This is a genomic window from Streptomyces sp. 8N114 (assembly GCF_052245835.1).
GTDB lineage: Bacteria > Actinomycetota > Actinomycetes > Streptomycetales > Streptomycetaceae > Streptomyces.
Map to the genome: position 1 here is coordinate 114686 of NZ_JBQQBT010000001.1, position 57002 is coordinate 171687.

52 protein-coding genes and 3 tRNA genes (2 of these 55 running past the window's edge) are annotated in these 57002 nt (G+C 71.0%); 10 read left to right on the top strand and 45 right to left on the bottom strand.

What is annotated here, in order from left to right; all coding sequences use genetic code 11:
* The 3 genes from ACTWQF_RS00475 to ACTWQF_RS00485 form a co-directional block, all read right to left on the bottom strand.
* Window positions 1-169: the 5' portion of an RNA-binding protein gene (locus tag ACTWQF_RS00475; RefSeq protein WP_209237778.1), read on the bottom strand. Its footprint begins 71 nt before the window's first position; the window shows 169 of its 240 coding nt (coding positions 1-169); the start codon lies at window positions 167-169; its stop codon lies beyond the left edge, outside the window.
* A gap of 2 nt (window positions 170-171) precedes the next feature.
* Window positions 172-621 (bottom strand): 30S ribosomal protein S16, encoded by a 450-nt coding sequence (gene rpsP / locus ACTWQF_RS00480; protein ID WP_433099061.1) that lies wholly within the window; start codon window positions 619-621, stop codon window positions 172-174.
* Between the two features lie 284 nt (window positions 622-905).
* On the bottom strand, window positions 906-1523 hold the full coding sequence (locus tag ACTWQF_RS00485) for a hypothetical protein (protein WP_443275984.1): 618 nt from the start codon (window positions 1521-1523) through the stop codon (window positions 906-908).
* 494 nt (window positions 1524-2017) lie between these two features.
* Here ACTWQF_RS00485 and ACTWQF_RS00490 point away from each other — a divergent pair, with 494 nt between their 5' ends.
* On the top strand, window positions 2018-2824 hold the full coding sequence (locus ACTWQF_RS00490) for a class I SAM-dependent methyltransferase (RefSeq protein WP_443275986.1): 807 nt from the start codon (window positions 2018-2020) through the stop codon (window positions 2822-2824).
* 45 nt (window positions 2825-2869) lie between these two features.
* On the opposite strand, the gene ACTWQF_RS00495 is transcribed toward ACTWQF_RS00490, so the two are convergent.
* The 6 genes from ACTWQF_RS00495 to ACTWQF_RS00520 all read right to left on the bottom strand — a co-directional run bounded on the left by ACTWQF_RS00495 (window position 2870) and on the right by ACTWQF_RS00520 (window position 11290).
* Window positions 2870-3388, bottom strand: coding sequence for a GNAT family N-acetyltransferase (locus ACTWQF_RS00495; protein ID WP_443275987.1), 519 nt, complete (start codon window positions 3386-3388; stop codon window positions 2870-2872).
* Window positions 3389-3420: 32 nt separating this feature from the next.
* Window positions 3421-4971, bottom strand: coding sequence for a signal recognition particle protein (gene ffh, locus ACTWQF_RS00500; RefSeq protein ID WP_443275989.1), 1551 nt, complete (start codon window positions 4969-4971; stop codon window positions 3421-3423).
* 105 nt (window positions 4972-5076) lie between these two features.
* Entirely contained in the window at window positions 5077-7572 is a 2496-nt protein-coding gene (locus tag ACTWQF_RS00505) for a [protein-PII] uridylyltransferase (RefSeq protein ID WP_443277506.1), read from the bottom strand.
* A 164-nt stretch (window positions 7573-7736) separates the two neighbouring features.
* Window positions 7737-8075 carry a P-II family nitrogen regulator gene (locus tag ACTWQF_RS00510; RefSeq protein ID WP_433099071.1) on the bottom strand — a complete coding sequence of 113 codons (339 nt, stop codon included), beginning with the start codon at window positions 8073-8075 and terminating at the stop codon, window positions 7737-7739.
* Window positions 8072-9376, bottom strand: coding sequence for an ammonium transporter (locus tag ACTWQF_RS00515; RefSeq protein WP_443275991.1), 1305 nt, complete (start codon window positions 9374-9376; stop codon window positions 8072-8074). The genes ACTWQF_RS00510 and ACTWQF_RS00515 overlap by 4 nt, the downstream gene beginning before the upstream one ends.
* 285 nt (window positions 9377-9661) lie before the next feature.
* Entirely contained in the window at window positions 9662-11290 is a 1629-nt protein-coding gene (locus tag ACTWQF_RS00520) for a hypothetical protein (protein ID WP_443275993.1), read from the bottom strand.
* Window positions 11291-11642: 352 nt separating this feature from the next.
* Between ACTWQF_RS00520 and ACTWQF_RS00525 the strand changes: the two genes are divergently transcribed.
* Complete coding sequence (locus ACTWQF_RS00525) at window positions 11643-12374, top strand: bifunctional DNA primase/polymerase (RefSeq protein ID WP_443244940.1); 732 nt, start codon at window positions 11643-11645, stop codon at window positions 12372-12374.
* A 75-nt stretch (window positions 12375-12449) separates the two neighbouring features.
* Here the strand turns inward: ACTWQF_RS00525 and ftsY are convergent, their stop codons facing one another.
* The gene (gene ftsY / locus ACTWQF_RS00530) at window positions 12450-13682 is read right to left on the bottom strand and encodes a signal recognition particle-docking protein FtsY (protein WP_443275996.1); all 1233 of its coding nucleotides are present in this window, start codon (window positions 13680-13682) and stop codon (window positions 12450-12452) included.
* A gap of 109 nt (window positions 13683-13791) precedes the next feature.
* Here ftsY and ACTWQF_RS00535 point away from each other — a divergent pair, with 109 nt between their 5' ends.
* A complete protein-coding gene (locus ACTWQF_RS00535) occupies window positions 13792-14811 on the top strand; it encodes an LLM class flavin-dependent oxidoreductase (protein ID WP_443275997.1) in 1020 nt (339 codons plus the stop codon).
* Window positions 14812-14918: 107 nt separating this feature from the next.
* Here the strand turns inward: ACTWQF_RS00535 and ACTWQF_RS00540 are convergent, their stop codons facing one another.
* The 4 genes from ACTWQF_RS00540 to ACTWQF_RS00555 form a co-directional block, all read right to left on the bottom strand.
* On the bottom strand, window positions 14919-16361 hold the full coding sequence (locus ACTWQF_RS00540; RefSeq protein WP_443275998.1) for a sugar porter family MFS transporter: 1443 nt from the start codon (window positions 16359-16361) through the stop codon (window positions 14919-14921).
* A 239-nt stretch (window positions 16362-16600) separates the two neighbouring features.
* Complete coding sequence (smc, locus tag ACTWQF_RS00545) at window positions 16601-20185, bottom strand: chromosome segregation protein SMC (RefSeq protein ID WP_443276000.1); 3585 nt, start codon at window positions 20183-20185, stop codon at window positions 16601-16603.
* A gap of 279 nt (window positions 20186-20464) precedes the next feature.
* On the bottom strand, window positions 20465-20671 hold the full coding sequence (locus ACTWQF_RS00550) for a hypothetical protein (RefSeq protein ID WP_209237766.1): 207 nt from the start codon (window positions 20669-20671) through the stop codon (window positions 20465-20467).
* A 309-nt stretch (window positions 20672-20980) separates the two neighbouring features.
* The gene (locus tag ACTWQF_RS00555) at window positions 20981-21289 is read right to left on the bottom strand and encodes an acylphosphatase (protein ID WP_443245248.1); all 309 of its coding nucleotides are present in this window, start codon (window positions 21287-21289) and stop codon (window positions 20981-20983) included.
* A 234-nt stretch (window positions 21290-21523) separates the two neighbouring features.
* On the opposite strand from ACTWQF_RS00555, the gene ACTWQF_RS00560 reads away from it, so the two are divergent.
* A complete protein-coding gene (locus ACTWQF_RS00560; protein WP_443276002.1) occupies window positions 21524-22417 on the top strand; it encodes a CAP domain-containing protein in 894 nt (297 codons plus the stop codon).
* Between the two features lie 24 nt (window positions 22418-22441).
* On the opposite strand, the gene mutM is transcribed toward ACTWQF_RS00560, so the two are convergent.
* From mutM to ACTWQF_RS00605, 9 genes are all read right to left on the bottom strand, one after another.
* On the bottom strand, window positions 22442-23293 hold the full coding sequence (mutM, locus tag ACTWQF_RS00565) for a bifunctional DNA-formamidopyrimidine glycosylase/DNA-(apurinic or apyrimidinic site) lyase (RefSeq protein WP_443276004.1): 852 nt from the start codon (window positions 23291-23293) through the stop codon (window positions 22442-22444).
* Window positions 23294-23399: 106 nt separating this feature from the next.
* Entirely contained in the window at window positions 23400-24305 is a 906-nt protein-coding gene (rnc, locus tag ACTWQF_RS00570) for a ribonuclease III (RefSeq protein ID WP_443277507.1), read from the bottom strand.
* Window positions 24306-24324: 19 nt separating this feature from the next.
* On the bottom strand, window positions 24325-24498 hold the full coding sequence (rpmF, locus tag ACTWQF_RS00575; RefSeq protein WP_016470089.1) for a 50S ribosomal protein L32: 174 nt from the start codon (window positions 24496-24498) through the stop codon (window positions 24325-24327).
* A 2-nt stretch (window positions 24499-24500) separates the two neighbouring features.
* Window positions 24501-25169: a YceD family protein gene (locus ACTWQF_RS00580; RefSeq protein WP_443276006.1), complete on the bottom strand. Its 669-nt coding sequence runs from the start codon at window positions 25167-25169 to the stop codon at window positions 24501-24503.
* Window positions 25170-25256: 87 nt separating this feature from the next.
* On the bottom strand, window positions 25257-26378 hold the full coding sequence (locus tag ACTWQF_RS00585; protein WP_443276008.1) for a cell division initiation protein: 1122 nt from the start codon (window positions 26376-26378) through the stop codon (window positions 25257-25259).
* A gap of 70 nt (window positions 26379-26448) precedes the next feature.
* Window positions 26449-26928, bottom strand: coding sequence for a pantetheine-phosphate adenylyltransferase (coaD, locus tag ACTWQF_RS00590; RefSeq protein ID WP_443276010.1), 480 nt, complete (start codon window positions 26926-26928; stop codon window positions 26449-26451).
* 53 nt (window positions 26929-26981) lie between these two features.
* Window positions 26982-27581, bottom strand: a complete 600-nt coding sequence (gene rsmD / locus ACTWQF_RS00595) for a 16S rRNA (guanine(966)-N(2))-methyltransferase RsmD (protein WP_443276011.1) — start codon at window positions 27579-27581, stop codon at window positions 26982-26984.
* Between the two features lie 116 nt (window positions 27582-27697).
* The gene (gene recG, locus ACTWQF_RS00600) at window positions 27698-29914 is read right to left on the bottom strand and encodes an ATP-dependent DNA helicase RecG (RefSeq protein ID WP_443277508.1); all 2217 of its coding nucleotides are present in this window, start codon (window positions 29912-29914) and stop codon (window positions 27698-27700) included.
* 178 nt (window positions 29915-30092) lie between these two features.
* Window positions 30093-31775: a DAK2 domain-containing protein gene (locus ACTWQF_RS00605; RefSeq protein WP_443276013.1), complete on the bottom strand. Its 1683-nt coding sequence runs from the start codon at window positions 31773-31775 to the stop codon at window positions 30093-30095.
* 339 nt (window positions 31776-32114) lie between these two features.
* Between ACTWQF_RS00605 and rpmB the strand changes: the two genes are divergently transcribed.
* Window positions 32115-32300 carry a 50S ribosomal protein L28 gene (gene rpmB / locus ACTWQF_RS00610; protein WP_016470082.1) on the top strand — a complete coding sequence of 62 codons (186 nt, stop codon included), beginning with the start codon at window positions 32115-32117 and terminating at the stop codon, window positions 32298-32300.
* Window positions 32301-32409: 109 nt separating this feature from the next.
* On the opposite strand, the gene thiD is transcribed toward rpmB, so the two are convergent.
* Both thiD and ACTWQF_RS00620 read right to left on the bottom strand, forming a co-directional pair.
* The gene (gene thiD, locus ACTWQF_RS00615; protein WP_443276015.1) at window positions 32410-33228 is read right to left on the bottom strand and encodes a bifunctional hydroxymethylpyrimidine kinase/phosphomethylpyrimidine kinase; all 819 of its coding nucleotides are present in this window, start codon (window positions 33226-33228) and stop codon (window positions 32410-32412) included.
* A 14-nt stretch (window positions 33229-33242) separates the two neighbouring features.
* Window positions 33243-34292 (bottom strand): thiamine-phosphate kinase, encoded by a 1050-nt coding sequence (locus ACTWQF_RS00620; RefSeq protein WP_443276017.1) that lies wholly within the window; start codon window positions 34290-34292, stop codon window positions 33243-33245.
* 248 nt (window positions 34293-34540) lie between these two features.
* On the opposite strand from ACTWQF_RS00620, the gene ACTWQF_RS00625 reads away from it, so the two are divergent.
* The gene (locus tag ACTWQF_RS00625; protein ID WP_019355801.1) at window positions 34541-34774 is read left to right on the top strand and encodes an Lrp/AsnC family transcriptional regulator; all 234 of its coding nucleotides are present in this window, start codon (window positions 34541-34543) and stop codon (window positions 34772-34774) included.
* A gap of 19 nt (window positions 34775-34793) precedes the next feature.
* A complete protein-coding gene (locus ACTWQF_RS00630; protein ID WP_443276019.1) occupies window positions 34794-35321 on the top strand; it encodes a DUF3515 domain-containing protein in 528 nt (175 codons plus the stop codon).
* 110 nt (window positions 35322-35431) lie between these two features.
* Here ACTWQF_RS00630 and ACTWQF_RS00635 read toward each other — a convergent pair whose 3' ends face one another.
* The 3 genes from ACTWQF_RS00635 to ACTWQF_RS00645 all read right to left on the bottom strand — a co-directional run bounded on the left by ACTWQF_RS00635 (window position 35432) and on the right by ACTWQF_RS00645 (window position 38569).
* The gene (locus ACTWQF_RS00635) at window positions 35432-36568 is read right to left on the bottom strand and encodes a D-alanine--D-alanine ligase family protein (protein WP_443276021.1); all 1137 of its coding nucleotides are present in this window, start codon (window positions 36566-36568) and stop codon (window positions 35432-35434) included.
* Window positions 36569-36683: 115 nt separating this feature from the next.
* Window positions 36684-37718 (bottom strand): NAD(P)H-dependent glycerol-3-phosphate dehydrogenase, encoded by a 1035-nt coding sequence (locus ACTWQF_RS00640; protein ID WP_443276023.1) that lies wholly within the window; start codon window positions 37716-37718, stop codon window positions 36684-36686.
* Complete coding sequence (locus ACTWQF_RS00645; protein ID WP_443276025.1) at window positions 37715-38569, bottom strand: lysophospholipid acyltransferase family protein; 855 nt, start codon at window positions 38567-38569, stop codon at window positions 37715-37717. The genes ACTWQF_RS00640 and ACTWQF_RS00645 overlap by 4 nt, the downstream gene beginning before the upstream one ends.
* Before the next feature lie 249 nt (window positions 38570-38818).
* Here ACTWQF_RS00645 and cofC point away from each other — a divergent pair, with 249 nt between their 5' ends.
* Entirely contained in the window at window positions 38819-39490 is a 672-nt protein-coding gene (cofC, locus tag ACTWQF_RS00650; protein WP_443276027.1) for a 2-phospho-L-lactate guanylyltransferase, read from the top strand.
* Window positions 39491-39499: 9 nt separating this feature from the next.
* Window positions 39500-39703 (top strand): hypothetical protein, encoded by a 204-nt coding sequence (locus ACTWQF_RS00655; protein ID WP_443276028.1) that lies wholly within the window; start codon window positions 39500-39502, stop codon window positions 39701-39703.
* A 268-nt stretch (window positions 39704-39971) separates the two neighbouring features.
* Here ACTWQF_RS00655 and ACTWQF_RS00660 read toward each other — a convergent pair whose 3' ends face one another.
* The 4 genes from ACTWQF_RS00660 to leuC form a co-directional block, all read right to left on the bottom strand.
* A complete protein-coding gene (locus ACTWQF_RS00660; RefSeq protein WP_443276030.1) occupies window positions 39972-40604 on the bottom strand; it encodes an HU family DNA-binding protein in 633 nt (210 codons plus the stop codon).
* Between the two features lie 124 nt (window positions 40605-40728).
* The gene (locus ACTWQF_RS00665) at window positions 40729-40983 is read right to left on the bottom strand and encodes a hypothetical protein (protein ID WP_443244961.1); all 255 of its coding nucleotides are present in this window, start codon (window positions 40981-40983) and stop codon (window positions 40729-40731) included.
* Between the two features lie 320 nt (window positions 40984-41303).
* Window positions 41304-41897 carry a 3-isopropylmalate dehydratase small subunit gene (gene leuD, locus ACTWQF_RS00670; protein ID WP_443276032.1) on the bottom strand — a complete coding sequence of 198 codons (594 nt, stop codon included), beginning with the start codon at window positions 41895-41897 and terminating at the stop codon, window positions 41304-41306.
* A 38-nt stretch (window positions 41898-41935) separates the two neighbouring features.
* Entirely contained in the window at window positions 41936-43360 is a 1425-nt protein-coding gene (gene leuC, locus ACTWQF_RS00675; protein WP_443276034.1) for a 3-isopropylmalate dehydratase large subunit, read from the bottom strand.
* A gap of 167 nt (window positions 43361-43527) precedes the next feature.
* Here leuC and ndgR point away from each other — a divergent pair, with 167 nt between their 5' ends.
* Window positions 43528-44244: an IclR family transcriptional regulator NdgR gene (gene ndgR / locus ACTWQF_RS00680; RefSeq protein WP_099884559.1), complete on the top strand. Its 717-nt coding sequence runs from the start codon at window positions 43528-43530 to the stop codon at window positions 44242-44244.
* A gap of 111 nt (window positions 44245-44355) precedes the next feature.
* Here the strand turns inward: ndgR and ACTWQF_RS00685 are convergent.
* The 13 genes from ACTWQF_RS00685 to ACTWQF_RS00745 form a co-directional block, all read right to left on the bottom strand.
* Window positions 44356-44428: transfer RNA gene (locus ACTWQF_RS00685), tRNA-Glu, on the bottom strand.
* A gap of 45 nt (window positions 44429-44473) precedes the next feature.
* Window positions 44474-44546 (bottom strand) — tRNA-Glu (locus ACTWQF_RS00690).
* Window positions 44547-44592: 46 nt separating this feature from the next.
* Window positions 44593-44664, bottom strand: a tRNA-Gln gene (locus ACTWQF_RS00695).
* 165 nt (window positions 44665-44829) lie between these two features.
* On the bottom strand, window positions 44830-46317 hold the full coding sequence (gene gltX / locus ACTWQF_RS00700; protein WP_443276036.1) for a glutamate--tRNA ligase: 1488 nt from the start codon (window positions 46315-46317) through the stop codon (window positions 44830-44832).
* Complete coding sequence (locus tag ACTWQF_RS00705) at window positions 46310-47092, bottom strand: fumarylacetoacetate hydrolase family protein (protein ID WP_443276038.1); 783 nt, start codon at window positions 47090-47092, stop codon at window positions 46310-46312. Before ACTWQF_RS00705 ends, gltX begins: the two co-directional genes overlap by 8 nt.
* 102 nt (window positions 47093-47194) lie before the next feature.
* Window positions 47195-47791: a GTP-binding protein gene (locus ACTWQF_RS00710; RefSeq protein WP_079035522.1), complete on the bottom strand. Its 597-nt coding sequence runs from the start codon at window positions 47789-47791 to the stop codon at window positions 47195-47197.
* Window positions 47772-48539 (bottom strand): DUF742 domain-containing protein, encoded by a 768-nt coding sequence (locus ACTWQF_RS00715; RefSeq protein WP_443276040.1) that lies wholly within the window; start codon window positions 48537-48539, stop codon window positions 47772-47774. Before ACTWQF_RS00715 ends, ACTWQF_RS00710 begins: the two co-directional genes overlap by 20 nt.
* A gap of 94 nt (window positions 48540-48633) precedes the next feature.
* On the bottom strand, window positions 48634-49047 hold the full coding sequence (locus ACTWQF_RS00720; protein ID WP_180289953.1) for a roadblock/LC7 domain-containing protein: 414 nt from the start codon (window positions 49045-49047) through the stop codon (window positions 48634-48636).
* Between the two features lie 10 nt (window positions 49048-49057).
* Window positions 49058-52360: a nitrate- and nitrite sensing domain-containing protein gene (locus ACTWQF_RS00725; protein ID WP_443276042.1), complete on the bottom strand. Its 3303-nt coding sequence runs from the start codon at window positions 52358-52360 to the stop codon at window positions 49058-49060.
* Window positions 52361-52748: 388 nt separating this feature from the next.
* On the bottom strand, window positions 52749-53351 hold the full coding sequence (locus tag ACTWQF_RS00730) for a GTP-binding protein (protein ID WP_443276043.1): 603 nt from the start codon (window positions 53349-53351) through the stop codon (window positions 52749-52751).
* A 49-nt stretch (window positions 53352-53400) separates the two neighbouring features.
* Window positions 53401-53814, bottom strand: coding sequence for a DUF742 domain-containing protein (locus tag ACTWQF_RS00735; RefSeq protein WP_443244970.1), 414 nt, complete (start codon window positions 53812-53814; stop codon window positions 53401-53403).
* 67 nt (window positions 53815-53881) lie between these two features.
* Window positions 53882-54295: a roadblock/LC7 domain-containing protein gene (locus tag ACTWQF_RS00740; RefSeq protein WP_443277510.1), complete on the bottom strand. Its 414-nt coding sequence runs from the start codon at window positions 54293-54295 to the stop codon at window positions 53882-53884.
* 9 nt (window positions 54296-54304) lie between these two features.
* A protein-coding gene (locus ACTWQF_RS00745) for a nitrate- and nitrite sensing domain-containing protein (RefSeq protein WP_443276045.1) crosses the window boundary here: on the bottom strand, window positions 54305-57002 show its 3' portion. 1394 nt of this gene lie beyond the right edge of the window; only the last 2698 of its 4092 coding nucleotides appear in the window; its start codon lies beyond the right edge, outside the window; the stop codon is at window positions 54305-54307.

The window sequence follows — 57002 nt, forward strand, 5'->3', positions numbered from 1 at the left end:
GCAGAGCGCGCGCGGTGCGACCGTTACGGCCGATCACCTTGCCGAGGTCGTCGGGGTGCACCCGGACCTCGAGCACGCGCCCGCGACGGAGGTTGCGGGACGCGATCTGCACCTCGTCGGGGTGGTCGACGATGCCCTTCACCAGGTGCTCGAGGGCCTCCTCGAGCATCCTCAGGCCTCGGTCGACTCGGTGGCGGCCGAAGCGTCGGCCTCGTCCGCCTTCTTGTCGGCCTTATCAGCCTTCTTGGCCTTGGGGGTGATGGCCTCACCCTTCGGCTCGTCGGCGGACTCCTTGGCGGCGGCCTCGAAGAGGGCGCGCTTGTCGGCCTTCGGCTCGGCGACCTTCATCGGCTCCGGGGCGGGCAGACCCTTGAACTTCTGCCAGTCGCCGGTGACCTTGAGGATGGCCTCGACGGGCTCGGTCGGCTGGGCGCCGACGCTGAGCCAGTACTGCACACGCTCCGAGTCGACCTCGATGCGCGAGGGGTTCTGCACCGGGTGGTACAGGCCGATCTCCTCGATGGCCCGGCCGTCACGGCGGGTGCGGGAGTCGGCGACGATGATGCGGTAGTGAGGCGAACGGATCTTGCCCAGACGCTTCAGCTTGATCTTGACTGCCACGGGTGTGGTGTCTCCTGGTCTTGACGTGGGTGGACACGGCGGACTTGCCACGTGGGGTTGTAGCGCCGGGTGTCCGATGGACGCGTCAGCCGGAGGAGAGAGGGGTCCTGTGCGGCTGCCGAGTTCAGCCGACCATGATGCCACACCGTACGGGCCCGGCCGAAACCGCCCCTGGTCGTTGCCGCACCGGCGTCACCCGGACCCGATGGAACCGGCCCACCCAGCCGGGCCCCGAGGCGCGCGGACGCTCGTCACGCACCCCGCGGCTGCGGGCCGCAGCCGCGTCAGCCGACGGCCATCGGTTCCGCCGCCGGCGCGGGCGCCGACTCGGCCGGGATGCGGAACTGCTTGCCGCAGGCTCCGCACATGATGGGGGCCTGGGCCAGCACGGAGGGCACCACGCGGACATTGCGCCCGCAGTCGCAGACGGCCTTGACGCGGACACCGCCCCCGGAGGACCCGTGCCGTGCCGCGGGCCCGCGGAAGCTGCGCCCGGTGTCGGTCTCGGTGGCCGCGCTGTACGCCTTCAGCGCCCGCTGGAGACGCTCGATCGTGGGGCGGTATCGCCTTCTCGTCTCGGGCGTGAGCACCACGAGGGAGAAGCCGCTGCTGGGATGCGGCTCCTCGGGGTGCTCAAGGCCCAGCTCCTCGGCGATCGCCAGGAAGCGTCGGTTGTGGTAACGGCCGGCTCGAGAGGTGTCCCGGATACCGCGGGCCGCGGCGATGCCGTGGACTGCCTCATGGAGCAGCCGTTCGAACGAGAGCCCCGTGCCGCAGGCGGACGAGGACTCTCCGATGAGTGATTCAGGCGCGGCCAGATCCGGCAGCTCGGGGTGGTGCCGTTGAATGTCGGCCCAGGCGGCTGCCAGCTCGGCGGCGAGAACTGGTGGTGTCGTGCTCACGTCGTTCCCAACGAGCAGAGGTGCCCCGGTGTTCCGATTACGGGGCAACACAAATATTTTGCACGTACCAGTCAGTTCTCGGTGATGCGTGGGGAGATGGGTGCGGGTCCACAGATGTGTACTCAAGCCGCACAGCCACCCCAAGCCGGGACGTATCACCGAACGCGACTCTGTCGCCCATGCGCTCTCACCCCGCAACTCCCGGGTTCCCCGCGCCTCCCCGATCGTACGGACGTTTTCTGTGCGCTCCTCACCCTGACGTACGTGCCGTACGTCAGGGGGTGAAGCAGACGTTCTGGGCCCCCCGTCTGCCCGATACGGCATGGCGTGGCTGTCCGGCGCGCGGGGGCGGAGGGGCGCACATCGGGAGCGTGGAAGACAACCGGGCGCACCCCCTGGACTCCCGGGAGGATACGCAGTTCCCTGGCATACGGGGCACGAGCACCACTCGGGGGACCAAACGGCCGGACGGATCTTCGGATTGGGGCGTTGCGATGACACCCACGCTCGTACACCGCCAGCACCGGACCCGCCTCCCCGCCGCCGGCAGCGCGGCCCGGGTGCGGGACTGGGCCAAGATCCAGGAACGGATGCTGGTTCCGCTCTATGAAGCGGTGTACGAACGGATGGAGACCGGGCCGGGCACGCGGGTGCTCGGTCTCGGCTGCGGTACGGGCCTCGCGCTGCTGCTGGCGGCGGGCAGGGGCGCGTACGTACACGGCGCGGACACGGATGCGACCCGCCTCGAATTCGCCGGGCGGCGACTCCACGGCTCCGGCGGGGCAGCTGGCCGGGAAGCCCGGCTCACCCACGGCACAGCGCTGGAGGCGGTAAGCCGCGGTGAACCGCCGACGCTGGTGACGGCTTTCGGCGCGCTGCCGGAACGGGAGGAGCTCTTACGGCTGCGGAAGACGCTCGGCCGCGGTGTCGCCGTCGTGCTGGCCGGCTGGGGCCCGGTGGAGCGGTGCGCGGTGGCGCCCGCGCTGCGGGTGGCGACCCGGCTTGCCGAACCGGCCGAGGCGCGGCCCGACTGGTGCGGCCGGGACGATCTGGAGGAGCTGGCGGTGTACGGCGGGCTGCGGCTGGAGGGGTCCGGACGGGTCGCCTGCCCGTTCGGCTACGCGGACATGGAGAGCGCGGTGCGCGGGCTGCTGTCGACCGGGCTGTACGACAGTGCGGTCCGCGCGACCGACCAAGAGCAGGTGCTCAAGGAACTGATGGAGGCACTCCACCCGCACCTGCGCGCGGACGGCACAGTGTGGATGCCGAACCTGTTCCGCTACGTCGTCGCCCGTACGTGACGACCGCCTGCGAACCGAACATGCGTAACCCCTGGCCGTCAGCCGTCAGCCCAGACCCGGCCACTCCTCGACGGTCAGCGCGAAGCGCTCGTGGTCGCGCCAGGCGTCGTTGATGTAGAGCATCCTGGGCGAGAAGCCCTCGTGCCGGAAGCCGAGCCGCTTCGCCATCGCCAGGGAGCGCTCGTTCTCCGGCTGGACGTTGATCTCCAGCCGGTGCAGGCCGAGTCCGTCGGGGCCCGGCTGGAAGCAGCGGTCGACGACCAGCCGCAGCCCCTCGGTCATCCGTCCGGTGCCGGCATAGGGGACGTAACTGTCGTAGCCGAGCGAGGCGTTGCAGAAGCGGGCCCGGACGATGTTGGCCACGTTCACCCGGCCGACCAGCCCCTCGTCCTCCCGGTCGAGGACGAGGAAGGTGCGCAGCGCGGGCCCCTGGCGGCGGAGCAGATCGGGAAGGCCGTCCGGCTCGACAGGATTCCACGGGCGGAGGTGGTCTGCCGAGCGGACGACGGCATCGCTGTAGAGCTGCTCGTCGGCGGGCCGCGGAGGGCGGATGTATACGCGCATGGACGACATCATCCGACTTTGCCGCGGCACGCTCACTTCGGGGGCAGGATGTCCTTGAACTCCTGGGGGAGCTCGAAGTCACCCGGGTCCTGGCCCGGGCCCGGAATGCCGAGGGCGCCGCCCTGGGCCCGCCGCGCCGCCGCGGCCTCCTCCTCCTGCTTGCGCTTCATCGGGTTGCCCGACTGACGCTTGCCCTTGACCTTCTTCTGCTTGCCCTTCTTCTTGCCCCCGCCCGCACCGGGCATCCCCGGCATCCCGGGCATCCCCGGCATGCCGCCGCCCTGGGCCATCCGGGACATCATCTTGCGGGCGTCGAAGAAGCGCTCCACCAGGTTCTTGACCGCGCTGACATCCACCCCGGAGCCGCGGGCGATACGGGCCCGCCGCGAGCCGTTGATGATCGTCGGCTCGGCGCGTTCCGCGGGAGTCATGGACTTGATGATGGCGGCGGTGCGGTCGACCTCGCGCTCGTCCAGGTTGTTGATCTGCTCCTTCATCTGGCCCATGCCCGGCATCATGCCGAGCAGCTTGGAGAGCGAGCCCATCTTGCGGACCTGCTCCATCTGGGCCAGGAAGTCGTCGAGCGTGAACTCCTTGGGACCCTTCGCCAGCTTGGCGGCCATCTTCTCGGCCTCTTGCTGGCTGAAGGTCTGCTCCGCCTTCTCGATCAGCGTGAGCATGTCGCCCATACCGAGGATGCGCGAGGCCATCCGGTCGGGGTGGAAGGCGTCGAAGTCGTCCAGCTTCTCGCCGTTGGAGGCGAACATGATCTGCTTGCCGGTGACCTGCGCGACCGAGAGGGCCGCACCGCCGCGCGCGTCGCCGTCGAGCTTGGAGAGTACGACGCCGTCGAAGCCGACGCCCTCCTGGAACGCCTCCGCCGTGGTGACCGCGTCCTGACCGATCATGGCGTCGACGACGAAGAGGACCTCGTCCGGGCTGACCGCGTCGCGGATGTCGGCGGCCTGCTGCATCAACTCCTGGTCGATACCGAGGCGTCCCGCGGTGTCGACGATGACCACGTCGTGCTGCTTGTCGCGCGCGTAGGTGATCGAGTCCTTGGCGACCTTGACCGGGTCGCCCACCCCGTTGCCCGGCTCCGGCGCGAAGACGGCCACGCCCGCGCGCTCGGCGACCACCGAGAGCTGGTTGACCGCGTTCGGGCGCTGCAGGTCGGCCGCGACGAGCATCGGTGTGTGGCCCTGCTGCTGGAGCCAGCGGCCCAGCTTGCCGGCCAGGGTCGTCTTACCCGCACCCTGCAGACCGGCGAGCATGATGACGGTCGGCGGGTTCTTGGCGAACCTCAGGCGCCGCGTCTCGCCGCCGAGGATGCCGACCAGCTCCTCGTTGACGATCTTGATGACCTGCTGGGCCGGATTCAGCGCCTGGGAGACCTCGGCCCCCAGCGCGCGTTCCTTGACCTGCTTGATGAAGGCGCGCACCACAGTGAGCGCGACGTCCGCCTCGAGCAGGGCGATACGGATCTCGCGCGCGGTGGCGTCGATGTCCGCCTCGCTGAGGCGCCCTTTGCCCCGGAGGTTCTTGAACGTCGCACTCAGGCGGTCGGAAAGGGTATCGAACACAGCGCTCGTCGGTCCTCGGGTCGGTGGCGGAGTCAATCTCTGCCAAGGGTAGCCGCCTCGCGGGCGGGGCTTCCCCGCCCGTCCGGATCGGGGCCCCGCCAGAGCTCAGCGCAGCTCGGCCTCGAGCCGTTGGGCGAGCCGGGCCGCCGCCACGTCCGAGAGGGGCGCCCCGGCGGCGTCCGTCACATAGAAGGCGTCGACGGCGTTCGCGCCCAGGGTGCTCACATGGGCGCTGCGTACCCGTACACCGGCCTCTTCCAGAGCCCGGCCGATGCGGTGCAGCAGACCGGGGGCGTCCTGGGCCCGTACCTCGATCACGGTGGCCGCCGCGGAGTCGCCCGGGGCGACGGTGGCACGTGGCGGCGGTGGCTGGACTCCGGTGCGGCGCGGGCGGTAGGCGGCCTCCCGCTCGGCCAGCCGGGAGGCGAGTCCGAGGGAGCCGTCGAGGGCGCGGACGACGTCCTCCCGCAGCCTCGCCGCCTGCGGGAGCGAGCCGTACTGCGCGGCCACGCGCCAGGTGAGCAGCAGAACGCGAGGGGTCTCACCCGTCGCGGTCCCGTCTTCCGTCACCGCTGTGGGAAGCTCCGCCAGCCGCAGATCCGCCGCTCGGACGGTCAGCTTGTGCAGGGCCAGTACTCCGGCAACCGCCGGGAGGACACCTGGCTGCTCGGGCAGTGCCACGGAGAGCTCGACGCCGACCGGCTCGGGCCCATGCTCACCGCCGGACGCTCCATGCGCACCCTCCGACGGTCCGTACGCACCCTGCGGCACCGTGGCCGCTTCCGAGTGGCCCGCCTTCTGGGCGTACAGCGCCAGTACGGGGCCGCCGGTGCGCCACGCCTCCATCGCCAGGCGTTCGCCCTCTGCCGTCAGCTCCCCGTCGTCGGTCTGGTCGGCCGCGGGCTCACCGGCGAGTACAGCGGCCACCCGGGACACCAGATCGCTCACCAGCGTCGCGCGCCAGGACGACCAGGCGGCCGGTCCGGTGGCCAGCGCGTCCGCCTCTGTCAGGGCGTGCAGCAGCTCAAGGGTGCCGTGGGAGCCCACCGCCTCGGCGACGGAGCGAACGGTGGCCGGGTCGTCCAGGTTCCGCCGCGTCGCCGTCTCGACGAGCAGCAGATGGTGGCGTACGAGGGTGGCCAGTGTCCGGGTGTCGGCGGCGTCGAAGCCGATACGGGCTGCCAGGTCACGGGTGATGGTCTCGCCGGTGACCGAGTGGTCGCCGGGCCAGCCCTTGCCGATGTCGTGCAGCAGCGCACCGGTCAGCAGCAGATCGGGGCGGTGCACCCGCCGGGTGAGCGCGGAGGCCCGTACGGCGGTCTCGACCAGGTGGCGGTCCACGGTGTAGCGGTGCACCGGGTTGCGCTGCGGGCGGCAGCGCACCCGCTCCCAGTCGGGCAGCAGCCGGGCGATCAGCCCCGCCGCGTCCATGGCCTCCCACACCGGGACGGTCGCCTCGCCGGCACCGAGCAGGGTGACGAACTCCTCCCGCGCCTCGGCGGGCCAGGGCACCGGCAGCTCCGGCGCGGTACGGGCCAGCTTGCGTACGGCAGGCAGCGCCAGCGAAAGCCCCGCCTGGGCCGCCGCGGCAGCAGCGCGCAGCGGCAGCACGGGGTCGCGGTCGGGGCGGGCGTGCAGCGCCAGCGAAGCCTCCCCCTCGTACTCGACGACGCCCTCCGCCAGTGGCGTCCGCTCCTGCGCAGGGGCGCCCGCGCGTGACGCCGAGCGCCTGCCGCCGCCCAGCAGCCCGCGCAGCCGGGCGCCGCGCGGGGCGCCGGTGCGGGACCGCAGCACGCGCTCCACCTCGCGCCAGGTCACATCGCTGGCGTAGCTGACGGCGCCCGCGGCCTCGTAGACGCGGCGCAGCAGGATGTCGGAGTCCAGCAGACCGAGCGCCGCCGCGACCTGGTCCTGGTCCTGGAGGGCGAGCCGGTCGGTGGCGCGTCCGGTGGTCAGATGCAGGGCGTCGCGGACATCGAGGAGGACGTCCCGCGCCTCCCGGAGTCCCTCACGGGGTGCGTCGGCGAGCCAGGAGGCGGCCACGGCGCGCAGTGCGGTGAGGTCCCGCAGGCCGCCGCGGGCCTCTTTCAGGTCGGGCTCCAGCAGGAAGCGCAACTCGCCGTGCCGCCGGGCCCGTTCGGTGGCGAACTCGTGAAGTTCCGGAAGGCGGGTGCGGGCTTCGGCGCGCCACCGGGCGAGCGCGGCGGTACGCAGCTCCGCCGTGAGGTCCTGGTCCCCCGCCACATGCCGGGCCTCCAGCAGCCCCAGCTGCACCTTGAGGTCCTCCCCGGCGGCGGTGCGGGCCTCGGCCAGAGTGCGTACGGAGTGGTCGAGGGCCAGGCCGAGGTCCCAGACGGGGTACCAGAGGCGGTCGGCGAGGGCCGCGAGGGCGTCGGCCTCGGTGCTGCCGTCGTGCAGCAGGAGCAGGTCGAGGTCGCTGCGCGGGGAGAGCTCGCCGTGCCCGTACCCGCCGACGGCCACCAGCGCGGTCCCGGCGGGCGCGGCGGCGGCGAACAGCCCGGCGAGCCACTGGTCGGTCAGCCCGGAGAGGGCGCGGCGGCGGTCCGGGCCGGACAGCTCGGTGTCCTGGAGCAGCCGCACCCTGGCTGCGGCGTAACCCTCGGCGAGGCTTTCGCCGGCGCGGTCCGGGCCGAGGCCCGGACCGCCCCCCGCAGCCCCTTCGGCGTCGGAGCCGTTGCCCACGAACGCCTCCGGGCCGCCCGCCCCGCGCTCCCCCGCCGCTGTCCGTGCCCCCGCCGCGTCCGTCACAGTGCGTCCGGTCCCCGCTCGCCCGTCCGTACCCGGACGGCCGTCTCGACCGGTACCACCCACACCTTGCCGTCACCGATCTTGCCGGTGCGTGCGGCCTTGACGACGATCTCCAGGAGCTGTTCGGCGTCCTCGTCCTCGGCCAGCACCTCGATGCGCACCTTGGGGACGAGGTCGACGGTGTACTCCGCGCCCCGGTAGACCTCGGTGTGGCCGCGCTGCCGCCCGTAGCCGCTCGCCTCGGTGACGGTGAGGCCCTGGACGCCGAAGGCCCGCAGCGCCTCCTTCACCTCGTCGAGCTGATACGGCTTGATCACCGCGGTGATGAGCTTCATGCGTCCACCTTGCTTTCGTGACGGTCACTACCGGTCGCGGCCACGCTCTCACCGTTCGCCGCTCCGGGGCCGGGCAGCCCGCCCCGGTCGCGGACCGAGGAGCCGCCGACCGCGCTGAAGTCGTACGCGGTCTCCGCGTGGAACGCCTGGTCGACGCCGGCCGCCTCGTCCTCCGGGTCGGCGCGGAAGCCGATCGTGGCCTGTACCAGCTTGGCCAGCAGCCAGGAGACCACGAAGGAGAACGCCATCACCGAGAAGGCCCCGAGCGCCTGCTTGCCGAACTGGGTCAGGCCGCCCACCCCGTCAACGGCCAGGAAACCGACCAGCAGGGTGCCGATGACGCCGCCGACCAGGTGCACGCCGACCACGTCCAGCGAGTCGTCGAACCCGAGCTTGTACTTGAGGCTGACCGCCCACGAGCAGACCGCGCCCGCGACGACACCGATGAGCAGCGCGCCCATGGCGTTGACCGCAGCACCGGACGGAGTGATCGCCACCAGTCCCGCGACGGCACCGGAGGCGGCACCCAGCGTGGTGAACGCACCGTGCTTCACCCGCTCGTAGATCAGCCAGCCCAGCATGGCGGCGCCGGTCGCGAGCTGGGTGTTGAGCGCCATGTTCGCGGCGGTGCCGTCGGCGGCCAGCGCCGAGCCCGCGTTGAAGCCGAACCAGCCGAACCACAGCAGCGCGGCGCCGAGCATGACCAGCGGCAGGCTGTGCGGCCGCATGGGGTCTTTCTTGAAGCCGATGCGCTTGCCGACGACGAGCACCGCTGCCAGCGCCCCGATACCCGCGTTGATGTGGACGGCGGTACCGCCCGCGAAGTCGATGACTCCCAGGTCGAAGAGCCAGCCGCCCTCGGCCCACACCCAGTGCGCGACGGGGAAGTAGACGATCGTCACCCACAGCGTGAGGAACACCGCCCAGGCGCTGAACTTCACGCGGTCCGCGAGTGCGCCGCTCATCAGCGCGGGCGTGATGATCGCGAACATCATCTGGAAGAGGATGAACGCAAAGACCGGAATGCCGCCCTTCTCGGTGAGGGAATCGGGCGAGATGCCCTTGAGACCGATGAAGTCCAGGTTCCCGATGACTCCGCCGGTATCAGGGCCGAACGCCAGCGAGTATCCGTAGAGCACCCAAAGGACGCTGACGATCGCCAGCGAAATGAAGGACATCATCAGCATGTTCAGGGCGCTTTTCACCCGGACCATGCCGCCGTAGAAAAAGGCGAGGCCAGGCGTCATCACCATCACGAGAAACGCGCTGACCAAGACGAAAGTGGTATCCGCGCCGTTCAATGTGGACGTCTCCTCGGGGTTGGCGACCCTGCAGGCCGGTGGGGGCACCTCCCGGCCGAAGGCTGGGAGAGGGGGGCGGGTTGACTGCCAGGTTTCCGAAGCCCCGTTTCCGCCGTCGCCCCTCGGTGTTTCAAGGCCGTGAAAACCGGCCCACCGGTGTTACGAGGAGATGAACCGCGACCTTCGCCGCGGGAACGCGCGTACGCTGCGCTCCCTTACCGATACAGCCGCGCTCCCTTACCGCTGCAGGCAACAGCTCCGCAGCCGCAGCGGAGCCCGGGGCCCTCAGCCCGCCGCCACCTCGGCCAGCTCGACGCGGAGCCGCTCGCTCAGGTGCACCACATCCGCGAGCTCACCGAATTCGCGGACGGCACCGGCCGTGGTGCGCCGCAGCCGGTTGTTGACCCGCTCCGAGCGCAGCCGCTTGGCGACGCCGAGGGCCTCGCTCGCCCGCGCCACGCAGCCCGCGGGCTCCCGCTGGAGCAGGTGCACGCTGGCCATGCCGATCAAGTTGAGCGCGTAGGAGCGCTGGTGGCCGCCGCCCTCGGCCTCGCGGGCCTCCTTGGCGAACAGCTCGACGGCGCGCTCCATCACGGGCCGCGCCAGGGAGGCATAGGTCGGGCTGCGGCCGGAGGAGTAGGCCAGATCGCGGTAGGAGTGCGCGTTCTCCGCGCAGAGCTCGGCCTCGGAGAAGAACTGGATCCAGTCGGGGTCCGCGTCCGAGCGGTCGATGTCGGAGAACGTTTCTTCCGCCATCCGGACCGCGCGCTTGCATTTGCCGGGCTGGCCCATGTTGGCGTAGGCGCGCGCCTCCATCGCGTAGAGCATGGCCTGGGTGCGGGGCGTGGCGCCCTCCCGGCTGCCGTACTGGGCGAGGTGGACGAGCTCCAGCGCGTCCTCGGGGCGGCCCAGGTGGATCATCTGGCGCCCCATCTTGCTGAGGACATACGAACCGAGGGGCCGGTCGCCCGCCTCCTTGGCGGCGTGCAGCGCCAGGACGAAGTACTTCTGTGCGGTGGGCTGGATACCGATGTCGTAGCTCATCCAACCCGCCAGCTCGGACAGTTCGGCGGTGACGCGGAAGAGGCGGCGGCGGACGGGCTCCGGATGCGGCTCCTGCAGAAGGTCGGTGACCTCGTGGAGCTGCCCGACGACCGCCTTGCGGCGCAGTCCTCCCCCGCACTGTGCGTCCCAGGTACGGAACATCTGAGTCGTCTGCTCCAGCAGCTCCAGCTCGGGCGCGGAGAGCCGCGGCCCGCGCCGCAGTCCGCCACCGGCCCGCCCGGCACCCTCTCCGCCGGGGGCCTGCCGCTGCCGTCTCGCGTGCGGGGACTGCCCGATGCCGGGTACGGTCTCACCGCGCAGCCTGTCACGGGGCGCCGGGACGGTGGGGTCGGCCGGGGAGACCGGCTGCTCCCCCGGTGGCGCCGCTTCGGTGCCGGTGCCCGGGACCAGCCAGCGCTGCATGGGCTCGATCAGCGCGGGGCCCGCTGACACGGTCAGTGAGGTGCCCAGGAAGCCGCGGCGGCCCAGCATCAGGTCGCTGCGCGTGAAGTCGCTGATCAACGCCACCGTCTGCGGCCCGGCCCACGGCAGATCGACCCCGGAGGCCGCGGGGGACTGCCGGGCGGTGCGCAGCCCGAGGTCCTCGACCGCGACGACGCAGCCGAAGCGCTCGGAGAACAGCTCGGAGAGGATGCGGGGAATGGGCTCGCGGGGCTGTTCGCCGTCCAGCCAGCGGCGTACCCGGGAGGTGTCGGTGCTGATGTGGTGTGCGCCCAGCCGACGTGCCCGGCGGTTCACCTGGCGGGCCAGCTCGCCCTTGGACCAGCCACTGCGCATGAACCACGAGCCCAGACGCTCGTTCGGGCTCTTGCTCGCCTGGCCTCGCTCAGCCACTGTTAACGCCCCCATCCCGGCTCGGCGACGCGTTCAGAGCCAGGTGGGTCCGCGCACCCCCGCGCGTCCGCCGCACCCTCGACCCGCCATGCCTCCGGCATAGTCCGCCGCCGCGCTCTCTCCACTGTGTGTACCGAAAGTAATCCTACGATCACGAACCAGGCGAGCGTAATTGCAGAATCGCCACCATTCGCCACCCCTTCGAATGAACCCCGGAGCGCTCGGACGCGCTTGACTTGACACCTGGGAAACAACTCCACGGAGAGGCAGCCCCCGTCCCCACCTTCCCGTCCTCGCCCAGGAGTCCATCCGTCACTGTGTGCAACGTTGTCGTAACCATAAGCATTCGGGACCCGTTGGAGTGAGCATGGGCTTCACGATCGGCGCCATCAGCGGTCTCAGCGGCATCCGCGAGATCCGCGAGCTGCGGCCCGGCGCACGCAGGCGCGAACGCGCCCAGGTGTGCACCAACGTCGCTGAGTACACGAGCCTGTGGGGCTGGGACGTCGTCCCCGGCGCCCGCGCCACCCGCTCGGGCGGCCGTGTCGCCTGTTCCTGCGGCGCGAGCGCCTGCCCCTCCCCCGGCGACCATCCGCTCGACGCCTCCCTCGAGGTGCCGGCGGGCGCCACCCTGGACGAGGCGTCCCGCGCCTGGGCCGCGGTCCCCGGCGCCGCCACGCTGCTGCCCACCGGCCGCGCCTTCGACGTGATCGAGGTGGCCGAGAGCGCCGGCCAGTGCGCATTGGTGCGGCTGGAGCGGATGGGGGTGCCGCTGGGTCCGGTGGCGGCGACGCCGCACGGCCGGGCCTGGTTCCTGGTGGCCCCGGGCGCCGCTGCCGAACTCCCGGAGCTGCTTTACCGGATGGGCTGGGACGACGCCGATCTCGATCTGCGCGGCAGGGGCGAGGGCGAGCACATCACTGCGCCGCCGTCCGACCTCGCCGGTCTGGGACCCGTGCGCTGGCTGCGGGCACCGACGCTGGAGGCGGCGGGCCGCCCTCCGCAGGCCCGCTTGCTGCTGGGCACCCTCGCGTATGTGTGCCACCGCTCGGCCGTCGTGCGGCCGCGCACGGCGGGCTGGGGCGCGGCTCTGCGCTAGCCCGCACATGGTCAGGGGGTGTGGGAGCAGCACCGCCCCGCACACCCCCTGCCACCGCGACGACAACTGCCGGCTTCAGCTCTCCTGGACCAGGGCATCCACGAACGCATCCGGTTCGAAGGGAGCCAGGTCGTCGGCGCCCTCGCCCAGGCCGACGAGCTTGACCGGGACGCCCAGTTCGCGCTGGACGGCGACGACGATGCCGCCCTTGGCCGTGCCGTCCAGCTTGGTCAGCACGATGCCGGTGATGTCCACGACCTCCGCGAACACCCTGGCCTGCACCAGTCCGTTCTGACCCGTCGTGGCGTCCAGCACCAGCAGCACCTCGTCCACCGGGCCCTGCTTCTCCACGACGCGCTTGACCTTGCCCAGCTCGTCCATGAGTCCGGTCTTGGTGTGCAGCCGGCCCGCCGTGTCGATCAGCACCACATCGGCGCCGGCCTCGGTGCCCTGCTTGACCGCGTCGAACGCGACCGAGGCGGGGTCGCCGCCCTCCGGGCCACGGACCGTACGGGCACCCACACGCGTGCCCCAGGTCTCCAACTGGTCGGCGGCGGCAGCACGGAAGGTGTCGGCCGCGCCGAGCACCACCGACTTGCCGTCCGCCACCAGCACCCGGGCGAGCTTGCCGGTGGTGGTGGTCTTGCCGGTGCCGTTGACGCCGACGACCAGCACCACGCCCGGGCGGTCGACGGCGCCCCGGGTGTCGGTGTGCACGGTGCGGTCCAGGTCGGTGCCGACCAGCTTCAGCAGTTCCTCACGCAGCAGGCCGCGCAGCTCATCGGTGGTGCGGGTGCCGAGCACCTTGACGCGCTCGCGCAGCCGCTCGACCAGCTCCTGGGTGGGGCCGACGCCGACGTCGGCGGTCAGCAGGGTGTCCTCGACCTCCTCCCAGGTCTCCTCGTCCAGGTGCTCCCGGGACAGCAGGGTCAGCAGGCCCTTGCCGAGGGAGTTCTGGGAGCGGGAGAGCCGGTCGCGCAGCCGCACCAGGCGGCCAGCGGTCGGAGCCGGGGTCTCCACCTCGGGCGGAGCCGTGGCCGCCTCCGCGGTGACGGGCGCCTCGGCCTCCGCCTTCTCGGCCTCGGGAAGGCCGACCTCCTCGATCGTGCGGCGGGCGCCTTCGGGCGGGGCCTCCGCCTCCTCTCCGACCTTCGGTTCGGCTGTACGTGTGGGGGCTTCGGCAGTGCTCTCGGGGGTTCCGGGCTGCTGGGTCCCGGCCGCCTTCTTCCTGCGGCCGCTGACCACGAGCCCGCTGATCGCGGCGAGCGCGATCACAGCGATGACTACTACAAGGATGACGATTTCCATAGCGGCTCCAGTATCGACCACCGTCAACCCCTCGCGGCCATTCCCTCTTCGCGCGCGCTGGGCTACGGTCCGGCACTCGCATCTGCCGTCTTCCGGGTGGGGGGTCCCCGTGACCGTGACGACCAGTGTCCGCTTCAACCTCGTCCAGCCCGAACAGCCGCCCGGTGCGGGGCATTCGGCCGAGCAGCCGGTGGACCGCTACCGGGCCGCGCTGGAGATGGCGGAGTACGCCGACGAGCACGGTGTGACCTCGCTCATCGTCGAGGAGCACCACGGCTCGCCGGACGGCTGGCTGCCCGCGCCGCTCGCCCTCGCGGGCGCCTTACTGGGCCGTACGCGCACCACACTGGTGACGGCGTGCGCGATCCTGGCACCGCTGTACGACCCGCTGCGGCTGGCCGAGGACATCGCGGTGCTCGATCTGGCCAGCGGCGGCCGGCTGGTCACGGTGGCGGGGATCGGCTACCGCCCGGAGGAGTACGCGGCGCTGGGGCTGGACTTCGCCCGGCGCGGCGCCCGGCAGGACGAGGTGCTGGAGACGCTGCTTGCCGCCTGGACCGGCGAGCCGTTCAGCTACCGGGGCCGCACAGTACGCGTCACTCCGCGCCCGTACAGCAGTCCGCATCCGCCGCTGTTCGTCGGCGGCAGCTCGCGCCCAGCCGCGCGGCGCGCCGCACGGCTGGGGCTGCCGCTCTTCCTCCCCGCGCATCTTCCGGAGCTCGCGCGCTACTACGAGGAGCGCTGTGCGACTGCGGGCAGTGCTCCGCTGTGCCTGATGCCGCCGGCGGAGATCTGTGTCGTACATCTGACGGACGACCCGGATCGGGCTTGGGCGGAACTGGGTGCGCACTTTCTGTACGAGGCGCGCCAGTACGCCTCCTGGCAGACGTCGGATGTGCGCTCGGCGATGACGGCGCAGGCGACGACCGTCGACCAGCTGCGCGCTGAGGGCGTCTACCGCTTCGTCACCCCGGACGAGTGCCTGGCGCTGGTGGCGCGGCAGCCGGAGGGGGCGCGGCAGATTCTGCTGCATCCGCTGTGCGGCGGAATGCCGGTGGAGGAGGGTTGGCGGTCGCTGCGGCTGCTCGCCCAGGAGGTCATTCCGCAGCTGAGGAAGATCGAGGACTGAGCACCCACCGCGTATCCGTGGCGAACCGGACGGCGAAAGCCCGCTGCCCCGGCTCCTGGCGAAGGAGCCGGGGCAGCGCCGTACGAGGAGTGGGCGGCGGGGGGGGGCTAGCCCATCTCCTCCAACGCCTTGCCCTTCGGCTCCGGCACCCACTTGAGGATGAACGGAATCGAGAGCAGGGCGAAGACCGTGTAGCCGACGTATGTGGCGGACAGGTTCCACTCCGACAGGCTCGGGAAGCTGGCTGTGATGGCCCAGTTGGCGACCCACTGCGCGGAGGCGGCGACACCGAGCGCGGCGGCGCGGATCTTGCTCGGGAAGATCTCGCCGAGCAGCACCCAGACGACCACGCCCCAGGAGAGGGCGAAGAACAGCGTGAAGGTGTGCGCGCCGACCAGCGCGACGACGCCCTGGGTGTCCGGCAGCGAGACCTTGTCGCCGGAGCCGGTCTTGGCCGAGAACGCCCAGGCGACCATTCCCAGCGAGAGGGTCATACCGACCGAGCCGATCAGCGCCAGCGGCTTCCGGCCGATCCGGTCGACGAAGATCATGGCGATGACGGTGCCGATGATGTTCACGATCGAGGTCGTGAAGGAGTAGAGGAACGAGCTCTCGGGGTTGATGCCCACCGACTGCCACAGCGTCGAGGAGTAGTAGAAGACGACGTTGATGCCGACGAGCTGCTGGAAGACGGACAGGCCGATGCCGACCCAGACGATGGGCAGCAGGCCGAAGCGCCCGCCGAGCAGGTCCCGGAAGGTGGACTTGTGCTCGCTGCGCATGGCCGTCTCGATCTCGCTGATCCGCAGGTCGAGGCGGTCGTGCTCGCCCTCGACGCCGGCCAGCACCTCACGGGCCCGGTCCTGACGGCCGACGGAGATCAAGAAGCGCGGGGACTCGGGGATGGCGAAGGAGAGCAGGAAGTAACCGACCGCGGGGATCACCATGATGCCGAGCATCCACTGCCAGGCTTCCAGTCCGGCGACGGTGCCGCGCTGGTCACCGTCGGCGAGGTTGAGAATGCCCCAGTTGACCAGCTGCGACACGGCGATGCCGAGGACGATCGCGCCCTGCTGGAAGGAGGCGAGCCTGCCCCGGTAGGCGGGCGGCGACACCTCGGCGATGTAGGCCGGGCCGATGACGGAGGCCATACCGATGGCGATACCGCCCAGCACCCGCCACATCGCCAGGTCCCACAGCGCGAAAGGCAGGGCCGAGCCGACGGCGCTGACGATGAAGAGGACGGCGGCCAGCCGCATGACCTGGATACGGCCGATGCGGTCGGCTATCCGGCCGGCGACGGCAGCACCGATCGCACTGCCGATCAGGGCGGCGGCGATGACCTGCGCCAGCATGGCGGAGCCGACGTCGAAGCGGCCGCGGATGGCCTCCACCGCTCCGTTGATGACTGAGCTGTCGTAGCCGAAGAGAAAGCCGCCCATGGCGGCTGCCGCGGTGATGAAGACGACACGGCCGAGAGGCGCGGTGTGCGCTTCGGTGCCGGGCCGCGGCTGCGGTGTCTGCGGCGCGTCCTGCGCTGTGCTGGTCACGTTCTTCTCCTGAGGTACCCCGGCGACAGTGCCGGGAGGGGACACCAACCGTCAAAGGGTCGAAGACGGGCCTGCACACGGAAGCGCGCTGGCCTCAGGCTTAACGGCGGCTTCTCAGACTGTAAATCTTCAAGTCATGAAGTCAATAGGTCGGGAACTGCGACCCAGAGCACACACCGAACGATCATCGTTCGACTTTTGAAGTGAAGCAGCCGTTTCCGGACCGTTCCCCGGCGGTTTCAGGAGAGCCGCTGGCTGATCACCTTGGAGACACCGTCGCCCTGCATGGAGACGCCGTAGAGCGCGTCGGCAACCTCCATCGTGCGCTTCTGATGGGTGATCACGATCAGCTGGGAGCTGTCCTTGAGCTCCTCCATGATCCGGATGAGCCGCTGGAGGTTGGTGTCGTCCAGCGCCGCCTCGACCTCGTCCATCACATAGAACGGGCTTGGCCGTGCCTTGAAGATCGACACCAGCAGCGCGACCGCCGTCAGGGACCGCTCACCGCCGGAGAGCAGCGAGAGCCGCTTGACCTTCTTGCCCGGCGGCCTCGCCTCCACATCGACACCCGTGGTCAGCATGTCGTCGGGATCGGTGAGCACCAGCCGCCCCTCACCGCCCGGGAAGAGCCGCGAGAAGACGCCCTCGAACTCGCGCGCCGTGTCGTGGTACGCCTCCGTGAAGACCTGCTCGACGCGCTCGTCCACCTCCTTGACGACCTGGAGGAGGTCGGCGCGTGTCTTCTTCAGGTCCTCCAGCTGCTCGCTGAGGAACTGGTGCCGCTCCTCCAGCGCCGCGAACTCCTCCAGCGCCAGCGGATTGATCTTTCCCAGCTTCTGGTACGCACGCTCGGCCGCCTTGAGGCGCTTCTCCTGCTCGGCGCGGACGAACGGCACCGGCTTGTTGCGCGGGTGCTCCGGGTCCTCGGGCAGCTCCTCGCCCTCGGCGGGCGGGGAGGGCGGTACCAACTGGTCGGGGCCGTAGTCCCGGACCAGCCCGGCCGGCTCGACGCCCAGCTCCTCCAGGGCCTTCGTCTCCAGCTGCTCGATGCGCATCCGCTTCTCCGCACCGAGCACCTCGCCCCGGTGCACCGAGTCGGTCAGCTTGTCCAACTCGTCCTTGAGCGCCCGGCCCGCGTTGCGCTCGCCGGCCAGCGCCTGCTCACGCTCGGCCTTGGCCCGCTCGATGCCCTCCCGCTCCTCGCGGGCCCGCTCCAGCGACGCCTCGACGTAGGCGAGCAGCTGCCGGGAGCCGTCCGCGACAGCCTGGGCGACCTCCGCCTCGTGGCGCAGCCGCGCCCGGCGCTCCTCGGCCCTGGCCCGGGCCTCACGCTCGGCGCGGGCCCCCCGGTCGAGCGCTTCCGCACGGCCGGCAATCGCCTTGACCCGCTCCTCGTGCGTACGGACCTGAAGGCGGGCCTCCATCTCGGTCTGGCGCGCGTTGGCGCCGTCGGCGGCGAGGCGGTCCCGCACGGAGGTGTCCGGGTCGCTCCCGCCCTCCGCGTCCTGGGCCTCCTCGGCGACGGCGAGACTCTCGGCCAGCTCATCGGCCTCCTGGCGGGCCCTCGCGAGGGCTTCCTCCGCCTTGGTCACCGCCGCGGCGGCGCGTTCGGCTTCGCCTTGAGCGGCACGGGCTTGACCGGAAAGGGTGCCTACTTTCCCTGCGATACGGGACTTTTCACGCTCCGCGGAGCTGCGTTGGCGGGCCAGGTCCTCGACCTCGGCCGCCGCCGTGCGCCGGGCCTCCTTCGCCTGGGCCTGCGCTTCTTCGAGCTGCTCACAGCGGGTTTCCAGCTCGGTGAGCTGCGCCGCTGCCTCGTCCACCGCCGCCTGGGCTTCGAGGAGCGAGGGGGCGCCCTCGGAGCCGCCGCTGGCGAAGTGGGCGCTGAGGATGTCGCCCTCGGCCGTGACCGCTCGGTGACCGGGGTGCCGTCTGACGATGTCCACGGCGGTCTCCAAGGTGTCGACCACCACCGTATTTTCGAGCAGGTGCTCGATGGCGGGGCGGAGTTCTTCCGGTGCGGTCACCAAGGCTGTCGCGGGGGTGCCATAGGGGAGGTTGCCGTCCGCGGCCACCCGCTCCGCGCTGTGGAACGGCCCTCGCTCCTGAGCCGCCACCAGCAGCGTTGCTCGACCGCCGTCCTCCTTCCGCAACAGGCGCAGGGCCTCTGCCGCGGTCGACACGTCCGCCACCGCTACCGCATCAGCCGCCGAACCCAACGCAGCCGCTAGCGGCAGCTCATAGCCAGGGGTCACCGTCAGCAGTTCGGCAGCGGGACCCAGAAGACCGGTGAGGCGGTCCTTGGCGGCGAGGAGAGCCGCTGTGCCGTCCTTGCGGCGAAGGTTCAGGGCGAGGGTGTCGTGACGGGCCGAGGTGGCGGCGCGTTCGCGTTCGGCTTCGGTGAGGGCGTCGCGGGCAGCGGTGAAGGCTGCCTCGGCCGCGGCCAGTTCACGCTTGGCCTGCTCGTGACGCTCGGCGAGCTCCTCGTCGCCCTCGTCGAGGCCGTCGACCTCACCGCGCAGGGCCTCGTACTCCTCCTGGGCCTGCTTGGCCCGTTGCAGCGCGTCGTCCCGTGCGGTGGCGAGTCGGTCGATCTCGGACTGCGCCGAGGCGACGCGGCTGCGTGCGGCCCCCGCCTTGCCGCGCAGGCGTTCGAGATTTTCGCGGCGGTCGGCGAGCGCCCGCGCCTCGTCGCGCAGTCGGCGCTCCTCCTGCTCCAGCCTGCGCTCCAACTCGGCGCGGTGTGCGACCGTCTCGTCCAGCGCCGTGGTCGCAGCCTCCAGCGCCGCCTCCAGTTCCGCCTCCTGCTCGCGGATACGGGCTGCCTCGCGCTCCATCTCCTCCGGATCGCGGCCCCGGCGCTCCTCGGTCTGGGGCGCCGCCGCGTGCTGGACGCGCTGGTCGGCCAGGCCGATGGTGCCGCGTACCCGTTCGGCCAGCTGGGAGAGCTCGTACCAGGTCTGCTGGGCCCGCTCCAGCCGGGGCGCGAGGGTGCGGACCTGCTGTTCCAGGTCGGCCTCGCGGCGCAACGCCTCCTTCAGCTCATCCTCCGCGGCCTGCTTGCGCTGCTTGAGCTCGGCCTCGTCGGCCACCTCGGTACGCAGCGCCTCGCGCAGTGAGACGAGATCGTCGGCGAGCAGCCGGAGCCGGGCGTCGCGCAGGTCCGCCTGGATGACCTGCGCCTTCCGGGCCACGGCCGCCTGCCGGCCGAGCGGCTTGAGCTGACGGCGCAGCTCGTCGGTGAGGTCCTGGACGCGGGCCAGGTTCGCCTGCATGGCGTCCAGCTTCCGCAGCGCCTTCTCCTTGCGCTTGCGGTGCTTGAGGACGCCTGCCGCCTCCTCGATGAAGGCCCGGCGCCCGGTCGGATCGGCGTGCAGTACGCCGTCCAGCTGGCCCTGGCCGACGATGACATGCATCTCGCGGCCGATACCGGAGTCGGAGAGCAGCTCCTGGATGTCGAGCAGCCGACAGGTGTCGCCGTTGATCTGGTACTCGCTGCCGCCGTTGCGGAACATGATCCGGGTGATGGTGACTTCGGAGTACTCGATGGGCAGCGCGCCGTCGGCATTGTCGATGGTCAGCGAGACCTCGGCCCGGCCCAGCGGCGGGCGCCCCGTGGTCCCGGCGAAGATGACGTCCTCCATCTTGCCGCCGCGCAGCGACTTGGCGCCCTGCTCGCCCATCACCCAGGAGAGGGCGTCGACCACGTTGGACTTGCCGGAGCCGTTCGGGCCGACGACGCAGGTGATGCCGGGCTCGAAGCGCAGCGTCGTGGCGGAGGCGAAGGACTTGAATCCCCGCAGTGTCAGGCTCTTGAGGTGCACGCGTCCGGACCCTACCGAGGTTGGCCCGGCGATGTCGCGCCGACGGCCCCGAAGCGACGGGAAGGGTTTCGCCCAGGGGTTTCACCGGGAGAGGCCGGGGGCAGATCAGACGTAACGAAACGCGCCACGTTGAGCGGACCTCCCACACAAGCGCAGCCCACACAGCCGACGAGCACCGGTGGACGCACAGCGGGCAAAAACTAAGGGACGCCGGAGCGTCCCTTGAGAATTTCTGAGTACGGCTGTCCTGCTCAGCCCGTCCTGCCCGGCGGGCGTGGATCAGGTCAGCGCAGGCTCGGCCGTCTTCACATCGATGTCTTCGAACACCGAGTCGCGGTGCCGAGCGGCGGCCGACAGAGCGTCGTTCTCGGCCTGCATCCGTACGAGTTCGGATTCCAGGTCCTGGACACGCTGCTGCAGCCGTCGCATCTCGGCGAGCACTCGGGGGTCGTAGCCGCCGACGTGACCGAGAAGCGCCTTTGCCATGATGGATGGTCCTCCACACTGAGTGACCGACCGTAGACGGGTGGGTCGTGAGGGATTCGCACCGTTGAGGGTCTGCTCTGGACTTTTGCTAAAGGTTCTCTGGATCAAACAGCTCAGGTGCGCGGGGTTTCAGGATCTCACCAAATGGTTTGACGGTCAACACGATCACACGTCGCGCCCCCGGGCCTGCCTTGACTCGACGGCGTCCGGCGCCGGAGACGGCTGTCCGCGGGGGCTGGTGGAAGATCCACGGTGCTCACTCGTTGCGGCAGCTTTGCATGCTACGGCGCAGATGGCAACCGTTGTGGATCACCGGATCGCGAAGCCGCGATACCCGCCGCGGGGGGTGTCCCAGATCTCGGTGACGCCATCCACGCGCCCGGGCGTGTCCCCGCCCCGCAGCCACTCCAGCAGCTGCTCACAGTCGGCACGGGTGCCCTCCGCCACGATCTGGACGCGGCCGTCACCGAGGTTCAGCGCGAAGCCGACGAGCCGTCCGATCCGGAGCGCCGCCGCGCGGGTGAACCAGCGGAAGCCGACCCCCTGAACCTCGCCGCGGACCCAGGCCGTCAGCCGCGCGGGCTCCTCGGGCCGGTGCGCGGCGGGCTGTTCGGGCAACTGTTCACTCAGGTGTTCACCCAGCTGTTCGCGCGACGTTCCGTCCGTGCTGTCGGTCGGGTTGATGGCAGCCATGGGGTGCACGCTATCCGGACAATTCCCGAGCGGACACATCAGGCGCCGTGGGGATGCCGTACATTGCGCGGCAACTCTCTTCACACCCCGCTCACACCCGGGGGTGAAGAGGGACGGAACAGTGACGCCGTATCGCCGAGCTATGTGAGGACAGCACAGATGGGCCGCCATCGACGCGCTAACCCCACTCCCGCCGCCCCGCCGGAGCCCTCCGACCGGCGGACAGCGCCACGGCACCACGGAGGCAGGCGCCGCAGACGCGCCGCGACCCCCGTACGGACCGGCCTGCTGGGAGCCTCCGCCGCGCTCGCGATGGGCACCGTCGCCGTGGCCTCCGGTCTGGTGCCGGCGCCGGGCGGGCTCGGCGGACCACGGGACGGCCGGGTGCAGGCTGACGGCACCGGCGATCCCGCGTCCCCGCCGATATCCGGCATACCCTCCGACCGGACGTCCACCGAGGCCCCCGGCGAAGGCAGCGAGAGCAGCCGAAGCCCCGCTCCGACGCCCTCCCGGGAGCGCTCGCGCCCCTCCGAAAAGCCGGAGGCCACCCGCTCGGCCCAGCCCCCGAAGACCCGCACGCCGGCCGACGACAAGGAGCGGAGCTCCCCCTCGGACGACAAGACCAGGCCGGAGCCGGGCGGCGCGGGCGACGGCAGCACCGCGGCGGCCGACCAGGAGTCCGCCGCCGAGAGCGAGGTACTCGCCCTGGTCAACCAGGAGCGCGCCAAGGTCGGCTGCCGCCCTCTCAAGGCGGACCAGCGGCTTGCCGGACTGGCCGGGGAGTACAGCGAGGACATGGCGCGGCGCGGGTTCTTCTCGCACACCTCGCCCGACGGCAAGACCCCCTGGGACCGTGCCGAGGCCGCGGGCATAAGCGATCTGGGCGGCGAGAACATAGCGCGCGGCCAGGCCAACGCCCGCTCCGTCATGGATTCCTGGATGCACAGCCCCGGCCACCGGGCCAACATCCTCAACTGCGACTACCGCACACTGGGCGTCGGCGCGCACTTCGCCGAGGGCGGCCCATGGTGGACCCAGGACTTCGGCTTCTGAGGGGGCGACCGGACGCGGGCGGCTCTACCGGGGGGCGCGCTGACAGCGGGGGCAGAAGTAGCTGGAGCGGTTCATCCAGGCGCTGCGGCGCATTGCTGTGCCGCAGCGGCGGCAGGGCTCGTCCTCGCGGCCGTAGGCGTCCAGTGAACGTTCGAAGTAGCCGGACTCGCCGTTGACGTTCACATAGAGGCTGTCGAAACTGGTGCCGCCCTGGGCCAGCGCGGCTGTCATCACGTCCCGCACGTGGCCGATCAGCTCGGCGGTCTGCCTGCGGGTGAGGGTGGCCGTGGGGCGCTCGTAGTGCAGCCTGGAGCGCCACAGCGCCTCGTCGGCGTAGATGTTGCCGACGCCGCTGATCAGCGACTGGTCCAGCAGGGCGCGCTTGATGGTCGTACGGCGGCGGCGCAGGGCGGCGTGGAAGGCCGTCTCGTCGAAGGCGGGGTCGAGCGGGTCGCGCGCGATGTGGGCTATGACGTCGGGCAGCCCGTCCGCGCCGGCCGGGTGGAGCGAGAGCCCGCCGAAGGTGCGCTGGTCGACGAAGCGCAGCTCGCCGCCGTCCGCGTCCTCGAAGGTGAAGCGGACCCGCAGATGCCGCTCGTCGGGGGTGCCCGGCGGCTGGATGAGGAGCTGGCCGCTCATCCCGAGGTGGGCGAGGACGGCATGGGAGCCGTCCCCGACGGGCAGCCACAGATACTTGCCGCGGCGCTTGGCCGATCCGATACGCGCTCCGCTCAGCCGCGCGGCAAAGTCCGGCGCTCCGGCCACATGGCGGCGGACGGCGCGCGGGTGGAGCACCTCGGCGGCGACGACGGTACGGCCGCCGGCCCAGCGTTCCAGGCCGCGGCGGACGACCTCGACTTCGGGCAGCTCGGGCACGGGACTCCTCGGGAGGTAGGGCCCGCCTTCGCGGGGCGGGTAACACCACGGCCGCCCCCGTGGCGGAGGGCGGCCGGTTCAAGTGGTGCGGCTGGTGCGTGGGCGGTCAGCGGGTCGCCGTTGTGCCCTCGGCCGGACCGGCGGGCCCGCTCCGCTGGGTGTCGGGCACAGAGGATGTCGCGGCGCTCTCCTCACCGGCCGCGGTGCCTGTCGCGGTGTCTGTCGCAACGTCTGCCGCAGCAGCATCTGCCGCGGCCTCGTTGCGGGCCGAGATGGCGCGCCAGGCAGCCTCGGCGGCCTGCTGCTCCGCCTCCTTCTTGCTGCGTCCTGTGCCGGTGCCGTACGCGACACCACCGACGCGGGCAGCAGCCGTGAAGGTCTTCTCGTGGTCGGGACCCGTCTCGGAGACCAGGTATTCCGGTACGCCGAGCCCTTCGGCGGCCGTCAGCTCCTGGAGGCTCGTCTTCCAGTCGAGACCGGCGCCGAGGTTGGAGGAGCGCTCGATGAGCGGGTCGAACAGGCGGTGCACCAGTTCGGAGGCCGCCTCCAGACCCTGGTCGAGGTAGACGGCGCCGATGACCGCCTCCAGCGTGTCCGCGAGGATCGACGCCTTGTCCCGGCCGCCGGTGCCCTCCTCGCCCCTGCCGAGGCGGATGAAAGCACCCAGGTCGAGACCGCGCGCGACGCCTGCGAGGGCACGCGAATTGACCACCGCCGCCCGCAGCTTGGCCAGCTGGCCCTCCGGAAGGTCCGGATGCATGCGGTAGAGGGTGTCGGTGACGACGAGCCCGAGGACGGAGTCACCGAGGAACTCCAGGCGCTCATTGGTGGGCAGCCCGCCGTTCTCGTACGCGTAACTGCGGTGCGTCAGCGCACGCACCAGAAGGGCGGACTCCAGTCGGTAACCGAGCCGCCCTTCCAGAATCGCGTGGGACGAGGCCGCGTCCACCAGCTCTGCAGAATCCCCTCCCTTCCCGGGAGCGGGGCTCTGAGGAGTGCCGGCGTTGGACATTGAGCCTGTCACCCGCCGATCAGACCTCGAGGACCTGACGCTTGTTGTAGGTGCCGCAGCTCGGGCACGCGATGTGCTGCTGCTTGGGCTCGCGGCAGCGCTCGCACTTCACCAGGGTGGGGACCGCAGCCTTCCACTGCGACCGGCGGTGGCGCGTGTTGCTGCGCGACATCTTCCGCTTCGGAACAGCCACGGCTACTTCTCCTGTGAGTCATCCCCGTCGGTGCGGGGCTCGTTGTCCTTCTCGCCGTCCGGCATGGTCTCGGCGAGTCCCTGCAGTGCCGCCCACCTGATGTCGACGGCGTCTTCGTGCGCGTGATCAGGATCGTCCGCCAGCCGGGCCCCGCACTCGGGGCACAGGCCGGGGCAGTCCTCGCGGCACACCGGCTGCAACGGCAGTGCGAGCACCACCGCGTCCCGCAGCACGGGTTCGAGGTCGAACAGGTCGCCCTCGAGGAAGAGCGTGTCCTCGTCCTCCTCGTCCTCGCCGGGTTCCGCCACAGGGCGGCCCCGGTCGTCGGCTTCGGGGTAGGAGAACATCTCCTGGAAGTCCGCTTCGACTCGCTGGTCGAGCGGCTCCAGACACCTTACGCACTCCCCTGTCAGCGGCGCACGGGCGGTGCCCGTGACGAGCACCCCTTCCATGACCGACTCCAGGCGGAGGTCCAGCTCGATCGTCGCCCCGTCGGGAACCTTGGCGAACTCGATACCGAGGTCACCGGGGGACTCCACCTCGCGGGAGAGCCGCTTCATCGCACCAGGACGCCGCCCCAGCTCGCGTGTGTCGAACACGAGAGGAGCACGGTGGTCGAGGGGGGCTTTCAGGGCTTCCTGCTTTCTACGGGTGGGGCTGGGGCCGCGCATGTACTCACGGCCGAAGAGACAGGATACTTGACGGCTCCCCCACGACCCAATCCGCGCCGGGGCGACGCCGCCCTCCGCGCCCCTGGGTCAGCCGCCCTGACCGTGCCGCTGCTCGTACGCCCTGAGCTGGTCGATGTCGATCATGCTCGTGTCGAAGAGGCTGGTCTCGTCCAGCTGCGGCTGGGACTGGTGCTGCTGGGCGGGGTAGTGCTGCTGGGGCTGCTGCGGGTAGTACCCGTCCTGCTGCTGCCCGTAGCCGTACGGATCGTGCTGCTGCTGCGCGTAGTAAGCCTCCTGCTGCGCCTGCTGGGCGTACGCGTACGGATCGTGCTGCTGCTGGCCCCCGTCGTACGGCATCTGCTGCTGCGCGTAGTAGGGGTCGGCGGCGACCGGCTGGCTCTGCGGCTGCGGGGGGATGTGCGGGGGCTGTACGGGCGGCTGTGGCAGCTGCTCCTCGTGTGACGCCTGGGGAACCGGGTCGGTGTGGGCGAGCCCGGCGAGGTAGTCCGCGTCGCTGGTGTGCCCGTTGAAGCTCTCGGCGCCGTCCTGCGCCGCCATGTGGGCCCCCAGCTCGTCGACGGGCTCGTGGCCGCGCAGCTTGAGCCGGCCGCGCCCCACGGCCTCCAGCGTCTTGGCGAGCACCGCGGAGACCGAGCCGAGCCGTGCATCGACGTAGCTGTCGGCGCGGCGCTGCAGCTCGTGCGGGTCGCCGGTGCGTTCCGGCGCTTCGTGGGCGTACTCCTCGTGCCACTCCTCGGCGCCGGGCCCGCTGCCCAGCAGCTTCTCCCGGCCCCGCTCGACCGAGCCGATGGTCTTGGAGAGTACCGCTTCGAAGTTGGCCAGCTTGCTGTCGACGTAGTCGTCCGCCTCGGCCCGGATCTCGCCGGCCTCCCGGCGCGCCTCCGCGAGAATGCGGTCGGCCTCCTCCTGGGCATGCCGGGCCACTTCGGTGCCGGACACCAGCGCGGCGCGCTCGGCCTGGGCAGCCTCGATGATGCGCTGCGCCTCATGGTGGGCCCCGGCCACGACCTGCTCGCGGCCGCCGATCACCTCGCGCGCCTCGGCGAGCGAGCCGGGCAGCGCCTGGCGTACTTCCTCGAGCATGCCGAGCAGCTCGGCCCGGTTGACCACGCAGGAGGCGGACATGGGCATCGAGCGCGCACCGTCGACGGTTGCCACGATCTCGTCGAGTTTCTGCTGTACGTCCACGAAGGTGACTGTACGGCCCCTGAGCGCGGGCTCGTTACTCCTTCCCCGAAGCGGACTGCTCCCGGGCTGGTCAGGGCTTGGTAAGCCGTTCGGTCAGCGCGCGGTTGACGGCTTCGGGCACCAGATGGGAGACATCGCCGCCCCAGGTGGCGACCTCCTTGACGAGGCTGGAGGAGAGGAAGCTGTAGGTGGGGTTGGTCGGGACGAAGAGCGTCTCGACACCGGAGAGGCCGTTGTTCATCTGGGCCATCTGCAGCTCGTAGTCGAAGTCGCTGACCGCGCGCAGCCCTTTGACGATGGCCGGGATGTCGCGCTCCTTGCAGAAGTCGACCAGCAGCCCGTGGAACGCCTCCACCTTGACGTTCCCGAAGTCCTCGGTGACCTGCCGGATCAGGTCGATGCGTTCGTCGACCGTGAAGAGGCCCTGCTTCGACTTGTTGATCATCACGGCGACGTGGACCACGTCGTACAGCCGGGAGGCGCGGTCGATGATGTCGAGGTGGCCGTTGGTGATGGGGTCGAAGGACCCCGGGCAGACTGCGCGGCGCACTGGCACTTCCTCGCTCTCCTCACGGCGGGCACGAGGCCCTGCCTCAGGTGATCTCAGCATGACGCGGGAGTAACTTCCCGCGCGGCGGCGCGACCGTACCAAAGCGTTCCCTCGCCGTAGCGACGGGACCGGAGCCCCTCGAAACCCTCCGGCCAGCGGAAATCACCGCCCCTGGTGCTGCGCTCCACGGTGGCCAAGGCACCCGGTGCCAGCCAGGCCCTGGCCCGGAGTGTGAGCAGTGTCTCCCGCAGCTCTTCGTCGGTGACGGCGTACGGGGGGTCGAGAAAGACCAGGCCGAACGGGTGCTCCGGCGGGTCCTCCGCGAGGATCTGCGTCGCCTTGCCCGGCCGCACCTCCGCGCCGGGCAGCCCGACCGCGCGGACGTTCTCCTTGATGGTGCGCACGGCACGCGGGTCCGTCTCGACGAGCAGCGTGTACGCGGCGCCCCTCGACAGCGCCTCCAGGCCGACGGCGCCGGAACCGGCGTACAGGTCCAGCACGCGCAGGCCCTGCCAGCCGACGGCGCCCCCCAGCTGGGACTCCCAGCTGGAGAACAGGCCCTCGCGGGCCCGGTCGGAGGTGGGGCGGGTACCGGTGCCCGGCGGAACGGCCAGCCGCCGCCCGCCTGCGGCTCCGGCGATGACGCGGGTCATGGGTGCGGATCCTCTGTGTGGGGTGGGTGCTCGGGGCTCGGGATCAGGATCCCATGGGGAAGCGGGGTCGGCGTGGGCTCGGGCCGGCCGTTGTTCCCGGGTCAGTCCTTGTCGGGTCAGCCCTTGTCGAGGTATTCCTCCCGCTCCTCGTCCAGCAAGGCGTCCAGCGCTGTGCGCAGTTCCGGGTGCTCCGTCAGATCCGGGTCGGCGGCGACCAGGGCCGTGGCCTCGTCGCGGGCCTCGGCGATGATCTCCTCGTCGTCGATGACGGCAAGCATCCGCAGCGAGGAGCGCACGCCGGACTGTGCCTGGCCCAGGACGTCGCCCTCGCGGCGCTGTTCGAGGTCGATACGGGAGAGTTCGAAGCCGTCGAGCGTGGCGGCAACGGCCTCCAGGCGGGCCCGCGCCGGGCTCTCCTGCGGCATGTCCGTCACCAGCAGACACAGGCCCGGCGCCGAGCCCCGGCCGACGCGGCCCCGCAGCTGGTGCAGCTGCGAGACGCCGAACCGGTCGGCGTCCATGATCACCATGCCGGTCGCGTTGGGCACGTTCACGCCGACCTCGATGACGGTCGTGGCCACCAGTACATCGAGCTCGCCCGCGGCGAACCGCTGCATCACCTCGTCCTTCGCCTCGGGCTGCATCCGCCCGTGCAGGGCCGCCACCCGGAGCCCGGCGAGCGGGCCGGACGCGAGCTGGTCGGCGATGTCGAGGACGGCCAGCGGCGGGCGCTTCTCGTCGCTGTCGGCGCCTTCGTCGGCCTCGTCCACCGGGATGCCGTCCAGCCCCTCCTCGGCGTACGCAGCCTCGTCGGACGAAGCCCGCTTGCGGCCCGCGCTCTTCGGCGCCGTCGTCTCTTCGTCGTCGCCGATCCGCGGGCAGACCACGTACGTCTGGTGCCCCGCCTCGGTCTCCTCACGTACCCGCTCCCAAGCTCGCGTGAGGAAGTGCGGCTTGTCCTTGACGGGCACGACGTGGGTGGCGATCGGGGAGCGCCCGGCGGGGAGTTGGTCGAGTACGGAGGTCTCCAGGTCGCCGAAGACCGTCATGGCGACGGTCCTGGGGATGGGCGTCGCCGTCATCACCAGCAGGTGCGGGGGTTGCTTGCCCTTGGAGCGCAGGGCGTCGCGCTGTTCGACGCCGAAGCGGTGCTGCTCGTCCACCACGACCAGGCCCAGGTCGTGGAAGGTGACCTTGTCCTCGATCAGCGCATGGGTGCCCACGACGATGCCCGCCTCGCCGGTGGCCAGGTCCAGCAGCGCCCGGCGCCGGGCCGCTGCGCCCATCGAGCCGGTGAGCAGCACCACCTTGGTGCCCTGTTCGGCGCCGCCGAGCATCCCTCCCTCTGCCAGTTCACCCATCATCTCCGTGATGGACCGGTGGTGCTGCTGGGCCAGCACCTCGGTCGGCGCGAGCATCGCGGCCTGGCCCCCCGCGTCGACGGTGGCGAGCATGGCCCGCAGTGCCACCAGCGTCTTGCCGGAGCCGACCTCGCCCTGGAGGAGCCGGTGCATGGGGTGCTCGGTGGCCAGATCCGCGAAGATCTCCCGGCTGACCTCACGCTGCCCGTCGGTGAGCGTGAACGGCAGCCGTTCGTCGAACGCGTCCAGCAGCCCGCCGGGGGTGGGCCGCCGCGGCACGGCAGGCAGTTCGGTCTCCTTGGCGCGCCGCCGGGCGAGGGCGACCTGGAGGACGAACGCCTCGTCCCACTTGAGCCGGGAGCGGGCCTCGGCGATGTCCGTCTTGCTGCGCGGCCGGTGGACCTTCTCGAACGCCTCGGGCAGCGGGATGAGTCCGCGCTGCCCGCGCAGCGCGTCCGGCAGCGGGTCGGTCAGCCCGCGCCAGCTGGTGGCGTCCAGTGCGCTGAGCAGCATGCCGACGGACTGCTCGATGCTCCAGGAGGACAGCTGCTTGCACGCCGGGTACAGCGGCAGCAGCGCGCCGGCGAACTGCTCGACCGTCTCCTGATCGCTCTCCTCGTCCAGGAGTTTGTAGTCCGGGTGGGAGAGCTGGAGCTTGCGGTTGAAGACCCCGACCTTGCCGGCGAACATGCCGCGCTTGCCAGGCAGCAGCTGCCGCTGGTGGAAGTGGACGGAACGGCCGAAGAAGACCAGCTGGAGCCGTCCGCTGCCGTCCGTCAGCGTGACCTCCAGGCGTTGGCCCTTGCCCCGGTTGAACTTGTGCACGCGTGCGTCGTGGACCCGGGCGACGACGGTGACGTGCTCGTCCAGCGGCAGCTCGGACAGCCGCGTCAGCTCGCCGCGCTCGGCGTACCGGCGCGGGTAGTGGTGCAGCAGGTCGCCGACCGTGCGCAGCCCGAGGTGCTCGGACATCACCTTCGCGGTGTTTCCGCCGAGCAGCGCCTTCAGCGGCTCCTGGAGAGGTTCGCTTCGCGTGGTTTCTGTCGAGGGCACGGTTCCATCCTGCCGGACGGGTGTGACAGCGCCCGTGTCACTCGCCAGGAGAGATTCGGTTCGTGCTTGCCGATGCGCCCGCGGATGCCGGCGGATGTCATTCGACGCCGATGAGCAGCTGCGCCTCCTGCTGCCGTCCCTCGTAGACGACCGTGTCCACGGCGAGGTGACTGGTGCGCACATAGTGCTCCAGCGCCGCGGCGAGCCCCTCGGGCGCTTCCGCACCGAGGACGAGGGTGACCAGCTCGCCCCCGGCAGCCAGCATCCGGGCGAGCACATCCGTCGCGACCTGCACCGTCTCAGTGCCGATCAGCGCCACGTCTCCCTCGACGAGTCCGAGCACGTCCCCGGCCTGGCAGACACCCGCCGTCGTCCACGACTGCCGCTCCGCGACGGTCACTTCGCCGTACCGGGTGGCTCCGGCCGCCGAGGTCATGGTGACGACGTCCTCGTCGAACCGGCGGTCGGGCTGGTGCACGGCCAGCGCCGCGAGCCCCTGGACGGCGGCGCGGGTGGGGATGACGGCGCACCTGATGCCCGCCGCCCGTGCGGCGTCGGCCGCCCGCGCGGCCACGGGGTGGAGTTCCGTCTCGTTGGGCAGCAGCGCCACCTCGGTGGCTCCCGTCGCCCGCACCGCCGCCACCAGCGCTTCCTGCTGTGCGGCGGCCTCGGCAGGCAGCACTCCGGCACCCGCCTGCCGGCACAGCGCGGCCAGCCCCTCCCCCGGTACGACAGCGACGACGGCCCGCCGTCCGGCAACCGGCTCCGGCATCGGTTCCGCCGCGTCACATGGCACGCCGCCCTGCACTGCCTCCTCCGCACCGTCCTTGGTGCCGTCCCCGGCCGTCGGGAGGTGGGTGATACGGATGCGGTACGGGCGTCCCGCGGCCAGGCCCGCCTCCACGGCGGCTCCGGCGTCGGCGACGTGGACGTGGACGCTCCACAGCCCGTCGCCGCCGCCGATGACCAGGGAGTCGCCGAGCGGATCGAGCCGGGCACGGAGGGTGCCGACGGCCTGGGGGTCGTCGGTCTCCAGGAGGTACATCACCTCGAACTCGGGGCGGAAGGGAGCCTGCGGCGATCCGTCGGCGGGTGGCGCCGCGGGGGTGGCGGCGTCCGGCACGGGGCACGCGGCGGGGCCCGCCCCGGCTGCCGTCTCGGCCGGGGGCTCCTCCGGGACCCGTTCCCCCAGGGCAGCCCACAGCGATGTCAGCAGCACCGTCAGCCCCAGCCCGCCCGCGTCCACCACGCCCGCGCGGGCCAGGGCCGCCAGCCGACCGGGGGTGGCGGCCAGCGCCTCGTGCGCCGCGACCGCCGGATCGCCCCCGGCCTCGGCCGCCTCGGCGGCAGCCGCGGCCACCGTCAGCATCGTGCCCTCGACGGGGTGCGCGACAGCGGCGTACGCGGCACTCGCCCCGCACCGCAGCGCACGTGACAGCGACTCGGACGGCTTGTCGCCAGACGACCCGTCGCTGTCCTCGGCGAGGCCCTGCGCCATGCCGCGCAGATACTCCGCGAGGATGGTGCCCGAGTTGCCCCTGGCACCCAGCAGCGCGGCCCGTGCCATGGCGCGCAGTGCGTCCCCCGCCGACGCCTCCGCGTCCCGGGCCGGGAGCGCCGCGACCGCCGCCTCGAAGGTGAGGCACAGATTGGTGCCGGTGTCACCGTCCGCGACCGGAAAGACGTTGATGGCGTCCATACGCGCACAGTGGGCGCGCAGCGACTCCCGGCCGAGGGCGCACCAGCGGCCCAGCGCGGCGGTGTCGAGCGGTAGCGGCACGGTGGGACCTCCTCCAGGGGTCGGCCTCCGGGGACTGGGGTACCTCCCGGCCGGAGGCTGGGGTAGGCCGAGGACGGTGGCCGGATGGCGGCGGCCGGACGGCGAGCGGCCAGGTGGCGACGTTGCGGGAAGGCTAGTGCGGCACCGGGCGGAAGCCCAGGTCGGGGCCGGAACCAGGGCCTTGGTTTCGCTGTTCGAGACCGTCCGTTGTATGCTGCTCCGGTTGCCTGATCCGGATGTTTCGGTCCGGTAGGTGACGATCCCCCTGGCACAGCCGGTCATCTGGTCCTGCGTCGCCGGGATTCACCGTACGTGCATCTGAAGTCTTTGGAGTGACCCGTGGCTGCGAACTGCGACGTCTGCGGCAAGGGGCCGGAGTTCGGCAACAACATCTCCCACTCGCACCGCCGCACCCGCCGTCGCTGGAACCCGAACATCCAGCGCGTGCGTGCCGTGGTCGGCGGGACGCCGAAGCGCCTCAACGCCTGCACCTCGTGCATCAAGGCCGGCAAGGTGTCGCGCTGACGTCCTCGACGTAACGCAGCGCGGCTCACGCCGAGAGCCGAACGCAGAACCGGCCCGCTTGTGCGGGCCGGTTTTTGTGTATCTGACGGCTCGGCCCCGCTCTGGCAGCTCAGCCCCGCCCGCGCAGCCGCCACCCGTGGTCCACGGGCCCCAGGCCGGCTCCCAGCGGGAAGCCCGCCGCTATGGCGCCCGTCGTGTACTCCTTCGCGGCCCGCGCGGCCTCCGGCACCGGCAGCCCCTTGGCCAGGTACGAGGCGAGTGCACTGGCGAGTGTGCAGCCCGTTCCGTGGGTGTGCCGGTTGTCATGGCGGGGTGCGCGCAGCCAGTGCTCCTCGGTGCCGTCCGTGAGCAGATCGACGGCTTCGCCGGGCAGGTGCCCGCCCTTGATCAGTGCCCAGCTCGGCCCATGGGCCAGCACGGCGGCCGCGGCCTCGCGCAGCCCTGTCTCGTCGGTGACCCGGACGCCGGTCAGCTGCGCGACCTCGTCCAGGTTGGGGGTGACGACGGTGGCGGCCGGCAGCAGCTTGCCGCGCAGCGACTCCACGGCGTCGGCGGCCAGCAGCGGGTCCCCGTGCTTGGAGACCCCCACAGGATCGACGACCACCGGCGCCCCGGTCCCGGCCAGCAGCTCGGCCACGGTCTCCACGAGCGGCGCCGAGGCGAGCATCCCCGTCTTGACGGCCTGCACCCCGATGTCGTCCACGACGCTGCGGTACTGCGCGCGTACGGCCTCCACCGGAAGCTCCCAACAGCCCTGCACGCCCAGGGAGTTCTGCGCTGTGACGGCGGCGATCACGCTCATGCCGTGGGTGCCGAGCGCCAGCATCGTCTTCAGGTCGGCCTGGATGCCGGCACCGCCGCCGGAGTCGGACCCGGCGACGGTCAGCACGCGGGGCGGCACACGGACCCGGGAGTTCACATCGTCCATGGTGACGACGGTACTCAGCGCTCCGCGTCGTCGGAGAAGTGGTCCCAGCCGCCCGCCTTCGCCCAGGGCGCACCGTCCACGGTGACGCGCGGGCGCGCGGAGGCACCCTGCACCTCACCGATGACGCGCCAGCGCGCCGGGAGCTTCTGGTCGCGGGGGAAGGTGGCGACGATGGCGTGGTCCTCGCCCCCGGTCAGCACCCACTGGAGCGGGTCGACGCCGACGGCCTGCCCGATGTCCGCCATCTGTGCGGGGATGTCGAGGTCGGCCGAGCGGATGTCGATCCGCACCTTGCTGGCCTCGGCGATGTGCCCCAGGTCGGCCACCAGCCCGTCGCTGACGTCGGTCATCGCGGTCGCCCCCAGCCCGGCTGCCGCGGGCCCCGCGTGATACGGCGGCTCGGGACGGCGGTGCGCCTCCACGAAGGCGCGGGGTGAACGGAAGCCGCGGGAGAGCACCGCGTGCCCGGCGGCCGACCAGCCCAGCCACCCGGTGACGGCCACCACGTCGCCGGCCCCGGCGCCGGAGCGGGTGACCGGCTCCCGGTTACGCAGATCGCCCAGGGCCGTGATGGAGACGGCGATGCTGTCGCCGCGCACCACATCGCCGCCGACCACGGCCGAGGCGGCGACCTGTGCCTCGTCCCGGATGCCGTCCATCAGCTCGGTGGGCCAGTTCGCGGGGAGGTCCGCGGGGACGATCAGACCGAGCAGCAGCGCGGTGGGGACGGCGCCCATGGCGGCGATGTCGGCGAGGTTCTGCGCCGCGGCCTTGCGGCCCACGTCGTACGCCGTCGACCAGTCGCGCCGGAAGTGCCGCCCCTCGATGAGGATGTCGGTGCTGGCGACAACCCGCCGGTCCGGGGCAGCCACCACCGCGGCGTCGTCCCCGGGGCCGATCCGGACGGCCGGGGTGGTGGTCAGCCGGGCGGTCAGCTCCCGGATGAGTCCGAACTCCCCCAGCTCCCCGACGGTGCCCTTCGTCAGCCCGCGCGCGGGGCCGTAGGGGGCCTCCGCCGCGGGCTGCGCAGGCTCGGACGCGGTACCGCCGTTCACATCCCGCATTGCAGTGCCCCTTCGCTCACTTCACTCATCGTGCATTCCCGTGCGTGGTCCGCCCGCGCGTGCTGCGCGTGGCTCCGGTGCGCCGTCCATCCGCCGTGGTCCGTCCTGCGGACTGCCGGCGCCCGGTTCGTACCGGCCGTCCGGCTGCCACGAGGGCGGCCCGGTGGGCTCCCGGCGGCAGGGGGGACGCGGTACGGTGGCGTTTCTCTCTCGCCCCGCATGATCCTCGTAGCCCCCGTGGAGGTTCCGTGGTACAGGCGTACGTCTTGATTCAGACCGAAGTTGGCAAGGCTTCGACCGTCGCAGAGATCGTCTCCAAGATCCCCGGCGTGATCCAGGCCGAGGATGTAACGGGTCCGTACGATGTGATCGTGCGCGCCCGCGCCGAGACCATGGACGATCTCGGCCGCATGGTGGTCGCCAAGGTCCAGCAGGTGGAAGGCATCACCCGCACTCTGACCTGCCCCATCGTCCATCTCTAGGCCCCCGTATGCTCGCCCGGTGAGCATTCGACGCCGGGCTGCTTCCCCTCGTTCCGTCTCCACCGTTCCCGCTGCCGCGGTGGGCGCACTGGTCGCCCTGGCCTCCCTGGTCACAGGAGGCTGCTCGCTCACCGGCGACGCGGGTCCCACCCCACCCAGCCCTTCCGGCCGGGCCGCGAAGGTGTGCCGCGCGCTGCACGACGCGCTGCCGAAGCGGGTCGACGGCCGGCAACGTGGCGAGGCCGACCCCGTCTCCGACTACACCGCCGTCTGGGGAGACCCGGCCATCGCGCTGCGCTGCGGCGTGCCCGAACCCGCCAAGCTCACCCCCGGCAACGAAGAGTACAACCCCACCGCCGACGCGGCGGAGGTGAACCGGGTCTCCTGGCTGATGGAGAAGCAGGACGACGGGTACCGCTTCACGACGACCGACCGCGTCGCCTACGTGGAGTTGACCGTACCCGGCGACTACAAGCCCGAGGTCGAAGCGCTCACGGAGCTGAGCGACGCGGTCAAGCGTGCGGTTCCGAAGCAGAAGAAGGACTGACCGAACGCGTCGGCTGCGGCCGTCACGAAAACCGCCGGACCCTGCTTCGTCGTGGCGCACCACCGCTGCGGCGGAAAGAGTTCAGCCCCCAGCGCTCGGGCCCCCGGTATCTACCGCAGGCCCGTCGGGCGGTTGAGGGCGGACTGGATGAGACGGTCTACCAGTTCGGGGTAGCTCACGCCGGTCTCCTGCCACATGCGCGGGTACATCGAGATGGGCGTGAAGCCCGGCATCGTGTTGATCTCGTTGATGACGAACTCGCCGTTCTCGCACAGGAAGAAGTCGGCCCGCACCAGCCCCTCGCAGGAGGCTGCCTCGAAGGCGCGTACGGCCAGCTCCCGCACCTGTGCCGTCTCCTCGTCGGTCAGCGGGGCGGGCACGATACCGGAGGCCGAGTCGATGTACTTGGCCTCGAAGTCGTAGAAGTCGTGGTTGCTGACCGGGGGAATCTCGGCGGGCACGCTGGCGCGCGGGCCGTCCTCGAACTCCAGGACGCCGCACTCGATCTCACGGCCGCGCAGCAGCGACTCCACGATGATCTTCGGGTCATGCCGCCTGGCGGTCTCGACCGCCTCGTCCAGCCCGCCCAGGTCGTCGACCTTGGTGATGCCCATGGACGAGCCGGCACGCGCCGGCTTGATGAAGACCGGCCAGCCGTGCTCGGAGGCGAAGTCGACGATCTTCTTGCGCGCCGCGGCGGGATCGGTCTCCCACTCCCGGGGCCGGACGGTGACGTACGGGCCGACCGGCAGTCCGAAGGAAGTGAAGATCCGCTTCATGTACTCCTTGTCCATGCCGACGGCCGAGGAGAGCACGCCCGAGCCGACGTAGGGCACCCCCGCCAGCTCCAGCATCCCCTGCAGGGTGCCGTCCTCGCCGTACGGGCCGTGCAGCACGGGGAAGACGACGTCGATCTCGCCCAGCGCCTTGGGCACCTGCCCGGGCTCGGTGTGCACGACCTCCCGGCTGCCGGGCGAGACGGGCAGCTGCACCCCGCCGGTGTCGGACTCGGACAGCTGCTCCACGGTGGGCAGCCTGCGGTCCTCGATGGCCATCCGGGCCGGATCGTCGGCGGCCAGCGCCCAGCGGCCGTCCGCGGTGATGCCGATGGGCAGCACCTCGTACTTGTCGCGGTCGATGGCGCCGAGCACCGCGCCGGCCGTCAGGACCGAGATCTGGTGCTCTGAGTTGCGTCCGCCGAAGACGACGGCGACTCGGGGCTTGGGGGCGGGGCTCTGGCTGCTCATATCGCTGGGACTTTACCGCGTCGTAGCCGCGCTGCCGATGCGGACGCCCCCGTGGCGCCCGGACGCCGTGCGGGCCCGCCCCGGCAGGCGTCCGGCCGGGGGGCTCGGCGTGCGCTCAGGCCCGTTCGGGCTTGGCGCTGCGGGACATCAGCTCCTTGAGCGCCACATGCGGCGGCTTGCCCTTGTGGACGATCTCCACGACGGTCTCGGTGATGGGCATCTCCACCCCGTGCCGCCGCGCCAGGTCCAGCACGGACTGGCAGGACTTGACGCCCTCCGCGGTCTGCTCGGTGACGGCGATCGTCTCCTGGAGGGTCATGCCCCGGCCGAGGTTGGTGCCGAACGTGTGGTTGCGGGACAGCGGCGAGGAGCAGGTGGCCACCAGGTCGCCCATGCCGGCCAGACCGGCGAAGGTGTGCGCCTCCGCGCCCATGGCGAGGCCGAGCCGGGTGGTCTCGGCCAGGCCCCGGGTGATCAGCGACGCCTTGGAGTTGTCGCCCAGGCCCATCCCGTCGGCGATGCCCACCGCCAGCGCGATGACGTTCTTGACGGCGCCGCCCAGCTCGCAGCCGACCACGTCTGTGCTGGTGTAGGGCCGGAAGTACGGGGTGTGGCAAGCGCTCTGCAGGGCGCGTGCCGCCCCCTCGTCCACACAGGCGGCGACGGCGGCGGCGGGCTGGCGGGCGGCGATCTCACGGGCGAGATTGGGCCCGGTGAGCACGGCGACCCGCTCGGCGGGGACCCCGGCGACCTCCTCGATGACCTCGCTCATCCGCTTGGCGGTGCCGAGTTCGATGCCCTTCATCAGCGAGACGAGCACCGTGCCGGGGTGCAGCAGCCCCCGCCAGGACTCCAGGTTGCTGCGGAGCGTCTGGGAGGGCACCGAGAGCACGGTGAACTCCGCGTCCCGGGCAGCGTCCGCGGGATCGGTGGTGGCCCGCACCGCGGCGGGGAGTTCGGTGTCGGGGTGGTATCCGGGGTTGCGGCGCGTGGTGTTGATGGCGTCGACGACCTCGGCCCGGCGGCCCCACAGGGTGACCTCCACCCCGGCGTCGGCGAGCACCATCGCGAAGGCGGTGCCCCAGGAGCCGGTGCCGAACACGGCGGCCTTCCTCCGTTGTTCCTCCTGCCGCCCGTCCTGCAGGCTCACGCGTTCTTCTCTCCCTCTGCGGCCTCGGCCGCGGCCGGTGACCGACCGGCCGGCTCGTGCTGTCCGTCCACCTCGCGCACCCCGGGCGCGTTCTCCCGGGTGGCCCGCTGCTCACGCCTGCGGACCGCCGCCTTGCGCATGTCGTACCGCTCGGTGGGCGCGGGCTCGCCACGAACGACGGCGAGCTGCTCGGTGACGGCATCCATCATGACGTCGGTGACCTCGCGGAGCACCTCCGCGGTGGGCTCCCTGTCGTAGAACGCCGACAGGTCGATCGGCGGTCCCGCCTGCACGGTGAGGGTCTTGCGTGGGAAGAGCCGCAGCTTCTTCTCCTTGGCGTACGGCGGCATCGCGAGGTTGGCGCCCCACTGTCCGACGGGGATGACGGGCGCCCTGGTCAGCAGCGCGACCCGGGCAGCGCCGGTCTTGCCGGCCATCGGCCACATCTCCGGATCGCGGGTGAGGGTGCCCTCCGGGTAGAAGGCGACGCACTCGCCCCTCTCGATGGCCTCCACGGCGGCCCGGAAGGCGCCCACCGCGTCGGCGGACTCGCGGTACACGGGGATCTGCCCGGTGCCGCGCATCGCAGCTCCCAGGAAGCCGCCCTTGAACAGGCCCACCTTGGCCAGGAACCGCGGGACGCGGCCGGTGTTGTACTGGAAGTGGGCGTAGGAGAGCGGGTCGAGATACGAGTTGTGGTTGACGACGGTGATAAAGCCGCCGTCCTGCGGAATGTGCTCCATTCCGCGCCAGTCCCGCTTGAAGAGCAGGATCAGCGGGGGTTTCAGCAGGAACGCCGCAAAGCGGTACCAGAAGCCGATCTTCCTGCGTTTACCGTCACTCCCCGGCATTGCGCGCCCCCTTCGGCTCGGCTTTTTCGGCCGATGGTCCTGGGGTTGCTCCCGGGGCGGACACGGTTTGGCGGGACACCCGGACACCATCTCCTTAGGGGGCTCCTTGTGGGGCCCTTCCTCTGGGGGCAAATCGACAACCGCACAAGTGTCGCCGCGGACTGCCTCGCTGTCGAGCACACTGTCCGTGCTCAACTGTGGGGCACACGGTAACCCTGTCCCCGTCGCCCCGTTCGGAGAGCAGCGAGAATGGGGCCGATGAAGCCACATGTGACGCCCGTGACGTGGACTCTTGTGGTGCCTCTGAAGCCTCTCTCCCGGGCCAAGAGCCGGCTTGCGGGCGCCGCCGCGGGCCCTCCCCTGCCCGAGCTCGCGCTGGCGTTCGCGCAGGACACCGTCAGTGCGGCGCTCGGCTGTCCGGCAGTGCGCGGTGTGGTGGTTGTCACGGACGATCCGCTGGCCGCCGGTGAACTGCGTGCCTTGGGCGCGCGCCCGGTGCCCGACCTGCCTGGCGACGGACTGAACGCGGCGCTCGCACACGGAGCCGCGACGGCACGCGCCATGGACCCCGGTACGGCTGTCGCGGCCCTGAACGCGGATCTGCCGGCGCTACGTCCCGCGGAATTGGAGCGGGTACTGAATGCGGCTTCCGGATTTGCCCGGGCTTTTCTTCCCGACGCTGCGGAAATCGGCACAACTGTGCTGACGGCCCTCCCGCGGACCGAGCTTTCCCCCGCTTTCGGCGGCCCCTCCCGGGCCCGGCACCGGGCCTCTGGCGCGATGGAACTGACGACACCGGGAGTTCCCAGCGTGCGGCAGGACGTGGACACGCCCGAGGATCTGCGAGCCGCGCTCGCACTGGGCGTCGGCGAATTCACCTCGGCGCTGCTCGCCGGACCCGTCCCCGGCCCGGGCCGCTAGGCTTCCGATATGCAGGCCACGGCGTACACCTACGACCCAAAGTCCCGGTCCGGCAGCGTGCTGCTGGACGACGGCACCCCGCTCCCTTTCGAGGCTCCCGCCTTCGACGCGGGCGGTCTTCGCCTGCTCCGCCCCGGCCAACGGGTCCGCATCGAACTCGAGGGCGAAGCCGAAGCCCGCCGCATCACTCTGGTGACGCTGCAAACCCTCTAAAACCCCCACTACGGCTTGCGCCCCGAAGGGGCGCGGGGAACTGCTCCCCTGGGGTACCTCCCGGCCGGAGGCTGGGGGATGAAACAACGAAGCCGCAACCACCACGTACGGCCAAGCTCCGCAGGAAAAACGCCGCGGGCCGGGCTCCCCCGAGGGAGCCCGGCCCGGCGCTGGCGTTACGGCGTGAGAGCCGCGTGTGGCCCTCCCCCGTCGGCGACAGTGCCGCCACCTGGGAGGGATCGTTTCGTCTCCTGACCCGCGAAGCGGACTACCGCCTACGCGACGTGGTCTTCTTGGCGGTGGTCTTACGAGCCGCCGTCTTCCGCGCGGGCGCCTTCGTGGCGGTGGTCTTGCGCGCCGGTGCCTTCTTGGCCGTGGTCTTGGCAGGGGCCTTCTTGGCGGTTGTCTTCTTGGCGCCGGCCTTCTTCGCCGGTGCGGCCTTCTTGGCCGTCGTCTTCTTGGCCGGTGCGGCCTTCTTCGCCGGAGCCTTCTTCGCCGTCGTCTTCTTCGCCGGTGCGGCCTTCTTGGCACCCGCCTTCTTGGCCGCGGCCTTCTTGGTGGCCGCGCCACCGGAGAGGCTGCCCTTGGGAGCCTTCTTGACCGCGACATCGTTCTTGGGGAGCTTCTTCGCCCCGCTCACCAGGTCCTTGAAGCCCGCACCGGCGCGGAAGCGCGGTACCGAGGTCTTCTTCACCCGCACCCGCTCGCCGGTCTGCGGGTTACGGGCGTAACGGGCCGGTCGGTCGACCTTCTCGAAAGAGCCGAAGCCGGTGACCGAAACACGCTCACCGGCGACGACCGCACGAACGATCGCGTCCAGGACTACATCGACCGCATCTGCGGCCTGCTGGCGTCCACCGAGGTCATCTTGGATAGCTTCAACGAGCTGCGCCTTGTTCACGTCTTCCCCTTCGGAGACATTGCCGGAACGAATGTGTTCAGCTTTTTCGCACGTTAGGCAGATATATACCGCAAATCAAACACGAAACGGGCGAATCACCCTTGTGCCGCAACGAACTCGCCCGTCACGGAGTTCCGTCCGCGCACACGTCCCCTTGCCCCGCGCTGAATCGCCCCTCGTCGACGTCGGCCATCAGGCGCTCCAGACGCCGTTCGGCATCGGCGAGATCGTGTTTGGAAGCCGCGGTGATGACGAGCAGCTTCCGGGCCAGCGGCACCCGTGCACTCTGCGGAATTTGCGGGGAGCGCACCCGGGAGTGCGCTTCCTTCAATCGGGCGGCGAGTCGGTCGTAGAGCTCCAGTTGACCGTCGCGTTCCATGCGGTGATTGTGCCATCTGGGGTGAGTTGTCGCTTCCAGCGGGTCAGCGTAGGGCGGGGACGTGCGAGGTGTACGCACCAACTCCGCTGGGCAGAGCCTTTGTTGACACCTCGCGGCGAGTCGTGCGGGCGAGTCGCGAACGGCACTGTGCCTTAGTGCGACAGGAGCCGTCGTCAAGACTAATTCACGTCATTCGCCAGCGCACGTGTGCGCGCATACGTGCCGCATACAGCCGCACCGCCCACACGTGCCGCACACAGCACCGCGCCCCCGCCGGGTGCGGCGGGGGCGCGGTGGTGAAACGGTGTTCTGAGGGGCTCTCAGGCGGCAAGTGTGCGCGGTTTGAAGGAGGCCCTGGACTTCTCGAAGTCCGCGATGGCGTCCTCGTTCTTCAGGGTGAGGCTGATGTCGTCCAGCCCTTCCAGCAGCCGCCAACGGGCGTTCTCGTCCAGTTCGAAGTCGGCCTCGACGCCGGGCGCCACGACCTTGCGCCGCACGAGGTCCACGGTCACCTCGGAGGTCGGGTCGGCCTCCGTCAGCTGCCAGAGCGCGTCCACGGTCTCCTGCGGCAGCACGACCGTGAGCAGGCCGTTCTTGAGCGAGTTGCCACGGAAGATGTCGGCGAACCGCGAGGAGATGACGGCCTTGAAGCCGTAGTTCTGGAGCGCCCAGACGGCGTGCTCACGGGACGAGCCGGTGCCGAAGTCGGGGCCTGCGACCAGCACCGTTCCGCCCTGGTAGGCGGGCTGGTTGAGCACGAACTCGGGGTCCTTGCGCCACGCCTCGAACAGGCCGTCCTCGAAGCCGTCGCGGGTGACCTTCTTGAGCCAGTGGGCCGGGATGATCTGGTCGGTGTCGACGTTGCTGCGGCGCAGCGGGACCGCCCGGCCGGTGTGTGTGGTGAAGGCTTCCATCTCTCGTCTCCCTTGAGCTTTCTCGGCCCGTCGGCCCGTCAGGCAACAGCCGGTTCGCGTACGTCCGCCAGGTCGGCAGGCGAGGCCAGGTGGCCCAGTACCGCCGTCGCCGCCGCCACCTGCGGCGAGACCAGATGGGTACGGCCGCCCTTGCCCTGTCGGCCCTCGAAGTTGCGGTTCGAGGTGGAGGCGGCGCGCTCACCCGGCTGGAGCTGGTCGGGGTTCATGCCCAGGCACATCGAGCAGCCGGCGTGCCGCCACTCGGCGCCCGCAGCCGTGAACACCTTGTCCAGCCCTTCCTCGACGGCCTGCAGCGCCACCCGTACGGAACCGGGGACGACCAGCATCCGCACAGTGTCGGCAACCTTGCGGCCCTGGAGCACCGAGGCGGCCGAACGCAGGTCCTCGATACGGCCGTTGGTGCACGAGCCGACGAAGACGGTGTCGACGGCGACCTCGCGCAGCGGCTGACCCGCACTCAGCCCCATGTAGTCCAGGGCCTTCTCGGCCGCGTACCGGGCGCTGGCGTCCTCGAAGGAGGCCGGGTCGGGCACCGAGTGGGACAGCGGAGCGCCCTGGCCGGGGTTGGTGCCCCAGGTGACGAACGGCGCCAGCTCGGATGCCTCGATGACGACCTCGTGGTCGAAGATCGCGTCCTCGTCGGTGCGCAGCGTTTTCCAGTAGGCGACGGCCTCGTCCCAGTCCGCGCCCTGGGGGGCGTGATCGCGGCCCTGGACGTAGGCGAAGGTGGTCTCGTCCGGGGCGATCATCCCGGCCCGGGCGCCCGCCTCGATGGACATGTTGCAGATCGTCATCCGCGCTTCCATCGACAGCTTCTCGATGGCCTCGCCGCGGTACTCGATCACATAGCCCTGGCCGCCGCCAGTGCCGATCTTCGTGATGATGGCGAGGATCAGGTCCTTGGCGGTGACGTCCTCGGGCAGCTCGCCGTTCACGGTGACCGCCATGGTCTTGAACGGCGCCATCGGCAGCGTCTGGGTGGCGAGCACGTGCTCCACCTGGGAGGTGCCGATCCCGAAGGCCAGCGCACCGAACGCACCGTGGGTCGAGGTGTGGCTGTCACCACAGACCACCGTCATCCCGGGCTGGGTCAGCCCCAGCTGCGGCCCTACGACGTGTACGACGCCCTGTTCGACGTCGCCCAGCGGGTGCAGCCGCACTCCGAAATCCGCACAGTTCTTACGCAGGGTCTCCAACTGGGTACGCGAGACCGGGTCGGCGATCGGCTTGTCGATGTCGAGGGTGGGGGTGTTGTGGTCCTCGGTCGCGATGGTCAGATCCGTACGCCGCACGGCCCGGCCCGCCTTGCGGAGTCCGTCGAACGCCTGCGGGCTGGTCACCTCGTGGAGCAGGTGCAGATCGATGAAGAGAAGGTCCGGCTCGCCTTCCGCGCGCCTGACGACATGGTCGTCCCAGACTTTCTCCGCGAGTGTGCGTCCCATCGCTTTCCCTTCGGCCGGCAGCGTCGCCGCCCACATGTCGAGACCAGTTCCTCCCCCAGCCTTCGGCCGGGGAGACCCCCAAAAAAGTGGCGGCCGTCTCTCAAGGTTGGCGGGTCGCTGGGAAAATTGAACTTGCGTTTCACACTCTGAGACGTGAGTATCGACGCATGGACAACTCTAGCGGCGTCGGCGTTCTCGACAAGGCAGCTCTGGTACTGAGCGCTCTGGAGTCCGGTCCGGCCACCCTCGCCGGGCTGGTCTCAGCGACCGGTCTCGCGCGCCCCACGGCGCACCGGCTCGCGGTGGCTCTCGAGCACCACCGCATGGTGGCCCGCGACATGCAGGGCCGATTCATCCTCGGCCCGCGGCTGGGCGAGCTCGCCGCTGCGGCGGGCGAGGACCGGCTGCTCGCGGCGGCGGGCCCGGTACTCACCCACCTACGCGATGTGACCGGCGAGAGCGCCCAGCTCTACCGGCGCCAAGGCGACATGCGCATCTGTGTCGCCGCTGCCGAACGCCTCTCCGGCCTGCGCGACACCGTGCCGGTCGGTTCGACGCTGCCCATGAAGGCGGGCTCCGCCGCACAGATCCTGATGGCCTGGGAGGAGCCCGAGCGGCTGCACCGCGGCCTCCAGGGCGCCCGGTTCACCGCCACCGCGCTCTCCGGCGTACGACGCCGGGGCTGGGCCCAGTCGATCGGCGAGCGCGAGCCGGGCGTCGCGTCCGTCTCGGCGCCCGTGCGGGGCCCTTCCAACCGCGTGGTGGCCGCCGTCTCCGTCTCAGGCCCCATCGAGCGTCTGACCCGCCACCCCGGCCGGATGCACGCCCAGGCCATCGTCGACGCCGCTGCCCGACTCAGCGAGTCGCTCCGCAGGCCCGGCTGAGAACCTCGCCCTCCGGGGCGGACACCGGACCCGTGAGGGGCCCCGCGTCCGCCCCCGGGTGCGAGCACGACGAAGGCCCCGCACCGTGAGGTGCGGGGCCTTCTGATCGAGTACCCCCGACCGGATTCGAACCGGCGCTACCGCCTTGAGAGGGCGGCGTGCTAGGCCGCTACACAACGGGGGCCCATCTGCGATCCCGGCCTCGGCCTGTCGGCCTGGACGGAATCCGTACCCCCGACCGGATTCGAACCGGCGCTACCGCCTTGAGAGGGCGGCGTGCTAGGCCGCTACACAACGGGGGCTCGATCTCGCAGAACGTGAACACTGCTGAACACAATGCGGATCTTGCTGGGCTACCAGGACTCGAACCTAGACTAACTGAACCAGAATCAGTCGTGCTGCCAATTACACCATAGCCCACCGAAACGCAACCCCCGGTGGGGATTTTGTTTGGCTGACCGCCTCCGGTTCCGGCCTTTGCGGCCCGCCCCGTTCGGCGACAGGAAGAACATTACCCGATGGCGGACGGTGCTCCAAAACGAGTTCCAGGGGCCCCGTTCCGGGGCACCGTCCCCACCTCGGCGGCTACGAACCGAGCTTGGCCAGGGCCGCGTCGATGCGCTCAAGGGTGCGGTCCTTGCCGAGGACCTGGAGGGACTCGAAGAGGGGCAGGCCGACGGTACGGCCGGTGACGGCGACGCGGACCGGGGCCTGGGCCTTGCCCAGCTTGAGGCCGTGCTCCTCGCCGGCCGCAAGGACCGCCTCCTTGAGGGCGTCCGGGGAGGTCCAGTCGGCGGTCTCCAGCTTGCCGCGGGCCGTACGGAGGAGGGCCTCCGAACCCTCCTTCATCGCCTTCTGCCAGGACTTCTCGTCCTCCACGGGCCGGTTCAGGAAGAGGAAGTCCACGTTGTCGGTGATGTCCGAGAGGACGGTGAGCCGGGTCTGGGCCAGCGGGGCCAGCTCCTCGAACGCCTGCTGGGAGAAGTTCGCCTCGTCCCAAGGGGCGTGGGGGGCCTTCAGCCACGGCTCGCAGGCGGCGACGAAGTCCTTCAGCGGCATCTCCCGCAGGTGCGTGGCGTTGATGGCCTCGCACTTCTTCAGGTCGAAGCGCGCCGGGTTGGAGTTGACCTCGTGGATGTCGAAGGCGGCGACCATCTCGTCGACGGAGAAGATGTCGCGGTCCTCGGCGAGGGACCAGCCGAGCAGGGAAAGGTAGTTGAGCAGGCCCTCGGGGAGGAAGCCGCGCTCGCGGTAGAGGTTGAGGGAGGACTGCGGATCGCGCTTGGAGAGCTTCTTGTTGCCCTCGCCCATGACATAGGGCAGATGGCCGAACTCCGGGATCCGCTTGGCGATGCCCAGCTCCGTCAGCGCCTTGTAGAGGGCGATCTGACGCGGGGTGGAGGAGAGCAGGTCCTCGCCGCGCAGCACGTGCGTGATGTCCATCAGCGCGTCGTCCACCGGGTTGACCAGCGTGTACAGCGGGGCGCCGTTGGTGCGCAGGATGCCGTAGTCGGTGACGTTCTCCGGCTGGAAGGTGATCTCGCCGCGGACCAGGTCGGTGAAGGTGATCGGCTCGTCCGGCATCCGGAAGCGGACGACGTGGCTGCGGCCCTCGGCCTCGTAGGCGGCGATCTGCTCACCGGTCAGCTCGCGGCAGCGGCCGTCGTAGCCGGACGGGCGGCCCTCCTTGCGGGCCTGCTCGCGCCGCTGCTCCAGCTCTTCGGCCGTGCAGTAGCAGGGGTAGGCGTAGCCGCCGTCCAGCAGCTTGCGCGCGACGTCCGCGTAGATGTCCATCCGCTGGGACTGCCGGTAGGGGCCGTGCGGGCCGTCCACCTCTGGGCCCTCGTCCCAGTCGAGGCCCAGCCAGCGCATCGAGTCCAGCAGCTGTTCGTACGACTCCTCCGAGTCGCGCGCCGCGTCGGTGTCCTCGATGCGGAAGACCAGGGTGCCGCCGGTGTGCCGGGCGTACGCCCAGTTGAACAGGGCGGTACGGACCAGACCCACGTGGGGGTTACCGGTCGGGGAGGGACAGAAACGTACGCGGACGTCCGGGCCCGCGGTCGCGTTAGTCACGCTTGATCACCTTATTGGTGAGAGTGCCGATTCCTTCGATGGTGACGGCGACCTCGTCGCCGACGTTCAGGGGGCCGACGCCCGCGGGGGTGCCGGTGAGGATGACGTCACCGGGCAGCAGGGTCATGGCCTCGGTGATGTGGACGATCAGGTCCTCGATGGGCCGGATCATGTCGCTGGTACGGCCCAGCTGGCGCTGCTCGCCGTTGACCGTGCACATGATGCCGAGGTCCGCCGGGTCCAGCTCGGTCTCCGTCCAGGGGCCGAGCGGGCAGGAGCCGTCGAAGCCCTTGGCGCGGGCCCACTGCTTCTCCGTACGCTGCACATCACGCGCGGTGATGTCGTTGGCGCAGGTGTAGCCGAGGATGACGTCCTTGGCGCGCTCGCGCGGCACGTCCTTGCACAGCCGGCCGATGACCACGGCCAGCTCCGCCTCGTGGTGCAGCTCGTTGGAGAAGGACGGGTAGCCGATCGGGTCGTTCGGGCCGATCACCGAGGTGGACGGCTTGAGGAAGGTGACCGGGGTCTCGGGGACCTCGTTGCCGAGCTCCTTGGCGTGCTCGGCGTAGTTCCTGCCGATCGCCACCACCTTGTTGGGGAGGGTGGGCGGCAGGATGCGGACCTTGCTCATGGGGAGCTTCTGGCCCGTGCGCTCGAACTCTGCGAAAGGGTGGCCCTTGATGATGTCGAGGACGGGGCCCTCGGGGGTTGAGGGCTCGCCCTCGACGACGCCGAAACCTACGGTTCCGTCCAGGGAGAATCTTGCGATGCGCACGGGGGTCCTTCGGTGCCGGTTCCAATGGCTGGGACCCCAGCGTATTCCACGGGGTGTCGCGGGCGGGGCGGGGTTGTTCGTGCCCTGCCCCGCCCCCGGCCGTTACCGCAGCCGCGCCATCAACGCGTGTTCCACCAGAGTGATCAGCGCGCTCTTGGCGTCCGCGCGGTGCCGGGCGTCCGTGGTGATGATCGGGGCGTCCGGGCCGATCTGGAGGGCTTCGCGGACCTCTTCGGGCGAGTAGGGCTGGTGGCCGTCGAAGCCGTTGAGGGCGATGACGAACGGCAGCCCGCTGTTCTCGAAGTAGTCCACCGCCGGGAAGCAGTCCGCCAGCCGGCGGGTGTCCACCAGGACCACCGCACCGATGGCACCACGCACCAGGTCGTCCCACATGAACCAGAACCGGTCCTGACCCGGCGTACCGAACAGGTACAGGATCAGGTCCTGGTCCAGGGTGATACGGCCGAAGTCCATGGCCACCGTGGTGGTGGTCTTGTCCGCGGTGTGGGTCAGGTCGTCGATACCGGCCGAGGCGGAGGTCATCACGGCCTCGGTGCGCAGCGGGTTGATCTCCGAGACCGCACCGACGAAGGTCGTCTTGCCCACGCCGAATCCGCCGGCCACCACGATCTTCGCGGAGGTCGTCGAACGGGCTGTCGTACCCCCGACGGGCCCGGCGCTAGAGCTTCCGAAGTCCACTGAGCACCCTTTCGAGCAGTGTCACGTCTGGTTGACCGTCGGCGGTGGTCTCGTCACCGCCCGGCTGGTGGATGGCGACGAGTCCGGCCTCGGCCAGGTCGGCGACGAGGATCCGGGCGACGCCGAGCGGGATGGTCAGGAGTGCCGAGATCTCGGCGACCGACTTGATCTCGTAGCACAGGCGGCAGATTCGCTGGTGCTCCGGGAGCTGGCCCTGGAGCTGAGAGGTCTCCGCCGTGGTGTGCACCAGCGCCTCGATGGCGAGCTGGTAGCGGGGACGGGTCCGGCCACCCGTCATCGCGTACGGACGCACCAGCGGCTGCTGCGGCGGCGGGGGCTGGTCGGCGGCGCGCTGGGTGCCGGCCGACCTGTCACCGGGCGCGGGCTGCACCGGCTGGATACGGGTCTGTGGGTTCTGCTGGTGTTGCGGCTGCCGCTGCGGGGGCGGCGCGCCGTGCTGCGGCTGCCCTCCGTGCTGCGGCTGGCGCGGCGGCTGTCCTCCGTGCTGCTGCGGCGCGCCGTGCTGCGGCCGGCCGGGCTGCTGCGGCTGCCGGCCGTGCTGTGGCTGACCGGGCTGCTGCGGGTACTGACCGGTCGGCCGCTGGACGTGCTCGCTCGGTGCCGAAGGGAAGTTGAAACGGTTCAGGAACGGCGCGTCCCCACCCTGGGCCGCGACGGACTGACCGTCCTGCGGCTGATCGGGACGACCATTGCCGTACGACGACGGACCTCCTGGGGGCGTTGCCACGTTTCCTCCTCCGACTCACGGACATACGGCCGTTGCGCTCACGGCACCTTATGGCGCCCGGCCGCGTTGCGCACTGCCACGGGACAGTTGTGCCCTAGTTGAGAAGACTGCCCTGAAGTTCCGCTCGCAGATCCGGGGTGAGGACCCCTCCGGCACGGTCGACCAGCAACGCCATCTCGTATCCCACCAGGCCGATGTCGGCCTCGGGGTGGGCCAGGACGGCCAGCGAGGAGCCGTCGGAGATGGACATGATGAAGAGGAATCCCCTCTCCATCTCCACAACCGTCTGGTTGACCCCACCGCCCTCGAAGATCCGGGACGCGCCCGCGGTCAGCGAGGTGAGCCCCGAAGCGACTGCCGCCAGCTGGTCGGCGCGGTCGCGCGGGAAGCCCTCGGACATCGCGAGCAGGAGTCCGTCGGCGGAGACCACCACCGTGTGGGACACCCCGGGGGTGTTCTCCACGAAGTTGGTGATCAACCAGTTCAGGTTCTGCGCCGCCTGGCTCATCGGGCTCACACTAACGCTCCTGATCGTAGGTGCTGCCGGGGCCGAAGCCCTGTCGGTCATTCTGGTTGCCGTCGCCCGCCGTGCGCCCCTGGCGGACGCCGCGGTGCAGGTTGCTCAGTCTCCCGCGCACGTCCTCGGGCGCGCGCGAGACCGAGGGGCCGCCCTGCCGGCTGTCTTCCGCGGCACCCGCGACCAGATTGGCCTTGGGCACCCGGCGCGGCAGTCCGGACGAGGTGACACCGCCGGACTGCGGGGCACGCAACTGACCCGCCCTGTTCCAGCGTTCGTCGTTCTCGCTCCACCGGTGGGTTCCGGTTTCCTCCTGCGACGGCTGCCCCGCGGACTCCTCGGCCGGGGCTTCCCAACCCTGCGCGCGGTCCTGGTGCTGCGCTTCCGGCTCCCCGTCCTGCTGCTGTCGCCCCGGGTCACGTCGCGGGAGGCCCGCTTCGGTCGTGGTGCGACGGCTGTTCGGGAGGGAATCCGGACGGTCGAAACCTACACGCTCAGCGTCCCGGTGGGGAACGCCAGAAGAAGATTCCGCTTCCGGCTGCTGCGACGTGTACTGGCCCTCGTGCGCTGGCCGTTGGGGCTGCAGCCGCTGCTGCTCGTACTCCCCGGTGCCGGGCGTGGAGGTCTCGTGGGGCTGCTGTGTTGAGGAACCGCCGTAGGACTGTCCGTAGCCCTGGTCGTATCCCGCGTCGTAGCCGCCGGTGTACTGCTGCGCGGCGATCTCACCGGTCTGCTCGTACCCCTCGTATCCCTGCTGGTACGGGTGGGCCGGCTGCTGGTACTGGTCGCCGGGCTGCTGGTACGGGTCGCCTTGCGCATACGCGTCGTACGGCTGTCCCTGCGCGGTGTCGTACGGCTGTTGCCCCTGCGGGTAGGCGTCCTGCCGTGGCTCCTGAGGGGGCTGTGGCGGCTCGGCCTGCTGGGGTTGGTGTTGTTGCAGCTGCGCTTGCTGGGACTGCGGCGCCTCCAGCGCCGCGCGGCGCTCCTCGCGGAACCGGGAGCGGCTGACGGAGCCGAGGGTCAGGGACTGGTCGCCGGAGCCGTAGCGCGAGTCGTCGAAGCCCAGCTCGGCGGCCGAGCGGGAATCCAACGCGTTCGGCTCGCGGGGCTGTTCGGGGACGATACGGGAGACGGTGAAGTCCTCCTCGGAGGAGTCCTCCTCCCCTCCCCCGCCGTGCGTGATGGCGTCCGGCAGCATCACCAGCGAGGTGGTGCCCGCCTGCTCGCCGGAGGGGCGCAGCTGGACGCGGATGCCGTGCCGGTCGGCGAGGCGGCCCACCACGAACAGGCCCATGCGCTGGGAGACGGCGACGTCCACCGTCGGCGGGTTGGCCAGCTTGTGGTTGATGTCCGCGAAGTCCTCGGCGGTCAGACCTATGCCCTTGTCATGGATCTCGATCATCATCCGGCCGTCCGGCAGCCGGGTCGCGGTGACCCGCACCTTGCTCTGCGGCGAGGAGAACGACGCCGCGTTCTCCAGCAGCTCGGCGAGCAGGTGGACCAGGTCGTTGACGACCTGCCCGTGGATCTCCGTCTCGGGGATGCCGCTGACCTCGATACGCGCGTAGTGCTCCACCTCGGAGGAGGCGGCGCGCAGGATGTCGACGAGCGGCACCGGTTCCGTCCACCGGCGGCCCGGCTCCTCGCCGGCGAGGACCAGCAGATTCTCGCCGTTGCGGCGCATCCGGGTGGCCAGGTGGTCCATCCGGAACAGCTTCTCCAGCTGGTCCGGATCCGCCTCGCTGTTCTCCATCTCCGTCACCAGCTCCAGCTGGCGCTCGATGAGGCCCTGGTTGCGGCGGGAGAGGTTGGTGAAGATCGCGTTGACGTTCCCGCGCAGCAGCGCCTGCTCGGCGGCGAGCCGCACGGCCTCGCGGTGCACCTGGTCGAAGGCGCGGGCAACCTCGCCGATCTCGTCACTGCTGGTGATCGGGATGGGCTGGACGCGGGTGTCCACGCGGCCCGGCTCGGTCCGCGAGAGCTGGTCGACCAGCATCGGCAGCCGCTGCTGGGCCACGTCGAAGGCGGCGGTGCGAAGCGAGCGCATGCTGCGGCTCATCGAGCGGGCCATCCGGCCGGCGATGACGAACGCCAGCAGCAGGGCGACCAGCACGATCGCCGAGTTCACCAGCGCGTTCCTACGGGCGTCGGAGGCGATCCGCTCGGTCTCCTCGACCGCGTTCCGCGTCAGCTTCGACTCGACGGCCCGGTAGGCGTCGAAGGCACCGGTGGAGGTGGCGAAATAGGTCTCGGTGGTGATGCCCTTGGCCCGCAGCTCACGGGGCCCGGCGCCGGAGCCGATGGCCGTCACCATCTTGTCCACGGAGGGCGGAGGGACGAACTTACGGCCCTTCGCCGCCGCGGCCTCCTTGGCCGCCTGGGCCTGCTTGCGGCCCGCGGCCTCGGCCTTGGCGGTCTCGTCCTTGAGCAGCCGCACATCCGCGGGGCGCCCGCCGGAGCTGTACTCGCCCAGTGCGATGCGCTCCAGGTAGTGGTACGAGGCCAGCGCGGTGCGCTGGGCCTCCTTGTCCTTGCGGGACGGCCCGGGCTTCACCATCAGATGGGTGCCCAGCGACCGCTGGAGGGACTCGGCGGCCTTGGCCAGCGAGATGGCGTAGACGGTACGGCCGTAGGAGGTGACGTTCCCGGTGCCCAGCCCGAGCTCGTTGGCGAACTCCATCAGCGGGTGCTGGATGGTGACGTAACCCTCTTCGGTCTTCACGCCGGGCAAGTCCTTGGTGTACGCGGACTCGCGCAGCACCGGCAGCCGGGGCTCGACCTTCTCGAACGCGGCGAGCCGGCGCTTGAGGCCCGGGTTGTCCGGAAGATGGGAGGCGGCGCTCTTGAACTCCCTGGCGGCCCGGTCGGTCGCGACGCGGGCCTTCCGGACCGCGGGGTCGTTCTTCTGCCCCTTGAGGAGCGGCTCGGCAGTGCGGTCGCGCTCGTCGATGAGGGCGTTGCCGTAATTGGCTGCCGCCTCGACCAGTTCGGCCGTACGCTGGGCTTCCTTGGCGTCCTGCCAGGCGGAGACGTCGGATTCGACCTTGAAGCCGCCGAAGACGAGGGCGACGAGCACGGGTATGAGCAGGATTGCGTTCAGCCGGGTGGGGACGCGCCAGTTGCGCGCCGACCACCGGCTGCCACTGCCGGACGCGGGCGGCGGCGGCTGGAGGGCCGAGGCATGCGGGCCACGCGGCGCGGCAGGACGCTGCGGAGGGGTGAAGTTACCCCTCGAGCCCGCAGAGCCCTGTTGTTCGGAACCCTCTCCTGCCGGTCCCGACGTACCCCTGGTCGTTCGCCTCACTCGACTTCTCACCTCTCGGTGCGCGGCGCCCCCTGACAGCTTGCGCCTGCGCTACTGCTGAGTTCAGGGAATTCCAGCACGTCACGACCGCTCCCTCCAAACAGTTGGCGCATTACGGAGGGCGAGGAAAGACGAGGAAACCGGTCCACGGAAAAACGGGCATTGGGGCCGTGCGGCGGCAAATAGCCCGGGATTCGTACGCAGAGTGAGACGTTCCGCGCGCCCCGCGTGTTCACGTGGACGTAATTCTCTGTCGAAACGTTATGAACGTGAGGCCGTCATGATTCCCGGGCATGGCGAAAAACACAGCCTCCCCGGGACGGGGTCCCACGGTGCGCAGCGGCCGTCGGAGCGGCTGCGCCGCCGCTGGTGGGAACGTTCGGCCGCGCTACTTGAGGCGGGCCAGCAGCGCGTGTTCCACCAGGGTGATCAGACCGCTCTTGGCCTCGGCCCGGTGCCGGGCGTCGGTGGTGATGATGGGGGTGTCGGGGCCGATCTGGAGGGCTTCGCGGACTTCCTCCGGCGAGTAGGGCTGGTGGCCGTCGAAGCCGTTGAGGGCGATGACGAACGGCAGCCCGCTGTTCTCGAAGTAGTCCACCGCCGGGAAACAGTCCGCCAGCCGACGGGTGTCCACCAGGACCACCGCACCGATGGCACCACGCACCAGGTCGTCCCACATGAACCAGAACCGGTCCTGACCCGGCGTACCGAACAGATACAGGATCAGATCGTCGTCGAGGGTGATACGGCCGAAATCCATCGCCACCGTTGTGGTGGTCTTCCCCGCGGTGTGGGTCAGGTCGTCGATACCGGCCGAGGCGGAGGTCATCACGGCCTCGGTGCGCAGCGGATTGATCTCCGAGACCGCACCGACGAAGGTCGTCTTGCCCACGCCGAATCCACCGGCCACCACGATCTTCGCGGAGGTGGTGGCCCGCCCGGGCGCGGGCGTCCCGTAGCCCTGCTGGCCGGCCTGTCCCATGGAACCCATCGGCCCCACCGGCTGGGTCGGCTGACGCCCGGCGGGGTCCATCTGCGGGCTAGAGCTTACGAAGTCCACTGAGCACCCTTTCCAGCAACGTCACGTCGGGGGCGCCGCCCGGGTCCGAGGCGCTGCCCGGCTGGTGGATGGCCACCATCCCGGCCTCGGCGAGGTCGGCGACGAGAATGCGGGCCACTCCCAGCGGGATGGCGAGCAGTGCGGAGATCTCCGCGACCGATTTGACCTCCCGGCACAGGTGGCAGATCCGCTGGTGCTCCGGCAGCAACCCCTGCAGTTGCATCGGGTCCGCGTTGCTGCTCACCAGGGCCTCGATGGCGAGCTGGTAGCGCGGCCGGGTGCGGCCGCCCGTCATGGCGTACGGACGCACCAGTGGCTGGTCGCCCTCGACGCCGTACGGCGCATGGGAATTGTGCACACCGTACGGATCGTGTGAAGCGGGCGGCGGGGTCATGGCTCCTCCGAGCGAGGCATGGGGTCGGCGAACGGACTGTGGTGCTCAGGTGGGGGGAGCGTGATGATCAGTTGAGAATGCTTCCCTGGAGTTCCGCACGTACGTCGGGGGTGAGTACGCTTCCTGCACGGTCCACCAAGAGCGCCATCTCATAGCCGATGAGGCCGATGTCCGCGTCGGGGTGGGCGAGAACGGCGAGCGAGGAGCCGTCGGAGATGGACATGATGAAGAGAAACCCTCTCTCCATCTCCACCACTGTCTGGTTGACCCCACCACCCTCGAAAATGCGGGAAGCGCCCGCCGTCAGCGAAGTGAGCCCCGACGCAACCGCTGCCAGCTGATCGGCGCGGTCGCGCGGAAATCCCTCCGACATGGCCAGAAGCAGGCCGTCGGCGGAGACCACCACCGTGTGCGACACCCCGGGGGTGTTCTCCACGAAGTTGGTGATCAACCAGTTCAGATTCTGCGCAGCCTGGCTCATCGGACTCAACTAACGCTCCTGCTGATAGGTGGGACCTGCGCCGCGGTTGTCCGTACCGGCCTGTCGGCCCTGCTGGATACCGCGGCGGAGATTGGTCAGCCGACCACGCACGTCATCGGGCGCGCGGGAGACCTGGGGACCGGACTGTGCGGAGGACTGCTGCTGCGCGGTGCCCGCGACCAGGTTGGCCCGGGGCACGCGGCGCGGCAGACCCGAGGTGGTCACCCCGCCGGCTGCGGGCTCGCGAAGCTGTTCGGCACGCCGCCAGCGCTCGTCGTTGGGCGAGGCCCCCCAGCCGGCGTCGGACGCGGCAGCGCCCTGGCCCGTGCTGCCCGCGGTGCCCGGCGCCGCCTGACGCTGGGGCAGTGGCGGGACTGCCGAGGCGGGCTGCCCCGGGCGCGGGGCGGGTGCCTGGGCAGGCTGCCGACCGGGACCGCCGCCTGGGCCTGGGGCGGTGCTGGGACCCGTACCGGCACCGGTGCTTTCCGGGGCGGCGACGGGCGCCTGCTCCGTCGGGCCCGGATGCGGTTGCGCGGGCGACTGCGGGGCTGCCCGGCCCGGTTCCGGCTGGCCGGGGTCGCGGAACCAGTTGGACTCGATGGACGCGAAGATCGGCGTTGGAGCGTCCGCGGGGGCCGGCGGGACGGAAGGTATGCCCTCGGACGGGTCACCCGGCTGGGCACGGGAACCGTCCTGGCCCGGCAGCGCGGGGTCGGCGCCCGGGTATCCGGGGTGGGCGTACTCGCCGGTGCCCTCGGGCTCGTCGTGACCGCGCGGGGTGTCCTCGTCGCCGGGGCCCTGCTCGGGGCGGGCCCAACTCGGGCGGTTCTCCCCGTCCGAAGGGCGGCCCGGTGCGGCGTCGTCGAAGGAGGGACGGGCGAACTGGGCGGTGTCGGCGGGGCCGCCGCTCGCCTGGGGGCGGGCGAACTGCCCGGTGTTCCCGGGCCCGTCGGGGCTGCCGGACTGCGCGTACTCGCCGGTGTCGGCGGGGCCGTCCGGGGTGATGCGGGGAATCTCGCTGGTGCTGCCCGGACCCTCCGAAGGCGAACCCGGACGCGCGTACTCCCCCGTCTCCGAGGTGCCCGGACCGCCCGACTGCGGCAGCGCGAACTGCCCCGTACCGGAGGGGCCGCCCTGGGAACCGGGCTGCGCGAACTGGCCCGTATCGGCAGGGCCGCCCTGACCGATCTGCGGGAACTGGCCCGTACCGGCCGGGCCGTCCGGGGTGATGCGGGGAATCTCGCTGGTGCTGCCCGGACCCTCCGAGGGTGAACCGGGGTACGCGTACTCGCCCGTGGCAGACGAACCGCCCTGGGAACCCGGCTGCGCGAACTGGCCCGTATCGGCAGGGCTCCCCTGACCGATCTGCGGGAACTGGCCCGTGCTGCCGGGGCCCTCCTGCGGTCCGCCCGGGCGTGTGTACTCGCCCGTGTCCGCGGGGCTGCCCGACTGGGGCAGGGCGAACTGGCCCGTGCCGGTGGAGGGCTGGGGGCGCGGGGCAGAGGGGGCACCGGGGAGTTCGGGCGTGGGGCCGCCCTGGCCTCGGTTGGGCGCCGGCGGGTTGGCTCCGTTGCCGGGGCCGGCCGGGGCCTGGCCCGGGCGGGCCGGGTTGGGCGGTGCGCCGAAGAAGTTGACGGCGCTGCCGCCGGAGCCGGGCTGGGGGCGGCTGCCGTCGCGCGCGGGCAGCGCGGGCCGTGCGCCGCCCGCGTCCTGACCGCGGGCCGGCAGTGCGCCCATCCGCGAGGACTCGCCCGCGCCGAGGCCGGCACCCGCGCCGGGGCCCTGGCCCGGCGCACCCGGTCCGCCGTTCTGCGGACCGCGCTGCAGCGCAGCGGCGAGGTTGCCGCCCTTGCTGCCGCCCCGGGTCTGCGGGGGCGGCGGCCCGCCCTGGCCGCCGGGCGTGCCCGCGCCGGGGCGGCCCTTCATTCCCTGGGCGCCCTGTGCGACGTCGACGGGCAGCATGACCAGCGCGGTCGTGCCACCGGAGTCGGAGGGGCGCAGCTGGATGCGGATGCCGTGCCGCAGGGAGAGCCGGCCGACCACGAACAGGCCCATGCGGCGGGAGACGGACACGTCCACCGTCGGCGGGTTGGCCAGCCGCTCGTTGATCGCGGACAGGTCCTCCGGGGACAGCCCGATGCCGGTGTCGTGGATCTCGATGAGCACCCGCCCGTCGGGCAGGGCGTGACCGGTGACCTTGACCTTGGTCTGCGGGGAGGAGAACGAGGTGGCGTTCTCCAGCAGCTCGGCGAGCAGGTGGACGAGGTCGTTGACGACGCGGCCCGCGACCTCGGTGGACGGCACGGAGTTGAGCTCGATGCGTTCGTACTGCTCCACCTCGGAGGCGGCGGCGCGGAGCACGTCGACCAGCGGTACGGGGCGCGTCCAGCGGCGGCCGGGCTCCTCACCGGCGAGAACCAGCAGGTTCTCGCCGTTGCGGCGCATGCGGGTGGCGAGGTGGTCGAGCTTGAAGAGCGAGGACAGCTGGTCCGGATCGGCCTCGCGGGACTCCAGTTCGGAGATGAGCGAGAGCTGACGCTGGATCAGGCCCTGGCTGCGCCGCGAGAGGTTGGTGAACATCGCGTTGACGTTCCCTCGGAGCAGCGCCTGCTCACCGGCGAGGCGGACGGCCTCGCGGTGGACGTCGTCGAAGGCCGCGGCCACCTTGCCGATCTCGTCCCGGCTGTGGACTCCGACGGACTCGACG

Coding starts and splice junctions, on each gene's coding strand:
- rsmD (WP_443276011.1), bottom strand. CDS start 27,581: ATGACCCGCGTCATCGCCGGAGCCGCAGGCGGGCGGCGGCTGGCCGTT.
- rnc (WP_443277507.1), bottom strand. CDS start 24,305: ATGTCCAACGCCGGCACTCCTCAGAGCCCCGCTCCCGGGAAGGGAGGG.
- ACTWQF_RS00525 (WP_443244940.1), top strand. CDS start 11,643: ATGGGCTTCACGATCGGCGCCATCAGCGGTCTCAGCGGCATCCGCGAG.
- ftsY (WP_443275996.1), bottom strand. CDS start 13,682: ATGGAAATCGTCATCCTTGTAGTAGTCATCGCTGTGATCGCGCTCGCC.
- ACTWQF_RS00580 (WP_443276006.1), bottom strand. CDS start 25,169: ATGCGCGGCCCCAGCCCCACCCGTAGAAAGCAGGAAGCCCTGAAAGCC.
- ACTWQF_RS00560 (WP_443276002.1), top strand. CDS start 21,524: ATGGGCCGCCATCGACGCGCTAACCCCACTCCCGCCGCCCCGCCGGAG.
- ACTWQF_RS00740 (WP_443277510.1), bottom strand. CDS start 54,295: ATGAGCCAGGCTGCGCAGAATCTGAACTGGTTGATCACCAACTTCGTG.
- ACTWQF_RS00655 (WP_443276028.1), top strand. CDS start 39,500: ATGCAGGCCACGGCGTACACCTACGACCCAAAGTCCCGGTCCGGCAGC.
- ACTWQF_RS00730 (WP_443276043.1), bottom strand. CDS start 53,351: ATGGGTTCCATGGGACAGGCCGGCCAGCAGGGCTACGGGACGCCCGCG.
- ACTWQF_RS00550 (WP_209237766.1), bottom strand. CDS start 20,671: ATGGCAAAGGCGCTTCTCGGTCACGTCGGCGGCTACGACCCCCGAGTG.
- ndgR (WP_099884559.1), top strand. CDS start 43,528: ATGGACAACTCTAGCGGCGTCGGCGTTCTCGACAAGGCAGCTCTGGTA.
- cofC (WP_443276027.1), top strand. CDS start 38,819: ATGGGGCCGATGAAGCCACATGTGACGCCCGTGACGTGGACTCTTGTG.
- leuD (WP_443276032.1), bottom strand. CDS start 41,897: ATGGAAGCCTTCACCACACACACCGGCCGGGCGGTCCCGCTGCGCCGC.
- ACTWQF_RS00510 (WP_433099071.1), bottom strand. CDS start 8,075: ATGAAGCTCATCACCGCGGTGATCAAGCCGTATCAGCTCGACGAGGTG.
- recG (WP_443277508.1), bottom strand. CDS start 29,914: ATGTCCGAGCACCTCGGGCTGCGCACGGTCGGCGACCTGCTGCACCAC.
- leuC (WP_443276034.1), bottom strand. CDS start 43,360: ATGGGACGCACACTCGCGGAGAAAGTCTGGGACGACCATGTCGTCAGG.
- ACTWQF_RS00635 (WP_443276021.1), bottom strand. CDS start 36,568: ATGAGCAGCCAGAGCCCCGCCCCCAAGCCCCGAGTCGCCGTCGTCTTC.
- ACTWQF_RS00735 (WP_443244970.1), bottom strand. CDS start 53,814: ATGACCCCGCCGCCCGCTTCACACGATCCGTACGGTGTGCACAATTCC.
- ACTWQF_RS00520 (WP_443275993.1), bottom strand. CDS start 11,290: ATGGGGGCGTTAACAGTGGCTGAGCGAGGCCAGGCGAGCAAGAGCCCG.
- thiD (WP_443276015.1), bottom strand. CDS start 33,228: ATGGACGATGTGAACTCCCGGGTCCGTGTGCCGCCCCGCGTGCTGACC.
- ACTWQF_RS00495 (WP_443275987.1), bottom strand. CDS start 3,388: ATGCGCGTATACATCCGCCCTCCGCGGCCCGCCGACGAGCAGCTCTAC.
- ACTWQF_RS00620 (WP_443276017.1), bottom strand. CDS start 34,292: ATGCGGGATGTGAACGGCGGTACCGCGTCCGAGCCTGCGCAGCCCGCG.
- ACTWQF_RS00490 (WP_443275986.1), top strand. CDS start 2,018: ATGACACCCACGCTCGTACACCGCCAGCACCGGACCCGCCTCCCCGCC.
- ACTWQF_RS00665 (WP_443244961.1), bottom strand. CDS start 40,983: ATGGAACGCGACGGTCAACTGGAGCTCTACGACCGACTCGCCGCCCGA.
- ACTWQF_RS00645 (WP_443276025.1), bottom strand. CDS start 38,569: ATGCCGGGGAGTGACGGTAAACGCAGGAAGATCGGCTTCTGGTACCGC.
- ACTWQF_RS00720 (WP_180289953.1), bottom strand. CDS start 49,047: ATGAGCCAGGCGGCGCAGAACCTGAACTGGTTGATCACCAACTTCGTG.